Origin of the sequence: Bacillus sp. MMSF_3353 (genome assembly GCF_030733445.1) — a bacterium.
GTDB lineage: Bacteria > Bacillota > Bacilli > Bacillales > Bacillaceae_G > Bacillus_A > Bacillus_A wiedmannii.
In genome coordinates this window covers 57672-115342 of sequence record NZ_JASHJA010000011.1, presented here as the reverse complement: position 1 = coordinate 115342, position 57671 = coordinate 57672, and the positions used below count along the sequence as shown (strand labels likewise).

Sequence of the window (57671 nt, the reverse complement as noted above, 5' to 3'; positions counted from 1 at the left end):
TCACGGAGGAAGAAATACGAGATATTTTAATGATTTAATATAAAAAGCTATGCTTTCACATGTATGAGAGCATAGCTTTTTTAGTGTAATAATTATAATTTGTTTTGAACAAAGTAAAGAGATAATACAGAATTTATTTTTTAGTCCCTTTACTTTTATATGGCTTGGCAGCTGCCTTTTTCTTTGCACTTGATTGCCAACGATTCCATCCTTTACTTCCTGTACCTTGCCCTACACCTTTTTTCGGTTTTGCTTTCGTTTTACTCATATGATCACTCCGTTATATAAAAATCTTATTTGATAATAGTCAATGATTTAGAACATACTCTTTATAAATGACTATGATTGCTTTAAGTAAAAATAAACTGCTTGAATGTTATAGTATAACACGAATTTGCAAGTAAACTGAAAGGAATTACAAAGAAAATGAAAATAATACGAAATACTGCGGATTCTATATTTCGAACGATTACATTACTTGTTGTGTATATGTTAGTTTCGGTTAGTGAAACGTTTTTTGGATTGACAAGACAAAAGAAGTGAAGACGTTATATTGAAAACAATCAATAAAGCCGTAAAATAAAGAATTGAAAAATATTTTTAAAATTTTGTTGACTTTCTTTATTTTTTGTATAGAATAATCATTAATAAAATGTTTCAGAGATGTGACAACAAAACGACTATGAAAGGACGAGTAGTAGTAGGAAGTAGTTTAAGCGAGTCAGGGGTGGTGTGAGCCTGATACGAAGCCTATTATGAAGAACCTCCTGGAGTTGCTAACCGAAATCCTTTACAGGAAAGTAGACTTAGCCGGGAACTTCGCCGTTACAAGAAGAACAGTATCGAGATATTTCATCTCCGTATTGTATAAGTGAGCAACCTCTGTTGCTAATTTGGGTGGTACCGCGGAACCAAAGTCTTTCGTCCCAGTTTTTTGGGAAAGAAGGGCTTTTTTTGTTGGCTTCTTTTCACAACATCCAAACATTTTAGGAGGAAACCACCATGTATCAATCATTAATGACAGTAAGAGAGACTCAAATCGCAATTAAGGAAGTTAAAACATTTTTCGAGGATCAATTAGCAAAACGCCTTGAACTATTCCGCGTATCTGCACCATTATTCGTAACGAAAAAATCAGGATTAAACGATCATTTAAACGGTGTAGAACGTCCAATTGAATTTGATATGTTACATTCAGGAGAAGAATTAGAAATTGTTCACTCACTAGCGAAGTGGAAAAGATTCGCATTACATGAATACGGATATGAAGCTGGTGAAGGTTTATATACAAACATGAACGCGATACGTCGTGATGAAGAACTTGATGCAACACATTCCATTTACGTTGACCAATGGGATTGGGAAAAAATCGTTCAAAAAGAATGGCGTACTGTAGATTACTTGCAAGAAACAGTACAAACAATTTATGGAATATTCAAAGATTTAGAAGACCACTTATTTGAAAAGTATCCGTTCCTTGGAAAGTATTTACCAGAAGAAATTGTTTTCATCACTTCCCAAGAACTAGAAGATAAATATCCAGAATTAACACCGAAAGATCGTGAACATGCAATTGCGAAAGAACACGGTGCAGTCTTCATTATCGGAATTGGTGATGCACTTCGTTCAGGTGAAAAGCATGATGGACGCGCAGCTGATTATGATGATTGGAAATTAAACGGTGACATTTTATTCTGGCACCCAGTATTACAATCTTCATTCGAATTATCATCAATGGGAATTCGTGTTGATAGTAAATCACTTGATGAGCAGTTAACGAAAACAGGTGAAGACTTCAAACGTGAGTACGATTTCCATAAAGGTATTTTAGAAGACGTACTACCGTTAACAATTGGCGGTGGTATTGGACAATCAAGAATGTGCATGTACTTCTTACGTAAAGCACATATTGGTGAAGTTCAATCTTCTGTATGGCCTGACGATTTACGTGAAGCTTGCAAGAAAGAAAACATTCATCTGTTTTAATAGAAGGGAGAGAGAATAACTCAAAGAGTTATTCTCTCTTTTTCATTGTGTAAACGAATGGTTTACAGTGAGTTTTACTAATGGTTTCTTTCTTTTTTGGATCCTTTTATGTAATAATTTGTTAAAGGAGGGGACGTTATGAGCTTAGGACAACAACTTAAAAGATTACGAGAGTCAAAAGGGTTTTCACAGGAAGATGTTGCTAAGAAAATTGGTGTAACGCGGCAAGCGGTATATAAGTGGGAAAATGATAAAAGTTGCCCTGATATTGAAAATTTGATCTTATTGAGTGAAATGTATAATGTTACGCTCGATGAGCTAATAAAAGGGAACCAAAATTTAAAAGAGAAAATACATATTGATGAAGATTTTGAGAAAGAGAATGAATTTGGTTTCTACATTGGATGTGGTTTGCTAATTGTGAGTGCTTTCCTTGATTATGAAGGAATGCAAGAGATTTTATTAGGAATTGCACTATTCATGATGGTTTTTTACTCTGACGTGAAGAAAGTTATTTTGAATGAGTTCAGATCATTTTTTAAAAGAAAAGATATATATGATAAGAAGTGAGAAGAGTCCGTTATATTTCCTAGGAAAGAGTATAACAAGTAATTGAATTGTTTTATAATGATTTCGGGATGTTGATAGTATGTTAAAAAGCTCAAACAAGTATAACCCCGTTCTAAAGCTAGGACGGGGTTCAAAATCTAAGTTTTATTAAGCGTAAAGTTCTTTCAAGTATTTTTACTTCGGCAAAGACTTCATATAAAACATTACTTATTTGTTACCGAGTTCTTCCGCCAAACCGATTAAAATACCTTCGGTTCCACGAATGTAGCAGAGTCGATATGAGTCCTCGTACTGAACTACTTCGCCAACGAGCTGAGCACCATGCTTTGTAAGTCTCGATACCATTTCGTCAATGTCTTCAACGGTGAACATGACGCGCAAATAACCGAGGGCATTTACAGGAGCTGTCCGGTGATCTGCTATAGTAGGTGGGGTGAGAAATCGCGAAAGTTCAATTCGGCTATGGCCATCTGGCGTAACCATCATAGCAATCTCTACGCGCTGAGAACCGAGTCCTGTTACGCGACCAGCCCATTCACCTTCGACAGTAGCTCGCCCTTCGAGTTTTAGTCCAATCTCCTCGAAGAAAGAGATTGCGTTATCAAGGGATTCTACAACGATGCTGACATTGTCCATTCTTAGTAATCTGTTGTTTGCCATAGTCTTTATCTCCTTATATGTATAATTTTATTAGTTAATTCTCCTCATAATTATACTAAAATCTCTTCTAAACAAAAAACACCTTGTCACAGTGTAGGAAAATGTGACAAGGTGTTTTCGGGTATAGTATAAAACATTTTGTTAACGAACAACACTTTTTAAACCCTCTACTATTGAAATATGCGCGAACTTTATTTCGAGAATGCTATCATTTTAAGAATTCAATAATGTAGTTTCTATTCGATAATATAACTTCGACTTGCCCGCAAAATATTCCGACCCTATTGCTATTAATATAGGAAGGAAATAGATTTATATAATTTATTTTAAGTTTTACTGGTGGAAATTAACTCATCTGCACTAAAGGCTCAATTTTTGCCATAAATGATTGATGTAGCGCCTCGACACCTGTTACTAAATGAAGGCGGTCAATAACGACAGACACTTTAATTTCTGATGTACTTACCATTTTAATATGAATATTTTCTTCTTTTAAAGTAGTGAACATATTCGCAGCAACACCAGGATTAGAGACCATACCAGATCCTACAATTGATACTTTTGCTAAATGATTTTCATATTCTACAGATTCATAGTGAAGTGTTTCTTGATTTTGTTCTAATACCTCTAATGTTTCTTTTAAATCATTAGAATGGATTGAGAAGGAGAGGTGAACAGTTCCTTCATTTGTAATACTTTGGATGATGATATCTACATTAATATGTGCCGCTGCTAATGTAGAGAAAACTGTTGAAAGTGCACCTTGTTCCAATCCTTTCATTGTGACGCGTGTAATATTATCTTCAAATGCAATACCTTTAACGATTGATTGTTGTTCCATGTTACATTCTCCTTTTACAATTGTTCCGTTTTCTTGTTCCATACTTGAGCGAACTTCTAACATGACATTATGATTTTTAGCAAACTCAACAGCACGCGGGTGTAATACACCAGCACCGAGGTTTGCTAGTTCTAGCATTTCGTCATAAGAAATTTCATCTATTTTATAAGCATCTTTTACAACTCGTGGGTCCGTCGTATATACACCGGTCACATCCGTGTAAATATCACATTTTTTTGCTTTCAGTGCAGCAGCTAATGCAACAGCAGTTGTATCAGAACCACCACGTCCAAGCGTTGTAATTTCATGTTCTTTACTGGCTCCTTGGAAGCCAGCTACAATAACAATCGTACCTTCAGTAAGATAAGATTGAATTCGATCTGTATGAATGTCAGTAATCCGTGCACTACTATGTACAGATTCTGTCGTAATACCAGCTTGCCATCCTGTTAATGAAATCGCGTTATAACCTTTTGCTTGTAGTGCCATCGTTAATAATGAAATAGTAACTTGCTCTCCTGTTGATAGAAGCATATCCATTTCGCGTTTACTCGGATTTTCTGAAATCGCGTCAGCAAGTGCTACGAGTTCATCTGTGCTTTTTCCCATTGCTGAAACGACAGAGACGATGCTATGTCCTCGTTCATATTCTTCAATAATTAAATTTGCTACATGTTGAATGCGCTCAACGCTTCCAACAGAAGTGCCACCAAATTTTTGTACAATCGTTTCCATTACGAATTCCTTCTTTCATCCATTTTTAAGAATAGATTAGGACATATATAGATCCCAATATTCTGTAGTTACCAGAGAAAAAACAAAAAACACCATCTCAAATAAGTGAGGATGGTGCTGTTACAGGAAAAGGGAAACAGAAAACGGAGCTAATAAAAAAACCGCCAAAAAAGGAATACCATAAAAATGATATCTCTTTTTTGTAGATAGCTCTTCATACATACACGTCTGTACATATGACAGTTCTGTTTCTATTCGAAAACAGCCCCAATCGATAAATGCAGAGAAATGTATCGATTTCGGCAATACTTCCTTTCATCTAATTTCATAGACATCTCTGTGTCTCCATTAGAATACTCATAAGTATCGCAACCTCTATCTCACGTTTTAGGCGAGAGTGTTTGATTTATGAAGTTGTTGGTAACATTTGTTTTATAATAATTTAAATTTTTCGGGGAATCAAGTGTTTTATATATATTTTAAAAATTATTTCTATTTCTGAGAAAGTTTGTGAAAAATGTAGCAAAATAAATTCATTGCATGTACATTAAAATTATAGTGCATTGGAGGTGGAAGAATGAAGGGGAAAAAGCCTATTTATGTTTCGGCAGAAATGAACACAACAATGGAGAAATTATGGGAATACACGCAAGAACCACATATACATACAGAATGGGATGCTCGCTTTACTGAAATTTCATATTTAGAGAAAAAAGAAGGAGAACCACAGAAGTTTTTATATAAAACAAAGATCGGATTTGGACTTGAAATAGCTGGGGAAGGAGAATCGATAGGTGAAATAAGAAAAGAAACGGGAGAACGTATTTCTTCTTTAAAATTTTGGACGGATAATAGATTATCTCTTATTCAAACAGGGCGTGGTTATTGGAAGTATACCCCTCGTAAAGAACACATTCATTTTGAGACGCAATATGATTATGATACGAGGTTTGGTCGTATAGGGAACGTAATAGATTTTTATATGTTTCGGCCGTTATTAGGCTGGGCGACTGCTTGGAGCTTTGATGCTTTAAAATTATGGTTAGAAAAGGGATTGCACCCTAGGTTACTAATTAGAAGAACAATGACATATTGGCTCGTATGTTTTTTATTTGCTTTTGTATGGATATATCAAGGAATAGTGCCGAAACTAATGTTTACCCATTCAGAAGAAGTAAAGATGTTATCTGTGATAATTGGTTCAACGGAACATAGTATTTTTGTACTTAAAATAATTGGATTACTAGAAATTATTTTTGGTGTCCTATGGCTGTTGCCATTTCCAAAACGAAAAGTATTTATCGTACATATTTTTATGTTAATAGCCTTAACGATAGCGGCAGGGCTTACGAATATTGCAAGCTTTACAGAGCCGTTTAATCCAATTACATTAAACGTTCTACTCATGGGATTATCAATTGTCGGTTATATAAATAGCGCGAATTTGCCAAGTGCAAAAAAATGCAAGAGGAAGAGAAAGGGATAATGTATGGTTAATATGTATGAAAGACTATTAGGGGATTCTTATAAAAAGCTTCATCCAAAATTACAGAAACGCTATGAAATTACAGAAGAAAATAGTTTTACTGGAGAAGGAAAGATGGATGAGATTTATGGTGGTTCTTTTTTCGTAAAATTCATATTAAAAATTGCATCAAAGTTCCGTATGTTTTTCTCTGAGCGGGGGAAGGAAGTGCCATTTACAATACATAATACCGCTGAGCGGGATGAACATGGACATGAACTTGTGCGGTGGAATCGTACTTTTTATTTTCACAATAAGAAAAGATATTTTAACGCCGTTATGCAGTTGGATGAAGAGAATAATGAAATTGTAGATTGTTTTGGTGAACCACACATACTTGTTTCTACATTGAATTTTCATATTGATGAGGTGGGGGCAATGCATATTTCCTCAAAGAAACAATGGTTTTACATGTTTGGCAGAAAAGTCCCGTTACCTAGATTCTTATACGGAGAGGCCAACATTGTAGAAAGTTATGATGAAACACGACAATGCTTTCGAATTCATGTACAAGTACGCAATCCGTTAATCGGTTCATTATTTTCATATAAGGGAACATTTGTGGAGAGGAAATAAATGATATGAAAAATATAATAGTTGGGCTTGCTTGTTATATTGTTTTTCTAATATGTGAGTGGACAAATGTAAACCCAGTTGAAGCAATTATTTTATTATCTATTTTGTTATTTATACCGATGTCATTTTGCATTCTTGATAAAAAGACAAGAAGTGGATCATATGTATCCTTTTATAAACTAGTATCGCTTTTATATCCAATCGCAGCAATTAGTGCAATGTTAGCTTTCGTAACAAATCACTATTTCTTTGCATTACTTTGGTTTGTATATACAGGAATCGTTGCGTTATTCGGTGTAAGTAGAGTGCTAGAAAGAGGATGGAAACCGTTAGAGGAGACAGCTATCGATAGTGCGTTTATGTATTTGTTTTTAGGTGGTTTCTGGTTTTTTGCTTCTGTAGCAAAGCTTTCCATTATGCACTTTAGTTCCGACATTGTTTTGCTTACAGCTGCACACTTTCATTATTCGGCATTTCTATTGCCGTTATCAGCTGGTTTAATTGGGAGGAAAAGAGAAAAGAGAAGTAAAGTATATGATGCTATTATGTTTGTCATCGTCATTTCACCTATGACAGTTGCAATAGGGATTACGTACTCAAGGATATTTGAATTTTTTGCAGTGTTCCTATATTTATGCGCGATTTATGGTTATGGGATGTATGTTTGGCGCACGAAATTTAATGATATTAGTGCAAAGATTCTCCTAATCATATCGTCTAGCACACTCATGGTAACAATTATGTTTTCACTTATATATTCGTATGGGAATTTGAAACATGTAATGACGATTACAATTGCTCAAATGGTTTGGATTCACGGTGTTGTCAATGGAATTGGAGTAGCGTTACCAGCATTTGTCGGCTGGTTGATTGAAAAGAGTGCTCCAAATTATAAATATTACGGGAAACCAATGAGTAGGTTAAGAGGAAATGTGACAGTTGGAGAAGCATTTTTACATAACAGAAATTTAATAGATAGCAAGGAATACAAAGGTTTAGTTGATAATATGAACGATTTTCATAGTGAGGGATTTGACATGGCAAAGATTCCTTTAAGTATTACTCGTTTTTATGAAAATACAAAAGAGTATGAGTTACAATCGCATATTAAGTGGGCTCGTTGGTTTCGTCCAGTTGCATTTTGCTATGAGAAAATGAGTAAGTGTGTAGGACAAATACATTTAGGAATGGGCGGTAAGTGGGAAACGATGCATGGCTCTATCGTTGGGATAATAGATGAGAAAGATGGAAGGGAGAATGTAAGGGCTTGGCTAAGAAAAAATGAAGCAGGAGAATCTATTTTTGTAGCTCTTTACTCAAAGCATACATATATGAACGAGACATATATGAATATTACATTACCTTTACCATATTCGAATATGACAGGGATTTTGAAATTATGTAATAAGAGTAATGATTTAATCATTACTAGTAAGCTGAGAAGCAATGGTAAGGGAGATGAGGGGATTTATTTGCATACTCGTTTCTTTACAATACGTTTACCGTTAGCAGAGACTTTTATTATAAAAGAGCGCACGGATCATATACTAGAAGCTAATCATAGAATGTGGATATTTGGAGTTAAGTTTTTAGAAATTGATTATGAAATTAAGAAAATAGAGGAGAAGTAAGAAAAGCTTGGAGAGATTCCAAGCTTTTTTACGTATGCGTAATTGTCATAGCAACTTGTTTATCTAAGTCTCGGTCCCAAACACGTTGAATTTCAAACGTACCTTTTTCAAAAAATAATGGGAATCTCTCTTTAAACCAATCTTGCATAGGAAGATTTAATGCTGTATCAATTGGCACCCATAATAATTCGCCCTCAGGAGGATTCATAAGAAGTTCACCTTCAAATGAGTCTGTCCAATAATTAAATACCATATATCGAACGTTTTCTTTCGGATTTACGTATTCATCTAATCCCTTAAAAGTTAAATTTGAAACAAGTAATCCAGTTTCTTCTTTTACTTCTCGTTTAGTAGCGTGAACGATACTTTCTGGGAAATTTACTTTTCCGCCAGGAGCGATGTAACCAGGGAATCCTAGATGATCGGGGCGCTGTATTAGCAATACTTCGTTATTCCGCTGAATCATACACATTGTATACATACGGTGTTCTATATCTTTCCAATTGTTGCTCATATGAATCTCTCCTCTTATAAAACCGTATAGTTTTTAATTATAGTTAAATATGACAAAAAATACAATAATAATACAAAATTATACAAATTACAATTGACTATTACTAATTTTCAGAACTATAATGAGTCTGTTACATAAAAACATTGTACTTGAGAGGGGAATATATTCTATGAAAAATAGAATAATCGCAGCAGGATTAATCGCAGCTAGTATATTATCTTATTCATCTAGTAGTTTCGCACAAACAAAAAAATTTCCAGATGTCATAGCTAAACATTGGGCAGAAGATTCTATTTACTATTTAGTAGAGAAAGGTGCAGTTACAGGTAACGATAAAGGAATGTTCGAGCCTGGAAAAGAAATCACTCGTGCCGAAGCAGCTACAATGATGGCTAAAATCTTAAACTTACCAATCGATAAAAATGCTAAACCATCTTTCGGTGATTCTCAAAACGATTGGTACACTCCATTCATCGCAGCTGTAGAAAAAGCTGGTGTTGTTAAAGGGAAAGGCCCAGGCGTCTTTGACCCAACTGGGAAAATTGACCGAGTTTCAATGGCCTCTCTTCTTGTAGAAGCTTACAAATTAGATTCTAAAGTAAATGGTACTCCAGCAACTAAATTCAAAGATTTAGAAACATTAAATTGGGGTAAAGAAAAAGCGAACATCCTAGTTGAATTAGGTATCTCTCTTGGTACTGGTGAGAAGTGGGAGCCTAAGAAAACTGTAACGAAAGCAGAAGCAGCACAGTTTATTGCAAAGGCTGATTCACTTAAAATAGGCAATCCTTTAGTAGAACAGATGATTATTATTGATCCAGGTCATGGAGGAACAGATCCTGGGAAAGCAACACAAGGATTACATGAGAGTGATATTGTATTAGATACATCTAAAAGATTACAAAGTTTAATAGAGAAACATACTCCATTCCGTGTGATGTTAACACGTGAAACAGATATTCGTCTTGGTGAAAAACAAGGAGAAGACCTTAAAAATCGTGTGGATTTCGCGAAAGAACATAATGGAGATATTTTTGTAAGTATCCATGCAAATGCTTCTCAAAAACATGATGGACATGGCACAGAAACTTTTTATTATAAAGGATCTGAAAAGAAAGAATTAACTGAGCGTGAAAAAGATAGTTATATGTTAGCTGATAAAATACAAAAGCGATTAGTTAAAGCTCTAGATACAAGAGATCGTGGTGTGAAACCAGAAGACTTTTATGTACTAAGAGAAAATGAGATGCCAGCAGTACTAACGGAGCTAGCATTTTTAGATAACAGCGCGGATTATGAGAAGTTAGCTTCAGAATCTGGAAGACAAATAGCTGCTGAGGCAATTTATGCGGGTATTTTAGATTATTATGAGTGGAAAGGTTTTGATGTTTCAAAATCTCGTTTAACGAAATAACAATGTTGATTGTTAAGTCCATCGTCTATATAGAGGTGGGCTTTTTATGTAAGTTTTTGTAATTTTATATCGAAATAGAAAGATATATCGTATTATGCTGATTATGAATAAAATAATGGTAGATTAGTTTATTTTTATCACGTATACTTTTACTGTTGACTAATTAAGAGTTTGTTAGTTTAATAGGGAAAATTATACGATAAAGGGAGGCAAGTTAACACGGTATAAGCATATAGAAAACGTGTTAAACAATTTATGAAAAAAGTTATTTCTAATGTGTTAGCAGTGACAGTCGCACTTCAAGTAGTACTGGCTCCAGCAACTTCGTTTGCATCTATAAAAGAATTTCCAGACGTTCCGAAAAATCATTGGGCACTTGAAGCGATTACTGATTTAACGTCAAAAGGGGTTATTGCAGGTTACGATAATGGTAAATTTGGCTTTGGAGATGTTGTAACTCGTGAGCAAGTAGCAGCATTAATGTATCGCGCATTAAAACCAGAATTAAAAAGCGATTATAAAAATCCATACTCTGATATTAGCGCAGGAACGACGATGTTCCCAAAAGAAATTTTGGCATTAACAGATATGGGGATTTTCATAGGTGATGGTAAAGGGACGTTTAGACCGAAAGAATCATTAACTCGTGCTGAAATGTCTGTTATTTTGCAAAGAGCATTTAAATTAGAAGTAAAAGCACCACATACATTTAATGATATAGATGCAACACACTGGTGGGCAAAAGAAGCAATTAGTGCATTGCAATCCAATGGTGTATCGGTAGGAAATGGACTTGGAGGATTTGATCCATCAGGTATATTAACACGTGAAAGCTATGCGCAATTATTATATAAAGCGATGAAAATTAAAAATGATGTTCCTGTTGAACAGCCATCGTATATTAATCTAGACGTAACTTTGCCATCTAACGTAACGGCACTAGAGATTGATAATTTTATTAAAAAATCTCATTCGGATAGTCCACTTATTGGAACTGGTAAAGATTTTATTCAAGCACAAAATGAGTATGGTGTGAGCGCACTATATTTAGCTGCACATGCAATCTTAGAATCAGCGTACGGTAAATCAGAAATTGCATATCGTAAACATAATTTATTTGGCTTAAGAGCATATGACCGTGACCCATTTGCATATGCAAAATATTTACCGTCATACAAGGAAAGTATTTCTTACAATGCTGATTATGTAAGGAAGAACTACTTAGAAGAAGGTGCTAATCATTTTAATGGTTACACATTACCTGCTATGAATGAAAAGTATGCAACAGATAAAGAATGGGCTGGCAAAATCGCTAATATTATGGAGCGTATTAAACCGTTTAACAAGAAAGATTATGAAAATGTAAAACGATTACCGAAAAATCCTAATACATTAAATGTAGAGGCATTAGGAAAAGACATCCCATATAAAGATTATGCAAAAGATGCAACGGCTACGGTTCAATTAGTAGGTTCTTACTATCAAGTGCCATATCCATTTGGTTATACAATTAAGAGTGTACCAAATATTACACAAAATGAAGTTGGAAAATTAGAAAATGGTAAGAAAGTAACTGTATATCGTGAAGATCCAAACGGTTGGGTAGAATTTTCATTTGAAAATACTCAAGAAAAATATTGGACATTGAAGAAGAACTTAAAATTATAATATAAAAAAAGGTGTTTTCATTTATGAAAACACCTTTTTTATTTTTACCAATAATTTAACAGTTTCATATATAATTATAAGTATTAAAGATTGAATTTTCTGTTTTATATTTAGTGTTAACTTAATTTGAAAAGAGGAGAGAAGTATGCAAGGAGAAATACGAACAGAGAAACATGTAAGTTATGTCGGTAAATTGTTATTGCCAGTTAAAGCGTCACCACATTTTAAATTTTTATGGATTGGGCAATTACTTTCGACTTTAGGCAGTTCGATAACGATGGTTATTTTGCCAGTCGTTGTGTATTCATTAACTGGTTCAACAGTTGTAATGGGAATGACTATGGCAATGTATATGCTTCCTAATATTCTTGCGTTACCGTTTGCTGGATTAGTAGTAGATCGAATTGATCGAGTGAAATTAATGTTATTTACAGATATAATTCGCTGTATATTAATGCTTTTACTTGCGACACTTATATTTATGGACGTTTTAACAATTCCACTTCTATACGCACTCGTAGCATTATATGGGCTTATGGAAGGGATATTTCAGCCAGCATATGCGGCTGTAAGGGCGAAAGTATTTGTACCGGAAATTCGAAATGCAGCTAATGCATTAACGCAAATGAGTAATCAAGGTATACGACTAATTGGACCGGCTCTTGGAGGATTGATTGTGTCAGTTGCATCTGCTGGAATAGGATTTGGACTGGATGCAGTAACATATTTGCTATCATTTTTATGTTTAATATTTTTAAGAGAAATAAAGTTTAAAAAAGTAAAATCCATTGAAAAGAGACAAATCGATTACAAACAAGAGTTTATGGAAGGTGTTTTCGTTTTAAAAAATCATCCGTGGCTATGGATTACAATTTTAGTTTTTTCTTTCATCAATATTTGTTATGCAGGAATTATCGTCGTATTAATTCCATGGTTATTTAATGTTCATCATCATTTTGAAGCATACGTGTATGGATTAGGAATGGCATCTTCTGGTGTTGGAGCTGTAATTGCCGCGCTAATATTTGGCGGGAGGGAACGGTGGCATAAGCGGGGATTACTTGCCTATGGTGGTGTATTAATAAGTGGTTGTGCGCTTTTAATAATGCCGTTTATTGCTTGGGCACCTGCATTAATTGGATTAATGGCAATTGAAGGGTTCGGTATGATGATATTTGGACTCATTTGGGAAACAAGTTTACAAGAGCTTGTGCCAGAAGAAGCATTTGGAAGAGTGGCAAGCCTTGATATGCTAGGTTCATTTGCTTTATTGCCACTAGGTTATGTGGTTGTAGGATGGTTAGCTACTGTCATAGGTGGTGAGATAACGATTATAACACTAGCTATATTAGTACTTGTAACAATTGGAGTAGTATTATGTGTACCAAGTATTCGACGATTTGATTGATGATATAAGGGGAAGGAGAATAACTTATATGATTATAGAAAACTTGAACGATGTAGTAGTAAAGGAATTGGACAGCCAATACACTTTGCAGGAAAAGGTCTTTGAAGCAAAAAATTTCACAGTCTATATTGCTACCCATAGAGAAAATAAGCTAGCATATAACCAACTAGTATTAATAAAACATTTTTGTAACGAAAAGCCTTCCGTACATATTTGGCATAAGAAAATTAGCACCGATGCAACAAAACTGGATATCACAAAAGAAGTGACAGAAGCAATTCAATCTGGTTTTGTAAATGAAGAGTAAGCCCGAATCAAATTAGGGCTTACTCTTCATTAAATACAAATGTTTGTTTCATTTGTTTCCCTTCATTTACCGGATGACCGTTGTAAGAGAAATTCTTTTCTTCCCAAGTGATGACGACTTTGAAATTGTGGCTGTTAAAATCTAAAGGGAATACGATGTAGTCAAAGCTCGTCTGATTTTTTGAAACGTTGCTATTTAGCAAAGTAGGATTAAAAGTAGCTTTAGAGGTAGGGGTGTTATCAACTATTTCTACAGCTACGTTTGACACATCATTGCCGATGTTTTTTACGAGTAAGCGATATGTATCGTATACACCTTGTTTTGGCTGCACTGCTTGCTTGTTTGCGTTATGGGATTTATCAATTTCGATATACCACTGTTTTGACTTTGATGCAATTGGTAGTGATTGAAATGTGTATGCACTAGCTTGTATTGGTAGTGTTAAACAGATTAGTGCGAAGAGAGAAAATATTTTTCGTTTCATTTTTAGAGAGCTCCCATTCTGTAACGGATTTATTTATTATTATTTTCTTTTTGTGAAAGGGTATACCATATAATGTAAGAGTTTGTTTTGTGAATATCGGATTAGGAGTCATTACCTTAGTTGTTACGCTTATACTTAGTGTTAGTACAGCTTTTTCCCAACAAGAAAGCCGATCGCCTTTAGGCATAGAATGAAAGGGAAGCTGGATCCGGAATGCTACTAAAAATCGTAAGGTCCGTGGTAATTTAAGTATCCAAAGTATAGGTAGTTTCTTCAGGTTTTTTGTTTAATTTTTCCGAAATAAATGATTATAGAAGAGTGTTTCAAAGTATTGGTTGAAGGGATATGTAACGAGCTTGATATGGTTAGTATCGCAATGTTATGTGATACTAATCGCGTTCATTTGTTTTTAAGTACACGGACAATCACTCCTTAGCCCTGCGAATATAATGAGAAAATAAAATGAGTGACATCAAAATGTTTGAGAGTAGAATGCCCTCATTAGAACGTTAAATAGTATATTCAATATATTTAGGGGATTAGAGGAAAAAGCTGTGTAGAGGCCATACTACACAGCTTTTTTCGTACGTCTGACTTTAGGATAACCAATTAAGCTTGTTTAATTGTTACGTATACGTACTTCTGTATCACTATCAAAAAAATGTGCTTTTGTTAAACTAAAGGCTACTGAAAGCTTATCGCCAGCTTTCAGTTCTGATCGAGCATTAATTCGTGCGACAAAACTTTGATTTTCAAGTTTTCCATGTATCATAGTCTCAGCACCTAATAATTCAGCAACTTCAATATTAATTTCGACAGTTGAATCGGGAGAAGATTGAAGGACAATTGGTTCATCGTGAATGTCTTCTGGACGAATACCGAGTATAAGTGTTTTTTGGTTGTATCCCTTTTTCTGCAATTTTTTTAATTGTCCTTCTGGTACTTTAAAACGAATGTTTTCTATATGAAAATAGTTATCTTTTAATGTTCCAGTAAAAAAATTCATGGCCGGAGAACCAATGAATCCGCCAACAAAAACATTCTCAGGAGTATCATAGACTTCTTTTGGTGTACCAACTTGTTGGATGATACCATCTTTCATCACAACAAGGCGTGATGCCATTGTCATTGCTTCCGTTTGGTCATGTGTTACATATATAGTAGTTGTGTTTAAACGACGATGAAGCTTAGAAATTTCTGAACGCATACTTACACGTAATTTAGCATCTAAATTGGATAGAGGCTCGTCCATTAAGAATACTTTTGCGTCACGAACGATAGCTCTTCCTAATGCAACACGCTGTCGCTGCCCACCCGATAATGCTTTTGGTTTTCGCTTTAAATAATCTTCAAGACCTAATATTTTTGCCGCCTCAGTTACGCGATGATTAATTTCATCTTTTGGTAGTTTTCGTAATTTTAAACCAAACGCCATATTATCGTAAACAGACATATGTGGGTATAGTGCATAATTTTGAAATACCATTGCAATGTCACGATCTTTTGGAGCGACATCATTCATAAGTTTACCATCAATATAAAATGAGCCATTAGAAATATCTTCTAAACCTGCAATCATACGTAGAGTAGTTGATTTTCCACAACCAGAAGGACCAACAAATACAATAAATTCTTTATCTTGAATATGTAAATTAAAATCAGAAACAGCAGTTGTTTTATTATCATATAATTTGAAAATATGATCTAATACGAGTTCGGCCATTATACATCACCCCTATTTTTATAATTAACTGAATTATAAGGTTTATTGATTGTAAGGTGAATTGGCAAGTTGCACAAAAAATGTTAATTTTTTTATGCAAAATTACGAGATGTTCAAAGAAAGAAAAGCCAAATAGACAGCTACAGCACCTTCAAATGTTTTTATATTCAATCCTGTTTTTTCAATAAATTTGTCAATTCGATACTGTAAAGTATTTCGGTGTAAATATAATTGTTTGGCCGCAAGTGATACATTTAAATTACATTGGAAGAATACTTTAATACTCTCTATTAGCTCTTTATCATTGAAAACATGTGCTAATAAATGATTTGTATATTTTTCCCTCTTTTCTTTTGGTAATAAGGTCATTAATTGATAAGGAAGGAGTTGTTCAATGTATGTAATTTTCTTTGATAGATAGGGAGAAAGATAAGAAAATAAATTTCGTTCCCATTGATACAAGTGAGAAATTTGATTGGTATGGGTGTAGTGTCTGCCGACAAAAAAGGATAAGGATATAAAAAAATCTGTTTCCAGCGTATCAAGGGCTGTTTGCAATCTATATTCAGATATATTTTCTGTTAAGATGAGGACTCCAGTTTGTGAAGTTTCCCATATTGTAGGATTATCAAAACCAAGTATTGAATGTAAAGCATTATGAAATTCTTCTCGTTCCGTTATAGGATGCGTTGTGAAGAAATGTAAAAAGCGTACAGATGTTATTTGAATATCTTTACTCTGATATAACGCTTCGTACCAATACTTTTCTATTTCTGTTTCATAGCATGTGTCAGTATGGAGGGGAGTTAAGAGGGATGAAAGTAATTGACACTCTTGTTTATGTAAGCGAGATTTACGAATTCCTACTCTATTCCCATCAATCAAAAACCAACTGTACTCTTCAGAAAGTATGGCCTCATTAATTTTTATATCTTTATCGTAATATCTTTTTAATTGTTGAATCATATGAACACTCCTTATCTTTATATTATTTATTAATAACAAATGCTATAGGGATAATGGATTGACATAGTTCGCGATAAAAATTTAAAAAATTCAGAAAATATATTGCAGAGGAAAAAGTGATAGTGTTATACTTCATAACAACTGGTAATGACAACATCATGTCGTGATCGAATTGGTATATGTATAAATAATATATCAATGATAGTTTATCCCTTCAACTGGTAATGACAACATCATGTCGTGATCGAATTGGTATATGTATAAATAATATATCAATGATAGTTTATTCCTTCAACTGGTAATGACATAAGTCTACTAAAATTGATAGGAAGGGAGAGAAGAGCATTGTTTTTATAAATGAATAAAATTCGTTTGTAAACGCTTTATTTACAAGGTGCTCCAAATCTTTTGTAAAGTTGATTATATTAGTTTAATTTGTTGTCAGTGAGTTACAAGAAACATAAGTAAAGATTTTGTTATATAGATGATTGTTTCTAGAGGAGGAAAAGGGATGAAAAAGTGGTTTATTTTCTTTTTGTCAACATTGCTATTGGCAATAGTAGGATGTTCTAACAGTGGCGAAAAAGTTAACACGTCATCTAAAGATGAAAAAATAGAATTACGGTATGCACTTTGGGATAAGAAACAACTACCAGCAGTGGAGAAAGTGGTTCAACAGTTTAATGAAAAACATCCGAATATTAAAGTGAAAATAGAATTAACAGCGTACGGACAGTACTTTCAGAAGCTTGAAACGGCAGCAACAGGAAATGCATTGCCGGATGTATTTTGGATGAATGGACCAAATGCCGTGAAATACGCTTCGGGAAAAGTATTGATGCCTTTGGATGATAAAGCGAAAAAAGATAATTATAAATTGGAAAATTACCCAAAATCTTTAGTTGATTTATATACAGTAGATAATAAAACTTACGGTATTCCAAAAGATTTTGATACAACGGCACTTTGGTATAACAAAAAATTATTTGATGAAGCTGGAGTAGCATATCCAGATGATTCATGGGATTGGGAGAAAATGAAAGAAGCTGCAAAGCAATTGACGAAAAAGGAAAAAGGTGTTTGGGGATTTGCAGCAGCAATGGGAAATCAAGGTGGTTATTATGATCTCATTTACCAAAATAAAGGGTATGTTCTTTCTAAAGATAAAAAAACAGTAGGATTTAATAAACCACAAGCAATTGAAGCAATTAATTATAACATTAGTTTTATTAAAGAAGGATTATCACCAACATTTGCTCAAATGACAGAGACAACAGCATCTGATTTGTTTTTATCAGGTAAAGTAGCGATGATTTTTGACGGGCCTTGGATGGTACCAGAATATAAGAAAAATCCTGATTTAAATATTGCTGTTATGCCAAAAGGGAAAGAAAGAGCTGTTATGATTCATGGTCTAGCAAATGTCATCTCAGCGAAAACAAAATATCCGGATGCAGCTTGGGAATTTGTGAAATATTTAGGTTCTAAAGAGGCAGCAGATGTGTTTGCAGAAACTGGAACAGTCATTCCTGCTTTTAATGGAACACAAGAAGCGTGGGTTAAATCCGTTCCAAACTTGAATTTACAAGCGTATATCACTGGTCTTGAATATTCTTACCCATTACCGAGTGTGAAAAATACAGGAGCTTTATGGGAGCAAGAAACAAAAGTATTAAAAAGGGTATGGGGAGGAGAATTGAATGTTGAAGAAGCAACAAAAGAATTAACAGAGAAAGCAAATGAAGTTCTTTCTAAAAAATAAGGAGAGGGATCCTCTCCTTGCTTTAAATCAAAAATTATGGGAGGAGTGAAGAGATGGAGGATCTATCAATAAAGGTAGTGGAGCAAAAAAACACACATATACAAAAAAAATATAAAAAGAAAAAGAAATTAGATTATATATGGGCATATGTCATGATTGCCCCAACTATGTTAGGGTTATTCATTTTTTATATGTGGCCAATTGTGCAAAATATTTATTTTAGTTTTACAGCGTGGGATGCGTTTGGTAGCTATGAATGGATTGGACTAGAAAACTATAAAAAGATGTTTACTGATAAAGATTTAGGAAAGGCTTTTCAAAATACATTTATTTATATCGTGCTTACTGTTCCAATCGGTATATTTTTATCCATCATATTAGCGGTGCTATTAAATCAAAACATTAAAGGGAAATCCCTTTATAGAACATTATATTTTTTACCTGTTATTACAATGCCTGCTGCAATCGCTATGGTATGGAAATGGATCTATAATTCTGACTATGGGTTACTCAATTACATGTTATCATGGTTTGGAATTGATGGTCCTAATTGGCTTACCAACCCTAACATTGCATTATATTCAATTATTATAGTTGCGATTTGGGGGGGGATAGGATATAACATGGTTATTTTTCTATCTGGTCTCCAAAACATCCCTAAAACATACTATGAAGCGGCAATTATGGATGGAGCCCGGCCAATTACAATTTTCTTTAAGATTACATTGCCACTTTTATCGCCAGTTATTTTCTTCGTAACGATTATGTCTTTAATTGGAGCATTTCAAGTATTCGATCTCATCTTTATGATGATTGGTAGAACAAGTAATGTAATTGAAAATACACAATCTATTGTTTATTTATTTTATCAAAATGCCTTTATTTTAAATGAGAAAGGATATTCGGCAGCCATAGCAGTTGTATTATTAATTATTATATTAATCATTACAGCGATTCAAATGATATTACAGAAAAAGTGGGTGCATTATGATGAATAAAAGAGTAGGTGCAGTCAATAAAAATACAATTATGATTCATGCAATACTTATCATAGGTGCCTTATTAACCATTGGTCCTTTTATTTGGATGATATTAACGTCTCTAAAAACTTATACAGAATCTGTTCAAGTTTCACCAGTTATTATCCCATCTCAATTTATGTGGAGTAACTATACGGAAATATTCAACTTATTACCATTTTTTAAATTTATGATGAATACTGTAATTGTTACAATAGCTAGAACGGTCGGGCAGTTGTTTTTATGCTCATTAGCAGCTTATGCTTTTGCTAGAATACAATTTCCAGGTAGAAATGTACTGTTTTTACTAACTCTTTCCGTCCTAATGGTTCCGGCTCAAGTGTTTTTGCTTCCACAATATTTAATTATGGTAAAACTGGATTGGTTGAATACATTACAAGCGGTAATTGTACCTGGGTTATTTAGTGCATTTGGTACCTTTTTATTACGTCAGTTTTTTATGGGCGTTCCAAAGGAACTAGAAGAAGCAGCAAGATTAGATGGTTGCAATCACTTCCAAATTTATTGGTATGTTATGCTGCCTCTTGCGAAACCAGGTTTAATTGCGCTTGGTATATTTACAACACTCTGGTCTTGGAATGAATTGATGTGGCCGATGATTGTAAATAATTCACCAGATATGATGACATTGTCAGTTGGTTTATCTTCACTACAAGGGCAATATGCAACAAACTATCCGGTACTAATGGCGGGATCATTTTTAGCGATTTTACCAATGTTGTTATTGTTTGTTTTTTTACAAAAACAATTTATTGAAGGAATTACAATTACAGGTGGAAAATAAGAATAATAGAATAGGAGAGGATATAAATGATTACAGCGGCATTAATTGGGGCAGGAAGTCGTGGAATGTACGCTTATGCTTCTTACGCGTTAGAACATCCAACAGAGATAACTTTTGTTGCGGTTGCAGAATTGGATAATGCAAAAAGACGGAAATTCTCTGAAATGCATAGCGTTTCGGAAGATATGCAATTTGAAACATGGGAAGAGTTATTAGCGAAAGAAAAGCTTTGTGATGTATTGCTTATTTGTTCGCCCGACCGGTTTCATTATAAACCTGTTATGCAAGCGATTGAGAAGGGATACAAAATTTTATTAGAAAAACCAATGTCACCAAGCCCTACAGAGACATTGGAAATTGCAGAGGCTGTCACGAGATATAACGCATTATTAACAGTATGTCACGTATTAAGGTATGCACCGTTTTATAGGACTTTAAAAGAAATTGTTGATCAAAAGAAGATAGGGGACATCGTTTCAATTCAATGGAATGAAAATGTTGGTCATTGGCATCAAGCGCATAGTTTTGTAAGAGGGAATTGGCGTAATAAATCTGAATCAAGTTCAATGATTTTGCAAAAATGTTGTCATGATATGGATGTGCTACAATGGCTTGTGGATGCAGAGTGTGAAAAGATTTCATCTTTTGGAAGTTTGACTCATTTTAAATCCGAACATGCACCTAAGGGTTCGACGTTACGTTGTACAGATGGTTGTGAAGTTGAAGAAAACTGCCAATATTCTGCTTTAAAATGGTATTTACACGAGAGAGATGAATGGCCAGCGAATGTAGTTTCTATTGATACAAGCATTGAAAATAGACTGGAGGCACTAAAAAAAGGACCTTATGGGCGTTGTGTGTACCATTGTGACAATGATGTTGTAGATCATCAAGTGGTAAATTTGCTATTTGATAATGATGTAACAGTTGCTTTTACAATGTCTGCATTTACGAAAGAGTGTTGCCGTACGTTTAAAATTATGGGAACACATGGTGAAATTCATGGTCATGATGTATTAAATGAATTGAAGGTCAAATATTTTTCAGGTGAGGTTGAAACGATTTACCCAGAAACAATAGAAGGTGGACATATGGGAGCAGATAATGCAATTATGACTGATTTTATCGAAAAGGTAAAAAGCAATAAAACAGAAAGTTTAACGTCTGCAATGATTTCGGCAAATAGTCATTTGATTGCCTTTGCCGCTGAAAGATCAAGAATAACGGGTGAAACAGTAAATCTTAAGCAATATGTGACAGACTTACAAGAATCGATGAATCCAGCAAAATAAGAAGAGCGCATATAAAGGAACAAATTAAATGTACGATTAAAGTAAATTTTAACAGTTGGAATAAGCTTATCTTTCTATGTGAGAAAGTGATGGTAATTCCTATTTTCATTCGATATAATAGCCATAAACTGGTTATAACAACTTTATAGATGAGGGAGTAAAACATGATTGCAAAAGATAATCGAACACCATTATACTACCAATTAATGGATATTATTGTGGAGCAAATTGAAGCTGGGAATTTACAAGAACATGATAAGCTTCCATCAGAACGCGAGCTATGTGAGATTCATGATGTAAGTAGAACGACAGTAAGACAGACAATGCAAGAAATGGAAAAAGAAGGATATATTTATAAAAAACATGGTAAAGGGAGTTTTGTCTCACCTCGTGTATTTAATCAAAGTCTTGTTCGTTTTTATAGTTTCACAGAAGAAATGAAAAAATTTGGAAAGGTTCCATCATCAACAGTCGTATCATTTTCCATAATTCATTGCGATAAAAAAATATCGAAAATTATGAATCTTAATCATGAAGAAGAGGTATATCAAATTACAAGACTAAGGTTAGCTGATAAAGAACCGATGCTATTTGAAACATCTTATATTCCTGTAAAGTTCTTTCCATATTTAACGAAGAAAGAATTAGAAGAAACACCAATGTACGAGATTTTTCGTACAAAATATCAAGTCCATATCACGCGCGCGGTGGAAAATTTCAAAGCGATTGCAGCAGAAAAAGAGCATGCAACATGGCTACAAGTTGAAAAGAATGAACCATCTTTATCTCTAGAACGGATTGCATATGCGAAAGAAAATATAATCGAATACACGCAGACCATTGCAAGAGGAGATAAATTTACTTACACAGTTGAATTACAATAAGTATGGTTATACTTATTGTAATTCAACTGGTAATGATGACGTGATAAGATATGAACTAATATTAAGGGGGTTCTCAAATGTTATTACATGCAAATGATGAAATAAGAGAAATATATGGAGCATGTTTTACAACGAAAGAGATTGCACAACAGCCAGATCTTTGGGAGCAAGTATATTTAAATTTTCAAAGCAAGCATCATGAAATTATAGGTTTCTTTTCAAGTATTTCAAGAAAGCATGAACAAGTGAGAGTTATTTTCACTGGTGCAGGGACATCCGCTTTTGTTGGAGACACAATTGTTCCATATATAAAAAGAATAACAAATTTAAAGAAAATGCATATTGAAAGTATTCCCACAACAAATATAGTTTCAAGTCCTTATTACTATCTTCAGCCAGACATCCCAACAATTTTAGTATCTTTTGCTCGCTCTGGCAATAGTCCAGAAAGTTTAGCGGCAGTACAATTAGGAGAACAAATTATTCGTTCAGTTTATCATATTATTTTAACATGTAATGAAGAAGGAAATTTAGCGAAGCAGTTTCAACATAAAGAGAACGCTTTTGTTATGTATATGCCGCCGGAGGCAAATGATCAAGGATTCGCAATGACAGGAAGCTTTACCTCTATGATGTTAACTGCACTTATGTTATGTAACTATAATCATATCCATCTTTTAGAACCTAGCATTATGGAAATTGTAAGATTAGGAAAAGGTGTTATCGAAAAACAAGAACGGGAAATTCAACGAATTGCAGAAAAAGAATTTCGTAAAATTGTATTTTTAGGATCAGGCGTATTTGAAGGGCTTTCTCGAGAGGCTGCTTTAAAATTTCTAGAGTTAACTGCTGGTCGTATCCCAGTTATGTTTGACACCCCCCTTGGGTTTAGGCACGGACCGAAATCAATTTTAGATAAGGATACAGTTGTTGTATTATTTTTATCTAATGATGAGTATACGAAAAAATATGATCTTGATTTATTAAAAGAGATTTTTCAAGAGAAAGAAAGGAGCGAGATTATTGTTATAGCACATCAAGATAATCAAGAAGCAAGGAGGCATTGTAATACGTTTTTATGCAATGAAGGACGAAATCTAAAAGATGACATGTATATTACGTTTATTTATATATTATACGGACAAATTTTAGCATTATATAAATCAATTGCATTAGGGATTACTCCAGATAACCCTTGTCCAAGTGGAAGTGTAAATCGTATCGTTCAAGGGGTAACAGTACATCCTTATAAAGGAAAGGAATAGTAATTTATGAACTACTACGTCAAAGCATCTATATATCTACTAGAAGATGGTGTTCGTGAAAGTGGATATTTACATATTGTAAATGGATACTTTCTAAAACATGTTGAAGAAATAGTAGACGGAGCGTTAGTAATGGATTTTGAAGGTAGAATTATTTCTCCAGGATTTGTTGATACACATATTCATGGTGTAGCGGGACATGATGTCATGGATAGCACATATCAATCGTTAAACAATATCTCTATTAAGTTATTGGAAAATGGTGTTACGAGCTTTTTGCCCACAACATTAACTGATTCTTCGGAAAATATAATGGAAGCTTTGAATAATATAGCTCATGCAAAAAAAAGAGGGGTAGAAGGGGCAAGTATTATTGGATCTTTTCTTGAGGGACCTTGTTTTACGGAGGTATATAAAGGTGCACAAAATCCTAAATATTTTATTGATCCAACCATTGAAATGTTAGAGGAGTGGATTGTTGCATCAGAAGGGACTATTAAAAAAATTGCAATGGCACCAGAGAGAAGAGATGCTATTGCTTGTATACGTCATGCTGTGAAAAAGAATGTCCGTGTAGCAATTGGTCATGCGAATGCAAACTATGAGATATGCCAGAATGCGATTCAAGCAGGAGCGACGATTTTTGTGCATACGTTTAATGGAATGAGAGGATTACATCACCGTGAACCTGGCGTTGTTGGAGCGGTACTCTCAACTGAGCATGTGTATGGTGAAATCATTGCAGATGGACATCATGTACATCCAAGCGTAGTGAATATTTTATATAAATGTAAAGGATACGACAAAACTTGTTTAGTTAGTGACTGTATGCGAGCGGGCTTATTAGGGGATGGCACATATAATTTAGGAGAATTTGTTGTCCAAGTGCAAGACGGCATTGCCCGAACAGAGGCGGGTTCTTTAGCGGGAAGTACACTTCGATTTATTGATGGTGTGAAGAATATGGAGAAATGGACAAATGCATCGTTATGGGAATGTGTTCATATGGGATCGTTAATTCCTGCTAAAAGTATTGGAGTTGATAATGAAATTGGAAGTATAGCACCAGGGAAAAGAGCTGATTTTCTTATATTAACAGAGGATTTAGATCTTATAGGAACAGTTGTAGGGGGAGAAATGAAATATAAAAAGAATAAAGAGAGGATTTGAGAGTATGCTTGTTTCAACTCAATTTATACTGAGAAATGCACAAGAACAGGGTTATGCGGTTCCGGCTTTTAATATTCATAATTTAGAAACTTTAAAAGCAGTAATTGAATCCGCAGTAGAGCTTAGGTCACCTGTTATTATAGCTGCTACACCAGGCACGATAAAATATATGGGAAAAGAATATCTTTTGCATATGATTGAAGCAGCGAGAAAGCGATATGATATACCAATTAGTCTACATTTGGATCATCATGAAGATATAAGTGATATTAAAAATTGTATCGATTTAGGAGTTAGCTCTGTTATGATTGATGCATCGCATCATCCATTTGAAAAAAATATTCAGATTGTTCAGGAAGTTTCGGCGTATGCAAAACAATATGGAGTAACAGTAGAGGCTGAGTTAGGGCAATTATCAGGAATAGAAGAAGATATAGTAGTGGAAAACTCAATTTATACAGATCCTTACCAAGCGAAAGAGTTTGTAGAACGTACAAATATTGACTCATTGGCAGTTGCAATTGGAACGGCACATGGACTATATAAAGGGAAACCAAAATTAGATTTACAAAGATTAACAAATATTAGAAAGCAAGTTGATATTCCCCTTGTATTACATGGTGCCTCCGGATTATCGGACAGTTTAGTGCAAGAAACGATTCGTTTAGGAATTTGTAAAGTGAATATCGCAACAGAGTTAAAAATTGCATTCGGAACAGCATTACGTCATTATTTATTTTCTCATCCAGAAGAAAATGATCCGCGTAAATATTTTTCAGATGCAATTATGGCGATGAAACGGGTTGTTGCAGATAAAATAAAGATGTGCAAAAGTTTAAATCGTGTGTAAGGAGATATTCTTATGATTGCGACAATTACATTGAATCCATCTGTTGATATGCGATATGAATTAGGAGAATTAAAACTAAACAAAGTACATCGCACGAAAGACTATGAAAAAACTGCGGGTGGAAAAGGCATTAATGTATCGAGAGTACTTCGTTTGCTAGGAGAAGAAGTAACTGGAGCTGGGTTACTTGGTGGTAGTAATGGTGAGTTCATAAGAAAAAACTTGAAAGATTTATCAATTATTGATGAGTTTGTTTCCGTTAAAGAAGAAACTCGTAATTGTATAGCGTTAATCACAAAAAAATCTGCGTCAGCTACTGAAGTATTAGAAGCAGGACCAGCTATTTCAGAGGATGAAATAGCTCTTTTTATAAAAAAATATGAAAGGATAGTAAAAGATTTTGAGTTTATTGTTGCATCGGGAAGTTTACCTAAGGGTATTCCAAATTCATTTTATCAGCAGTTGGCACAAAAGGCAGCTGAAAATGGTAAAAAATTCATATTAGATACAAGTGGAGAACCATTATTGCATGGCATACAAGGAAAACCATTTTTAATTAAACCAAACAGGCAAGAAATTTGCCAGTTGCTTCAAAAAAAACGTGTGTCACAGGAAGAAATGATTGCGGAAGCAACTAAAATCTGCGAGAGGGGCGTGCAGTATGTTTTGTTATCACTTGGAAGAGAAGGAGCGATACTTATTACGAAAGATGGAAGCATAAGGGCAATTATTTCAGAAATAAAAACTATCAATGCTGTTGGCTCAGGTGACGCAATGGTTGCAGGAATAACGTTAGCACTCGCAAAGGGGTATGGGATAAAGGATGCACTTCGTTTTTCAGTGGCGTGTGGAATGGCTAACGCAGCTGAGGAAATAACAGGTTACATACAGCTTAAAAATGTAGAGAATTTCTATAATGAAATTATAATTGTCTAAAAGTAGGAAGGGGAGAAATATGGGGAAGTACGTTGCTTGTTTTGATATTGGAGGAACTTTTATAAAATATGCAATGATTGACGAACAAGGAATAGTACATGAACAAGGGAAAATAACAACACCAGTACAAAATCAAAAGAAAGAAATTTTGTATCGTATTTGTGAAGTAATATATGAGTTTGAAAAGAGCTATAAAATTCATTCTGTAGGTGTATCATCGTGTGGGATTATCGATAATATCAAAGGGGAAGTTCTGTATTCTGCCAATATTTCGGGATATAGCGGTACAAAAATAGCAGATTACATTTATAGTGAGACAGGGTATGTGGCGATAGTTGAAAATGATGTTCGTTCAGCTTGCCTCGGTGAAATGTGGAAAGGAGCAGGGAAGGGGAAAGAACATATTGTTTTAATCACACTTGGAACCGGGATTGGTAGTGGAATCATTACAAATGGCAAAATGCTTCAGGGAGTGAAAGGGCTAGCAGGAGAGCTTGGTCATATGATAATTGTTCATAATGGAGAAAAATGTAGTTGTGGCGGAGAGGGATGTTATGAGAGATATGCATCGACTTCGGCGTTGATTCGTCAGTATAAAGAAGCATCCGAAATTCAAGGGCTAGAGATAGGCACAATCACAGGTGAAGAAATTATAGAACGTATGTACAGAGGAGAGTGGTTGGCGAAAAATGTATATGAACAGTTTCTACAGTATGTTGTTGCTGGTTTAGTAAATATTACTTATATATTTAACCCCGAATTAATTATTGTTGGGGGAGGTATTACAGGGCAAGGTGAACCATTTTTGAAACAAATTCAAGAAAGGTTCTATGACAAAATAATGGAAATCTATCAAAATAAGGTGAAAATCGTTTTAGCATCATTACATAATGATGCTGGTGTATATGGAGCTTGTTATGTAGCGTTGAATCGATGTGAGGAAAAGTCAATGAATATATAATCTATAATCTTAGAAGATATTTATCGAGAATAGTTAACATGTGTAGAGCTTTTTTATTCAATTCACACAACCATCATCTTGTTTATGTAGAAGGTGATGGTTGTTTTTATTTTGGGATTTAAGGGGAAGATACATTCGTTAATGATGCACTATAAAGTATTTACGGATGTGATTTATCATTTCGGTTTTCGATTTGAAGTATAAGTCAAAAGGAATATAATTTTGAAATAATTTCCAAAAGTGTGTTAAAATAACATTGTCATACAACAAGGGGGATTTGTTTTATGGAAAATGGATATCTTGCTAAAGTGGATTTAATGAAAAGAATAGAATCGAAATCTAAGTATAATAAGAAACTTGAAAAATACCAAAGACGTTTATTAGCACTGCAGCAAATTGTAAAAGAAGAAAAAATTGCGGTTATGCTTGTTATGGAAGGTTGGGACGCAGCTGGAAAAGGCGGAGCGATTAAGCGAGTGACGGAACATCTTGATCCGCGCGGGTTTCAAGTAAATCCAATTGGAGCACCAGCACCTCATGAAAAACGGTACCATTACTTGCAACGTTTCTGGCGAAAACTTCCTCAGTACGGGCAAATTACTATTTTTGATCGCTCATGGTACGGACGTGTGTTAGTTGAGCGTGTTGAAGGGTTTGCTACAAAGGAAGAGTGGACGAGAGCGTATGATGAGATTAATGATTTTGAAAAACTATTAACAGATGATCATTATATAATCGGGAAGTTTTTCTATCATATTAGTAAAGATGAACAATTAAAGAGGTTTAAAGATAGAGAGAAAAACCCTTTGAAAAGATGGAAAATTACAGACGAAGATTGGCGTAATCGTGAAAAGTGGGACGAGTATGCTGAAGCAATGGAAGACATGTTTGAAAAAACAAATAAGCCAAATGCGAAATGGCAAATTATCGCAAGTAACGATAAATTATACGCACGTTTGAAAACGTTGAAAGTTATTATTTCATTAATTGAGGATTACCTCTTAGAACATAATATAGAATTACCTTCGTATTATTATGAAATAAAAGATGGAAAGACAGAAGGCTTTGAAACTATTCAAGATGAAGTTGTAAAATAGTACAAAGCTTGTATATGAAATATAAAGTAGATCCACCCTGTAATTTTGGGAACCCCTCGGTAATAGGCAAAATGTAAACCGTGGGGTTCTTTACATGTATTAATAAATTTCAGCATTTTAAATTTTGGGATTTGGTTGTTCTATAGTACATTAACAAGAGGTAGTAGTTTTATAGAGAGGGTGAGAGAATGATAGATACAGCAGATGCTTCAATAAGTAATCGTATGTACACAGAAGAAGACCAACAAAAATTATACAAACGAACATTAATAATCGTCAGCATCTCACAAATGTTCGGCGGAGCAGGGTTAGCTGCCGGGATTACAGTAGGTGCACTTCTTGCGCAGCAAATGCTTGGGACAGATGCATATGCAGGATTACCGGCAGCTATGTTTACAATGGGATCTGCGGTAGCGGCTTTCTTTGTTGGAAAATTATCGCAAAAACATGGTCGCCGTATAGGGCTTTCGGCAGGTTTTATAGTAGGCGGACTAGGGGCTATCGGAGTTGTGGGGGCAGCTTTAACAAATAGTATTATTCTTTTACTAGTTTCTTTACTTATATATGGCGCGGGCACAGCTACGAATTTACAAGCGCGTTATGCTGGAACGGATTTAGCGAATAAGAAGCAAAGAGCAACTGCTATTAGTATTACAATGGTAATGACGACTTTTGGTGCAGTCGCAGGCCCAAATTTAGTAGGTGTAATGGGAAGGTTTGCTCATTCAATTGGAATTCCTGAACTTGCTGGTCCGTTCATATTATCAGCAGCGGCATTTATACTGGCGGGTCTTGTTCTATTTGTTATGCTTCGTCCAGATCCGTTACTTATTGCTAATATGATAGAAACATATAAACAAGAACATACATATAAAGGGCAACCAGTAATAGAAGAAGCGACAGAAAATAAACGAGGTATTACAGTTGGGGCAATCGTAATGATACTTACTCAAATCGTGATGGTTGCAATTATGACGATGACTCCAGTTCATATGGGGCATCACGGTCATGGATTAAGTGCAGTAGGGCTTGTGATTGGTTTTCATGTAGGTGCAATGTACCTTCCCTCTCTCGTTACAGGAATGTTAATTGATAAAATTGGAAGAACTACGATGAGTATAGCTGGCGGAGTAATTTTACTAGCGGCAGGTGTCATAGCTGCAATAGCGCCGAGTGATTCTTTAATACTATTAATTGTTGCTTTGTCTTTACTTGGATTAGGATGGAACCTCGGTTTAATAAGTGGTACTGCTCAAATTGTTGATGCAACTATACCTTCCACACGTGCAAAAACACAAGGGAAAATAGATGTGTTTATTGCGCTAGCTGGAGCTTCAGGTGGAGCGATGTCAGGTATGGTAGTGGCGAATTCAAGTTATGCGGCATTGTCATTAGCTGGAGGAGTGTTAGCTTTCATGCTCATTCCTGTTGTGATATGGGCTCGGACAGGTAAATAAAGTTAAGATAAAAGAAGCTGCGTTCAAAGGGAGGTAACCAATCTTTGAATGCAGCTTTTTTGTAGTGAATTGTATAAAAAACTTTTAGTTTAAATCCCACTCCACAATAAGCCCTAAATGCGTAAGCCCACCGCCAAATCCGTATAGTAAAAGTGTGTCTCCATTATTTAATTTTCCTTCTTTTCTAGCCAAATCTAGTGCAAGTGGAATAGAGACGGAAGATGTATTCCCCATAAATTCCACACTCGTTAATGTTTTTTGTGTTGGAATTTGAGATTTCTCACAAATAGATTCGATCATTCGTAAGTTAGCGCTATGGGGAATGAACCAGTCTATATCATCCATTTGCATATTTGCAGTATGTAATAGTTCTTTTATACCTGCTGGCACCGTGCTTGTTGCCCATTTATATACTTCTCTTCCATTTTGTACGATTTTTTCATTTGTTTGCAGTGGTGTGCCATTCATAGTAGTAGATAAGTTTGTTCTGTATAGATGAATGCCACCAGCACCATTTGTTCCCATGTGAGCAGCAATAAAGCTCGGTTTGTTTTCATCTCTTTCTAATAAAATAGCTCCAGCACCATCGCCAAATAAAATGCAAGTCGTTCTATCGGTGTAATCAGTAACTTTAGATAATGTCTCTGTTGCTACGACAAGTACTTTTTCGTGTGATCCAGAAGTGATTAAGCTATTCCCAACGTGCAAGCCATATGTGAAACCAGCGCAAGTTGCATTTAAATCAAATGCTATTGTATGAGGTATGCTGAAATGTTGTTGTAGCGACGATGATACAGTCTATATCTTCTAAGTTCTTTTTAAAAGTTGTACATAAATTTTCAATTGCTTGAATGGCTAAGTGTGAAGAGTATTCGTCTTTGCTCGCAATTCGTCTTTCCTTCATTCCTGTTCTTTGTACAATCCATTCATCGTTCGTATCAATCATTTTCTCTAAATCGTTATTAGATAATATTTGATTTGGAACATAAGTACCAATTGCAGTAATACGAGATTTAGAATGCATAGGAACATCTCCAAACTTATTTTTATAACCTGATACTATTATCAGATTATAAAAATGTTAATTAAGATTTTTCGTTTTATTAAGATCGATATATTTTAATAAAACGAAAAGGGATTTGAGGAGTGATGTCCAAATAATATACGGAAAGCTTCTAAAATTGATCATAAAGGGGTTTGAGATTCTTGAAAAGAATCGTATATGTATTGTCTCTAGTTTTAATTTGTAGCTTTATTTATTTTATTTTACCAGAGAAGTCTTACGCTTGTGAGTGTATGAAAGCATCACCGGAAGAGAGGTTACAAAAAACGGATGTAGTGTTTGAAGGTAAGGTATTAGAAGTTCAAGAGAAGGATGGAAAAATGGAAATATTATTTGAAGTGAAGAAAATTTGGAAAGGGACAAGCTCTTCGCAAATTATTATATATACAAGTTTTAGTAGCTGTACGTTTCCTTTTGGGGAGGGAGGAGAGTATTTAGTCTTTGCTTCTAATAGAGGAGAAGGGAAGTTAGAGACATCTATGTGCAGTGGAACGAAGAGATTAGATGAGGCAGGGGCGGACAAAGTGGTTTTAAGTCAAATCGCAAAAGAATCTGTTCCGACGAAGAAAGTCGATTTAAAAGGTGGCAAGCTGAACGGTTTAAGCTGGTGGCAAGTTGTTACTCTTTCTATAGGCCTGTTATTGATAGTAGCTGTTGTGATTTCTATTGTAAGAAGAACGCGCAAAAAATGACGCTTAAAGTAAAAATATAAAGAATTTCTTTAGCGTGAGATAGGTTGTTAAATCTTGTGAAAGCGAATTACTTATGCTACACTTTATGTAACTTAAAATGAACGGAGGGGCTTCCTTTGATCTTAATCAGATTACGTCTCAATACTTTGTGCCGATAATTGAATAGCGCTCAAAGGCTCTGTCTGTGTGCAGAGTGAACGGGATTGGTCTGCCTATTTTAAAGGAACCCTTTATTAAGCTTATATGTGAAAAAGAGGGAGGGACGAATACGCCCTCTTTTTGTTTTGCCTTTATAAATAGAATGGGATCGTATAGGTGAACACTTATTGTGGATGCGTATATGATTTTGGGACTTATTGACTATGAGATAGGATGAAAGTATAGCTTTCTCCTATTTCTTTGGTGAACCCTTATCCGTTTACGAAAACACAGGCAGTAACCTGTGTTTTTTATTTTACGTAATCGAAATGGAGGAATAAATATATGGAAGAATTATTACAAAGAGCAGTTTTAGTTGGAGTAAATTTAGGTAATGAAGATGATTTTGCATATTCAATGGAAGAGCTAACAAATCTTGCAGAAGCTTGTGATGTAGAGGTAATTGGGCAAGTGACGCAAAATTTACAACGAGTAAATCCGTCCCATTATATTGGAAAAGGAAAGATTGAAGAAGTAGCAGCTTATGTAAATGAAGTAGATGCGAATATGGTAATCTTTAATGACGAATTATCTCCTTCTCAAATTCGAAATTTAGAAGCAGATTTAGATTGTAAAGTAATTGACCGTACCATATTAATTTTAGATATTTTTGCGCAACGTGCGAAAACGAAAGAAGCACAGTTGCAAGTAGAGGTAGCGCATCTTCAGTATATGATGCCACGTTTAATCGGTCTTCGTGAATCGTTAGGAAGACAGAGCGGCGGAGTTGGTACGAAAAATAAAGGTGTCGGTGAGAAGAAATTAGAGTTAGATCGTCGTAAAATTGAAGAACAGATTTCAGTTTTAAATAAAGATCTAGAAGCACTTGTTGCCCAGCGTCAAACGCAGCGAAAGCAACGTAAGAAAAATGAAGTACCAGTTGTAGCATTAGTAGGCTATACGAACGCCGGAAAGTCAACGACGATGAATGCAATGCTTGAAATTTACAATGGTACAGAAGAAAAACAAGTATTTGAAAAAGATATGTTATTCGCGACGCTAGAAACATCTGTGCGAAATATTGATTTGCCAGATAACAAATCATTCCTATTAACAGATACAGTTGGATTTGTAAGCAAATTACCGCATCACCTTGTGAAAGCATTCCGTTCAACGTTAGAAGAAGTAGCGGAAGCAGACCTACTTATTCATGTTGTAGATTACGCGAACCCAAATTACGAACAGTTAATTGACATTACAAATGAAACGTTAAAGAAAATTGGAGTAGAAAATATTCCAACCATTTATGCTTATAATAAATCAGATATGGTAGATGTTGAAATTCCGAAAGTACAAGAAGACCGCGTTTATTTATCAGCGAAGAAACATGTTGGGATAGAAGAGCTTGTCGAAATGATTCGTTCACATATCTATAAAGAGTATACGAAGTGTGAAATGTTAATTCCGTATGATCAAGGACAGGTAGTTTCTTATTTCAATAATCATGCGCACGTTTTATCTACAAGTTATGAAAACGAAGGTACAAAACTAGAAGTAGAATGTAAGACGAGTGATTACGAAAAGTATAAGCGTTTTGCAATTTAATAAAGAAGGCGATCCTAATATATGTTAGGATCGCCTTTTTCTTATTCTGTAATAGAGGCCCACTTATAAGAATAAATTCCTGCAAATGGACGAATAACAACACCTTTTACTGTTGGACGTTCTAAATATACCAGGCCTGATTGGAAGATTGGAGCGATAGCTGCATCATCTTCCAGTAAGACTTTCTCTGCATCTTGGAACGCTTTCCAACGTGCTGGTAAGTCAGTTGCTAAAGTAGAGCTCGTTTTCTCAATTAATTCGTCGTATTGTTTGTTTGAATAGCTCATCTTATTAAACGGTCCGTCAGTGACAAACATATTTAAGAATGTTGTAGGATCAGGATAATCTGGTCCCCATGTAGAAAGTGAAATTTCATAGTCACCATTTCCTTCACGATCTAAAAATGCTTTTACTGGAAGGGGCTGTAATGTGATTTTTAAGCCAGGTAAGTTTTTCTCCAATTCACCTTTTAAAAACTCGCTAATTTTTTTATCGTTAGACTCATCAGTTGTTATGATTGAAAGTGAAGCGTTTTGTAAGTTTGTTTCTTTTTTTGCAGTTTCCCATAGTGTTTTAGCTTCTTTCACATTTGTTCCTACTTTTACATTACTTGTACTGCGAAAATCTTTATTATCAGGTCCTTTTACGAATCCTTTCGGAACAAATGCATTCGCAGGTATAGAACCATTATTTAAAATCGTTGTTGCGATTCCTTGTTTATCAAAAGCGAGCGAAATAGCTTTTCGAGCATTCTTGTTTGCTAATAAAGGATTCTTTTGGCTAAATCGGAAAAATGTCATAGAAGGACGTTCCATTTTCTTTAAGCTCGGATCTTTTTGATATTTATCGACAAACTCTGAATTAATCGTAATTCGGTCTACTTGTTTGCTTTCAAATAAATTAACGGCTGTGGAAGTATCTTTTACGATATTTACATTAATTTCACTTAACTTCACATTTTTATTATCCCAGTAGTTCGGGTTTTTTGACATTTTATAACTTGTATCATGTTTCCATTCACTTAATTGAAACGGCCCGTTATAAACTACATTTGCAGCTTCAAGTCCGTAATTTTTCCCTTGCGCTTCTACAACTTTTTTGTTTTGAGGATAAAATGTTGCGAATCCCATTAACCCTAAAAAGTATGGAACAGGGTGTTCTAACTGTACTTCAAGCGTTTTATCGTCAATTGCTTTTACACCAAATGAGTCAATTGGTAATTCTTTTTTATTTATTTTTCCTGCGTTTTTAATATCGAACATAATATGTGCGTATTCAGAAGCAGTTTCTGGATTAACAGCACGTTTCCATGCATATTCAAAATCATGTGCAGTAACTGGATCACCATTTGACCATTTTGAATCGTGTAATGTAAATGTATATGTTTTTCCGTCTTCGCTCAGCTTGTATGATTCAGCTGCTGCAGGAACAGGTTTATTGTCAGGGCCAGGCATATATAATCCTTCCATTACGTTGTTTAATGCAGCGTAAGAAAACCCATCAGTTGCGATAGATGAATCAAGTGTAGAAATTTCCCCAGCTTCTACAATGTTTAATACTTGTTTTGAAGATTCTTTTTTCTTTTCTCCGGTAGTTGTTGCCTCTTGTTTTTGACCACATGCTGTTAAAAACATAGATAATGTGATTGAGAGTGCAACGATTCCTTTAGTTTTTTTCTTCATAGTTGTCATCCTTTCCTTCATCTCTGTCCTAGTATAAAAGAAAATATAGAAAATTTCTATAAATAAATCCGATAAAACTTATAGAAAAAATATATTATGTAAGAAGTGATATTTCTGGAAAAAGAAATGAAACCAGTATAGAATAGAAATGTTTCAAAAGTCAGAATTTATCGAGGTTAAAGTTTTACTTTATTACACTTGCTGTAATAAATATATATTTTGTACAGGAAGGAGAAATACATATATGCAGGCAGTTTCGAAAAAAAATACAATGGAAACACCGACGATATATCGAATTCTATTTGCGATTAGTTTCGGTCACTTTTTAAATGACTCGATGCAAGCAGTCGTGCCGGCATTGTTTCCTATTTTGGAAAAAACGATGAATTTATCTTATATGCAAGTAGGATGGATTGCGTTTGCATTAAATATGACGTCATCGATTATGCAGCCGGTTTTTGGTATGTATTCAGATAAGAAGCCATCACCATTTTTATTACCGCTCGGTATGTTTTCGAGTATGCTTGGAATGATTGGACTTGCATTTGCACCGAACTTTATTATTGTTATCATTTCTGTTTTATTTATCGGATTAGGTTCCGCAGTCTTTCATCCAGAAGGTGCTCGAGTTGCTTATATGGCAGCTGGTGCAAAACGAGGTTTAGCGCAAGCGATTTATCAGGTTGGAGGAAATACAGGGAATTCCTTAGCTCCTATTTTTACAGCGCTAATTTTCGTTCCGCTCGGCCAAATTGGTTCTTTAGGTTTTACAGCCTTTGCAGCAGTAGGAATTGTATTATTAATTTTCGTATCAAATTGGTATAGAAATGAATTAGCAACTGGCGCTGTGAGAAGAAAAAAGAGGGCTGCGCTTGAGGCGGAAAATGCGATTGTAAGTACACATATTAAATTTGTTATTCTACTTCTTGTTTTTCTTACTTTTGTACGTTCTTGGTACGGTGCTGGTATAGGGAATTTTTATCAATTTTACTTAATTGAGCATTACGGTTTATCTATAAAAAATGCCCAGTATTTCGTATTCGCATTTATGATTGCCGGTGTATTAGGAACTTTCTTTGGTGGACCGTTAGCAGATCGATTTGGAAAGAAAACAATTATTGTATTTTCAATGCTAGGTTCGGCGCCACTTGCCCTTTTATTACCTCACGTTTCGCTCATGTGGGTCGTACCACTATTTTTATGTATCGGTTTTATTAGTTCAAGTAGTTTTAGTGTAATTGTTGTTTATGCGCAAGAGCTTGTTCCTGGAAAAGTAGGGATGGTATCTGGATTAATTGTAGGGCTTGCGTTTGGACTCGGAGCTTTAGGATCTGTAGTACTTGGGAAATTGGCTGACATATATAGTCTACAATTCATTATGTTACTATGTAGTTGTCTACCATTAATTGGACTTACTTCTTGGTTATTACCAAGTGATAAGAAAACGATAGAATAGGGGATGCACTATGAAATTATGTGAAAATGTTACAGAATTAATAGGAGATACACCTGTCGTCCGATTATCTAAATTTATTCCAGAAGACGCAGCGGATGTGTATGTAAAACTAGAAATGTTTAATCCATCACGCAGTGTGAAAGACCGCGCTGCCTATAATTTACTGCACGTTGCAGAAGAGAATGGTCTCATCAAACCAGGAGATACAATTATTGAACCGACAAGCGGAAATACAGGAATAGGCTTAGCAATGAATGCAGCTGCGAAAGGGTATAAAGCAATATTAATTATGCCAGACAATATGTCAAAAGAGCGTATAAATTTATTGAAAGCATACGGAGCGGAAGTAGTTTTAACACCGGCAGAACAAAGAATGCCAGGAGCAATTGCGAAGGCATTAGAACTGCAAAAGCAAATTCCAAATAGTTTTATTCCGCAACAATTTGAAAATCCAGCAAACCCGAATATTCATCGTTATACGACTGCACTTGAAATTTATGAACAAATGGATGGCGAGCTTGATGCATTCGTAGCAACGGCTGGAACTGGTGGAACTATTACAGGTACTGGGGAAACGTTAAAAGAGAAGCTACCAAACTTATATATTGCAGTAGTAGAACCAAAAGGATCTCCCGTTTTATCAGGCGGTGTTCCAGGTCCTCATAAACTAGTAGGAACAAGTCCAGGGTTTATCCCGAAAAACTTAAATACAGAAGTGTATAACGAAATTATTCAAATTGCAGACGAAGAGGCTTTAACGACAATGAGAAACTTAGCTAGACAAGAAGGTTTATTAGTTGGGCCATCGTCTGGAGCATCTGTTTACGCAGCAATTATGATAGCGAAACGTCTAGGCGCAGGTAAAAAAGTTTTATGTATTGCACCTGATACAGGAGAACGTTATTTGAGTATGGGATTATTTGAATGAAATTGATAGAAACAGCTTAATCGTGAAATTGTCACGATTAAGCTGTTTGTTTTAGGTTGTAAAGAGGGGGGAGAATGACAATGAAACTATTAAAACCAACAAATGAATATAGCGAACAAATTATAGAGTATCGGGAGGCATTTTTACATACGGATGAAAAACCACATGGTAGTAGTTCTTTACAAAATTTTGATTCTCTCGATAAATGGTTTGAAAAAGTGAGTATACAAGAAGTGGAAGAAAACTTACAAGGTAATCGAGTACCGTCTAGTCAATTTTTAAGTTTTGAAAAAGGGGAACTTATAGGTTTTGTGAATATTAGACATAGATTAAACCAAGAATTATTACTGGAAAGCGGTCATATCGGTTATAGTGTACATCCAAATAAACGTCGTCAAGGTTACGCTACGAAACAACTACAACTTGCATTAGATGAAGCACAAAAGTTAGGGTTACAGAAAGTGTTAATAACTTGCGATAAAGTTAATATCGCTTCGGCTAAAACGATTCAAAAGGTTGGCGGTATGTTAGAAGATGAAGTAGTTTCTGTTCATACTGGGGAAATTGTTCAGCGTTATTGGATAGAAATATGATTTAGTGGGACATTGAAAAGGGAATACAATGCATAATATCGAAATAGATAAATGAAAAGGTAACTGTGTACTGCAATTATAGGGGGAAATGAAGTGGGATTAAAAGAGAAAGCAATAGAAATGTCAGAGATTTATAGGAGAAATCCGAAAGTAGAGACTATTATTTTAGCGGGTTCAGTAGCTAGAAAACTAGAAGATGAACATTCAGATATAGAATTGCATATTTTATGGTCAATGCCACCAGAGGATGAGGATCGCAAAGGGCCAATTAACAATATTGGTGGAACAATTTTGTCATATCACCCTTACGAGGAAGAAGAATGGTCGGAAACGTATTTGACAAAAGAGGGAATTAAATTAGAGATTAGTAACTTTTTAACTGAAACTGTAGAGAAAGTTATTTCGGATGTGGTGGATCAATATGATATAAGTTATGAAAAACAATGTATCGTATCATCCGTTCATGATGGTGTTAGTTTGTATGGAGAAGAGAAAGTACATGAATTAAAAGATAGAGTGGTGGCATATCCAGAAGACCTAGCGAAACGGATGATTTCAGAAAATCTTTGGTTAAGTAATCGCTGGCATAATCGAGAGGCGCTTTTAAAACGAAAAGACTGGCTTATGTTATATGATGTTATTTGTGAAGTGCAAAGAAATATATTTGGGGTCTTATTTGGTTTGAATAAAATGTATGTACATCATCCGGCATTTAAATGGATGCCACATAATGTGGAACGAATGATTATTAAGCCTGAAAATCTATACGAGCGTATGGCAAATACGTTAATAGGGAAACCGGAGTATAGTGCACAGGAGTTAGAAGTGTTAATTGAAGAGCTATTACATTTAGTACAACAATATGCTCCAGAATTACATATTACTGAACAACAAAAACGTATACAATATGCGAAGTAAAAAAGAAGGGATGTAACAATGAGTTACCTCCCTTCTTTTTATTTGACTAATTTACCTAGTATGGGTAATCGTTGAAGTCTATCACCGAGAATATGTGAAGCAAGTCCGCTCGTTAGGACGAATAAAAGATAAACAATCCCTCCTACAGCGCCGCATATAAAGACAATGAGAAGTGATTCCATATAGGATTGTCCAGGAATCATCCATTTTAAAATCGCTTTTAATGCAATTACAACAGCAGACATTGCAGCGGAGTAAATTGTAATAAGAAGTACTGTTTTTGCTGTCTCACCAATTTTAAATTTCGCAAACTTAATGATGCAGTACAACATAATAACATTGGAAACGAGGTATCCAAGAATTGTTCCAAGTACAGCACCGTGTCCGCCAAATAAATGTAAGAGCGGTGTATTTACTAAAACTTTAACGAGAATACCGACTGAGAAAGCAATCATCGTTTTTCTTTGATAATCGATTCCTTGTAATATAGCTGCTGAAACTGTGAAAATCGCACTTAATATAGCAGAAGGTGCAAATGAAATTAAATATTGTGATCCCCCAAGTGCAATTTCAGGATTTACATAAACCATACGGAATGCATCGTAAGCGATGCTAGCAAGACCGAATGCAGCTGGGATAGTGAAGAATAATAAGACTTGAAATATCTTTGCAATTTGTTCTTGTAGTTCTTCTAGTTTCCCGCTTGTATACGATTTCGTTATAGCCGGAATGATCGTTAATGAGAATCCAGTTGCAAGAGAAGCTGGAATCATAATTAACTTTTGGGCATAGTTCGTTATATAAGCGAAAACTGCATTCGCTGTTTCTAACGGCTCGCCCATCGCCCTAAGGACATCAGCTACAGTATATTGATCTACTAACGTGTAGAGTGGAATTGCAATACCGACAAATACAATTGGGATTGCATATCGAAGTAATTCCATATAAATATTTTTTAATGGAATATTCGATGCCCTTGACTTTAATTCTCCTTCGGGAGGCTTTAATCTATTATATTTTTTCCAGTACAGCATTAAAATCGAAACGCTGGCAAGCGCTCCGATAACAGCGCCAAACGTAGCAACTGCAACAGAAGAGGCGACTGAACCCCCTAATAGTTTTGAAACGATAAAACTACCAACTAAAATGAAAACCACGCGCGCAATTTGTTCTACGACTTGAGAAACGGCACTTGGTTTCATATGTTGAAAACCTTGGAAATAGCCACGTGTAACACTCATAGCTGGTACGATAATAAGTGCGAAACTTAATGCTCGCATCGTAAGTGTTACGTCGGCGATAAATTGTGGATCTGGCGTTTTCGAGCGAATAATAAATTGTGATATGTATGGTGCTCCAATAAATAAAGTTAAAAAACCTAAAAAGCCCATAAACAACATTAATTTTACGCTAGAGTTGTATAATTTTTTGCTTGTACTATAATCACCGAGCGCATTATGCTTTGCAACAAATTTGGAAACGGCAATAGGAATACCAGCTGTTGAGAAGCTTAATAAAATACCGTACCAAGAGTATGCATATCCATATAAAGCGACCCCTTGTGTTCCGACTAATAGTTGAAAAGGGAAGAAGTATATAAAACCTAATATACGTGAAATCATTGTTGCACCACTTAATAAAGCAGTACCTTTTAAAACTTTTGAAGTAGACAAAATTCTTTCCTCCTACTCGTGCTGTCTTGCATTTATCGTATACTACTATAAACCTGTTAGAGAAGTTAATATAGTATGGAACATAAATATTCTAATATTATTCATTTAAAAGTCATATTTTACATTTTTTAAATAGAACGTAATACATAAAAATTCAAAATATAAGTTGACACTATTTTTAATGTGTGATAAAAATGATAGTAATCAATTCGGAAAATAATATTTGGGCAATGAAAGGGTATAGTAGTGAATATCTCCCTATTTCAGAGAGCTGATGGTTGGTGTGAATCAGTATATAGATTATTCATGAAGTTCGTCCTGGAGCATCTTTCATAAATCTCACATTGTGAGGAAATGAAAGACGGTAGTTTATACCGTTATCAAATAAAGTGGTGAAGATTGTTTCACAACTAGGGTGGTACCGCGATATTTATCGTCCCTACGTATTTACGTAGGGACGTTTTTTATTTAGGTCCTAACTTTGTTGTGGCTTCATAACTAGGGTGGTACCGCGATAATTTATCGTCCCTACGTATTTGCGTAGGGACGTTTTTTATTTAGGTCCTAACTTTGTTGTATCTTCATAACTAGGGTGGTACCGCGATATTTTTGTCGTCCCTACGTATTTACGTAGGGGCGTTTTTTTTATTATTAGGGAGGAAGTGAACGTATTAGAAAAGAGTATTGATAGAACAATATAAATACTGAACTGAAACAAAGAAAAAGAGACAGAGAGGAGATTAACAAATGAATTCACAGCAATGGACATCGAAATTAGGTTTCGTATTAGCTGCAGCAGGTTCAGCAATTGGTCTTGGGGCGATTTGGAAATTCCCATATATGGCCGGCATCGGAGGAGGCGGGGCGTTCTTCCTTATTTTCATCGGTTTCACATTATTAATTGGTTTACCGCTATTATTAGCTGAATTCGTTATCGGAAGAAGTACACAAAAAGAGGCTGTTGATGCATATAGAGAAATTGCACCCAAAACATTATGGCCATGGTTAGGGAAATTAGGGATTATAACTTGTTTCATATTACTTTCTTTCTACAGTGTTGTAGGGGGATGGATTTTATTATACTTATGGAATGCAATTACAGGTAGACTATGGGAAGGAAATGGCGCATACGAAGCTACGTTTGGTGAAATCATTTCCAATCCTTATTTAGCAGTAGGAGCACAGTTATTATTCATTCTTATTACTATTTTTATCGTAAGTAAAGGCGTACAAAACGGTGTTGAAAAAGTAAATAAATATTTCATGCCAGCGCTATTCGTTTTATTCTTTGTATTAATTGTTCGTGCCCTTACATTAGACGGCGCGGGAGAAGGAGTTCGTTTCTTCTTACAACCTGATTTCTCACATGTAACATCAGAAGTTATTTTATATGCGATGGGTCAATCGTTCTTCTCATTATCGGTCGGTGTAGCAGTAATGGTAACATATAGTTCATACTTACCGAAGGAAGAAAGTTTACCGCGTTCAGCATTTTCTATCGTAGCTTTAACATTAGTAATTACATTACTTGCAGGACTTGCAATTTTCCCAGTTGTATTTGCATTTGGATTAGAACCATCTCAAGGACCAGGATTATTATTTATCGTATTACCTGCTATTTTCAGTAAAATGGCGTTCGGAAAAGTATTCTTCGTTATTTTCTTATTGCTGTTCTTCTTCGCAACGATTACATCTGCTATTTCTATGCTAGAAATTAGTGTTGCGTCGTTAACATCAAAAGGTAAAGGCAAACGTGAAAAAACGGCCTTAATCGTAGGTTTATTAATCTTCGTTGTTGGAGTACCATCAGCATTATCATTTGGTATATTAAGTGATCTGAAAATTTTCGGAAAGACAATCTTTGATTTAGCGGACTATGCAGTGAGTAACGTACTAATGCCACTTGGTGTTTTATTAGTTTCCATCTTTGTTCCTTTAAAAATGAAGAAAGATGTATTAATGAAAGAGCTTGGTGTAAGTAAAAATAAAGGCTATAAACTGTTCGTATTATGGTTATTCTTACTTCGCTTTATCGCACCAATTGCGATTATTATCGTATTCTTAAATGTACTTGGCATTATTTAAAAAGAAAGGTAGCGTATCGCTCTATGATACGCTACCTTTTTACTTTGCTCTTTTTTGCAGTTCGTTTACTGTTACGAACTGATAGCCCTTCTTAGATAATGAGTCTAAAATACCTTCAATGGTCTGTAAATTTTCATTAGACTCATCGTACATAGAGTGTAATAAAATGATAGAACCTGGTTGTACATTTTTATTAACATATTCAATTTTATCAGCAGCAGATTTATAAAAAGTATCAGGTTCAAGGTCCCATGTGATTGTTTCGATATTATTTTTATTTAAATAATAGGGCAGACCAATTAGCTTTTTTCCGTTAGGTGGTCTAAAATCAATTTCGCCTGTATATCCTGTTTGGCGGATTAATGAATTCGTTTTTTCTATTTCTTCTTTAATAAAAGAAGGTGTTTTAAAAACCATTCTGTTATGAGAATATGTATGGTTTCCAACTTGGTGTCCAGATTGTACGATAGATTCTCCTAACGATAGGTTTTTTTCTAATTCATTTCCGATTAAAAAGAAAGTAGCTTTTGCATTGTATGTATCTAGTAGCGGTAATATTTGTTTTACATTGTTCGTAGGACCATCATCAAAAGTTAAAGCAATCACTTTTTCATTTGTTTCTACTTGGTTTGTTAAATTTCCAAACAATTGAAAACTTCTTGCGTTCATCAATTTGTATGTTCCAAATAATGCTACAGTAATAATGAATAATGTAACGATTGTAATAATTATTTTCTTTTTCATAAAGCAACCTCACTATATTTTTGAATTGGACTAAAAAGTATTATATCAAACTAAGTAATTTCATGCTTTAAAAAGGATGTAGATGCAAGGGGGAGGAATTTATCATATAATAAAATGCAAAAGGTATATTAGGAGGTGTTTATATGGCGATTACAATTCAATTGCCGGACACTGCAGCGTCTCATGCAAAGCCAAGTATGGAAATGGCGATACTTTGCGTGAGGTAGACAAGTAATATACAATCGCCTAAATGAGCTCGTATCATTTTTTATATTTGGCTTTGCACCTTATTGAAATGAACCATAAAAAATAAGGGGCGAGCAGAAATGAAATACGTTAAAGCTGCGACAGTTTTACCAAAAAGTTTAATTACTGAAATTCAAAAGTATATACAAGGTGAAACAATTTACATTCCAAAACAAGAAACGAAACATTATAAATGGGGTACACGATCTGGAGGAAGAAAACAATTAGATGAAAGAAATAAAGCTATTAAAGAAGCGTTTAAAAGCGGAATTTCCATTCATCAACTTGCGGAGGAGCATTTTCTTTCCGGAGAAACGATTAAAAAGATCGTGTATTCTAAATAAAAATAAAAGAGTCTAGTTCAATTATTAAATTGAACTAGACTCTTTTTTTGTTTTGTATCTATTGGATATATTGCGTATGAATGGACAAAATAATAGAAAAATGTGTCGTTTTTTTACTAAATAGAATATAGAACATTTGAGTGAAAAGCAGAAAGGTGAGCATTTATGAATCATATTGGACAAATAACGATAGAGCTTTTAATTGGTTTCTTTGTTCTATTAATTGCTACAAAAATACTAGGGAAAACACAAATATCTCAGCTAACCCCCTTTGATTTTATTTCAGCTATCGTCCTTGGTGAGCTCGTTGGAAATTCAATATATGATCCTAAAATTAAAGTGTGGTCTATTTTATATTCAGTATTTGTTTGGGTAATTTTAATTTATTCAATAGAAGTGATAACACAAAAAATAAGAGGAACAAGAAGGTTTTTTGAAGGGTATCCTTCAATTATTATCCGTAATGGAAAAATTGACCGAGAACAATTAAGTTCAAATCATTTAGATATTAATCAATTACAACAAATGCTTAGGCAGCAAAAAGATATTTTTTCAATTCGAGAAGTTGAATATATGATTTTGGAACCTAACGGAAACATAAGCGTTCTGAAAAAGAGCAAATATGAATCTCCTACTATAAATGATTTAAGTTTAAAACATAAGCCTGTATACTTACCAATTTCATTAATTAGTGATGGAAAAGTAGTGAAAGATAATTTGAGGGAAGCTGGTTTTGATGAAGGATGGCTGTATAAGCAAATAAAGCAAAGAGGGATTACTAAATTTGAGGATGTATTATATGCTGAATGGAAAACAGACGATGGTTTCTTTTGTCAGGAAATGGAGCGGTAAAATATAATCGATGTATGTAATATTCGTTTCTAAGTTATCTTTTACATATCAAAAAGCTGAATCATTGTATACAATAAGACTAGATCAACAATTTGTATGGAGTGATAAAGATGGAAGCTTTTATTAGAAGTGATCAATATAATTTTATAAAATCACAAGCTTATATTTTAGCAAATGGGCACGCAACTGCAAATGATAGAGGTGTAATTCAAGCGTTAAAATCACTAGCGATTGAAAAGATAATACATGTATTTGAGAATTTAACGGATGAACAGAAAGAGTTAATTGATACCGTATTAACAGTTCAAAATAGAGAAGATGCAGAATCGTTTTTACTGAAAATAAATCCGTATGTCATTCCGTTTCAGGAAGTTACAGCGCAAACATTAAAAAAATTATTTCCTAAAGCGAAAAAATTAAAACTTCCTGATATGGAAGAACTGAACATGAAAGAATTATCTTATTTAAGCTGGATTGATAAAGGGTCAAGCAGGAAATTTATAATAGCGAAAAATGATAAAAATAAGTTTGTTGGTCTGCAAGGAACGTTCCAGAGCTTAAATAAAAAGAGCATTTGTTCATTATGTCATGGACATGAAGAAGTTGGGATGTTTTTAGTTGAAATTAAAGGTGATGTGCCAGGAACTTTCGTGAAAAAGGGAAACTATATTTGCAAAGATGGTGTAGCTTGTAATCAGAATATGAAATCACTTGATAAATTGAACGATTTTATTGAACGATTGAAGAAATAAAGAAGGGACCTCTAGTATTTAAACTGGAGGTTTTTATTTTTTGAAGAAGTAATAATAGGCTTCTTTTGTAGCTGTAAATTTATAAAAAAAGTCGGGTCATTTATAATGAAATTAGATAAAAATATCTATTTGGATACAGTTGCTTATATGCAAGGAGGTAAAACATGAATTACATTTTACCGAAAGAAGAAATGTTAAAAGTGAAACGGTGGCCTAAAGATACGATAGCGGCAGGTCGTGGTCATACAGTTGCTCTTAAATCGGATGGCACAGTTGTGGCAGTGGGGCGAAATAAAGAAGGAGAATGCAATGTAAGCGGTTGGTGTGATATTGAAGCAGTCGCAGCGGGCAATGTTCATATGGCGACGAACACGGGTAATGCTCATACAATCGCTCTTAAAAGTGATAATACTGTGGAAGCGGTGGGGTGGAATAAGCATGATCAATGTGATGTAAACGACTGGCATAATATTGTATCGGTTGCGGCGGGGTGGCGTTGTACCATTGGCCTTAAACCGGATGGCACAGTAGTAGCAGTGGGGCGAAATAAAGAAGGAGAATGTAATATAAGTAGCTGGAGAGATATTGTGGTGGTCACGGCGGGTGACTGGCATACAGTTGGTCTTAAAATGGACGGAACAGTGACGACTGTGGGGAATAATCGATATGGCCAATGCAATGTAAGTGGATGGCGTGGTATGGTGGAGTTGGCGGCAGGTTATCTTCATACTGTTGGTTTGAAATCGGATGGCAAAGTGATGGCAGTGGGTAATAATAAACTTGGTCAATGCGATGTAGGCAGCTGGAAAGATATTATGGCAATAGCGGCTGGTACGAATCATACAATCGGACTTAAATCAGACGGTACCGTGGTGGCAGTCGGCTGGAATGAGTATGGTCAATGTAATGTAAGCGATTGGCGTGATATTGTAGCGATAGCGGCGGGTTGTGCGCATACGGTCGGTCTGAAATTAGATGGCACGGTGGTAGCAGTAGGTGATAATACATACGGTCAATGCGATGTAGGTAGCTGGCGTAACATCCGATTGCCTAGCAAATAGTTAATTCACAACAAATCACTAGTAATATTATTCTATTTTAGGAGTAATTATGGAATAGGATATGTAGATAAGAACCCCTTTTTAAAAGAGGTTCTTATTCTTTTCCATAAAATGAGTGTCTAAATGGAATTTTTGAACAAACTTTATTTCAAAGCTACAGTAGAAAGTATAAATTACAAATAAAGCATAGGAGAGCTGAAGAAATGCTTAAAAAGTTTTTGCTTTCTTTACCGGATGTTTTACTTGTATGCATTGTTATCTACATAACATACACAACTACTTTTAGTTTTGTACAGATGTTAGTAATTTCAATTGCAATCGGAATCGTCGGTGGTCTTGTTATAAAAATTTGTAAGGATGTATTCACGTATATAAGGTGGACAATTAAACAGAGGAAATCTTGAATATGTTGTATTGCTATTAGGAGGAGAGGAAATGAATAAGAAAAAGAGTAGAGTGAAAAATGAAATCGCACTTTGGACATTAACAGCGGTTGTTCTCATTATTGCATGGTACTTTTTTCAAAGATAAAAATGCATCGTACTTAAAAGGTACGATGCATTTTTATTATTTTTTTTGCCAATTTTCTTTTATAAAGTCTTCACGGCCAGATTCTTTTTGCTCAGTAGCATATTTCTCCGGATTTTTTTTATAAAAATGTTGATGGTATTCTTCAGCCTCATAAAAAGGTGCAGCCGGGCGAATTTCAGTTACGATTGGCTCTTTAAACATACCGCTTTCTGCAAGAGCTTGTTTTGATTTTTCAGCAAGCTCTTTTTGCGTTTCATTATGATAAAAAATAGCAGTGCGATAAGAGGGACCACGGTCAAAGAATTGTCCGCCATCATCAGTTGGATCGATTTGTGGCCAATATAAATCTAGTAATTTTTCATATGGAAAAATAGAAGGATCGAATGTAATTTGTACAACTTCTAAATGACCAGATGTACCAGCTTTTACTTGTTCATATGTTGGGTTTTCTACATGACCACCTGCATAGCCAGAAAGTACTTTATGAATACCAGGAAGTTCATCAAATGGCTTTACCATGCACCAAAAGCAACCGCCTGCGAAGGTTGCGAGTTCGTATGTTTTTTCGGACATTGTTGTAATCCTCCTAAATATATATGTTTTATATAGTATTATACAATCTTTTTTATTACGCAATAAAAAAGATTTAGAAGTAAAGGGAAATTGAAATATATTTCTTTATAAAGTCTTTAAAATTCCTTCAAAGTTTCTTTTTTTCTGAGTGTTATGATGTGAATCGAAGTGAAGATGTGAGGTGATAGACAATGAATCCACGTATGAAAATTAATAGTTTACAACAAAAAATGAAAGAGAGACTAATATGAAAAAGGAATTTATACAAAGCGATTTAAGAAATATATTGATTGCGGCATGCTTATTATTAGGGTTAGTTATTTTTGGATATTTTTTAATAAATAATTACCCAGGTACAAATGAAAAAAAGAAGTTAACAGATGCAACATCTACTTCAGAATCAATTACATCTATTGCTAATTCAGATGCCAAAAAAAGGGTTACAAAAACTTTTAATATTACGGCGAAAGTAGCAAGTTTAGATTTGGGAGATGGGAAAAAGGTAGATGCATGGACCTTTGATGGAACATCACCGGGTACTCAAATTCGAGTTAAACAAGGTGAACGTATTGTTGTAAATTTGAAAAATGAATTGCCAGAACCAGTTACAATCCATTGGCACGGATTAGATGTTCCTGCGGCGGTAGACGGTGTTCCAGGTGTTACGCAAAATGCTATAAAACCAGGTGATACATATACATACGCATTTAATGCTGATCAGGTGGGGACATATTGGTATCATTCACATCAAAAAAGTGCAATACAAACGGAGCGGGGACTATTTGGAACCATCGTTATTGAACCGAATAAACCAGCTGTAAAATATGAAAAGGATTATACAGTGGCGATCCATGAATGGAAAACAGGAGCCATAAAAACCCGTAAGCATAATGGCGAACAAGATAAAGATTGGGATAGCTACCCTAGCAATCATATTCGAAATGAAAAGGCGCAAACTTTAGAAGGCCCGTTAATGATGCCAAGTAATGATCAACTCAAAGATTTATCTGATGGAGATGATTACGATGTATTTACATTAAATGATACAAGTGAGGGACTACGATTGGATGCAAAACCAGGTGAAACAGTACGCCTTCGCTTAATTAATGCTGGGAATAATACGCATTTAATGACATTAGTTGGGGCGCCATTTCAAATTATCGCATTAGATGGTCGTGATATAAAAGGTGGGGACGAGCTAGATAAAGCAATTCTTCCGATGGGAGCTGCACAACGTTATGACCTTGTTTTTAAAATGCCGGAAACAACGAGTGTAAAACTTATTAATGTGGATCCATCTAAGAAAATGAATCGAATGTTAACGGCGACTATTGGGAACGGTTCTTTGCCGAAAAAACCTATTGATATAAAGAGTTATCCATGGTTTGATTTTACGAAATATGGAGAAAAAGAAGTTGGCAAGTTTACGATAGATTCAAAGTTTACAAAGGTCTATGATATGGATTTGGCAGAAGGTGTGAAAGATGTAAATGGACAAGAAAAATGGGTGTATACGATTAATGGAAAGACATCACCTGACATTCCACCCATTAAAGTAGAGAAAGGAGATAAAGTTAAGATTCGCTTTAAAAATAAGGGAGAAGAAATTCATCCAATGCATTTGCATGGACATACATTCCAAGTTATTTCTAAAAATGGTAAACCAATGGAGGGAAGTCCGATTTACTTAGATACAGTTAATGTTTTTCCGGGAGAAGAATATGAAATTGCTTTAGAGGCAAATAATAGTGGACTATGGATGGTTCATTGTCATCATCTCGTTCATGCGGAAAAAGGAATGCATACGATGATGAATTATGAGGGGGTAACTACTCCATTTTCTACCGGAGATCACTCAGGTAATCATCCAGAATAATAATACGGAGGTTTTCATGCTTTATAGAATGATAGTATTTATTTTAACAAGTGTAAGTATATTTTTATTTTCTCATAGTAGTGTATTTGCTCATACAAGTGTTGTAGGAGCCACCCCTAAAGAGGGGGAGGTTCTTACAGTACAACCGGAACAGATTATTCTTGAATTTAGTGAACCAGTTACAGGAAATGTAGTCAATATTGAACTGCTAGATCCAAGTGCAAAGAGAGTGCAAGTATCAAAGGTTGAAATATTAGATAACCCAACAAAAATAAAAGTGAAATTACCAAACTTAAATAATGGTACTTACACAGTAAGGTGGTCTATGATTTCTGCAGACGGACATCCGAGTGGGGGCAGCTATCCCTTTTCAATTGGAGAAGAAGTACAAACTAATGTAGTGGTAGAGGGAAATGCGAGTGGGAGTGGCTCAGTATTTTCAGATGTTATGATAGTAACACTACGCTATATTGTAGAGGGAATGATTTTAATTGGAGCAGGAGTAAAGTGGCTCGATATGTTTGTTAAACGTTATAGATTACCGTCCATATTGCAAAGAATGAAGAATATGAAAAAGATTTTCTTCTCTATACTTGTAGTAGGATTAATAGCTGAATTAATAGTATATAAGTCAGTTATTCCGAAGGGAAGTTTACTTATTCATTCGCCATTTTCAGTTATTATTATGATTCAACTGCTATTATTAGTTCTTATGTCTTTGCAACATATGGGGAACGAATGGTATGCGCTAGTTTGGGGATTTCTTGTTGCGAGTTTTTCTTTCACAGGTCATGTATGGATTACTAATCCAAATTGGGCAGCAGTTATAATTAGAATGGTCCATGTTATGAGTATTGCAGTGTGGCTAGGAGCACTTATTTATTTAGTTCTTGTTATAGCGTGGACAACATTATACAAAATTACATTTGATCAAAAGCGTTTCCGTAAACATTTTAGTAGTATTGCTGGTATTTCATTTATTCTAGCATTTCTTTCTGGGGAATTAATTGTGTTTCTACAGACAAGGAATTGGGTACTTTTTAATTTTAATTCAATATGGACGAACCTTTTAAATATAAAGATTCTTACTGTATGTATAATTACAATTGTAGCATGGAGACAAACGAAAACATGGGGTATCGATATTGGAACAGTTAATCGCCGTTTATTGCTCTTAGAAATGGTTCTAGCTATACTCGTATTATTAGCTGGTATTTGGATGAGTCAAGTTTCGTTTCCGGTGAATTCTGTAACAAGCTAAAATTATAATGTTCATAGGAGTTCTGTAATGTCAATCCGTATTAGATTGCTGTTGTCGTATGTTGCGATGGTAATTATTCCAATCGTTTTTTGCGGTATAGCAGTTATGTTAATTAGTGTTACTTTATTTGGTGATATTCGTATTGCAAAAGCAATCATTGGTCTTAATCAAAATAGTCATTCTCTCATTGATAAAGAGCAGGAGGGAGCTATTCGTACAAAAGAAGATGAAGATGATATTTTCAGTAGGTTGAAAATTCTTTCATCGTATGCTCCAGATAAATTGGAGGATATACATTTTTTAAAGGAAACTGATAAAGAATTAAACGATAATCAAGCAGGATTACTAATTCGAAAAAATGATGAGCTTACATATTCATCCCCATATTTTAAAATCTCTTCTTTTGATAAATACCTACCCGCATTTGAAACGGAAGGACAAAGAAAGGGAATGGATGTGAAAATAGAGGGTAATTCTTTTTACTATAAGCAATTTGATTACTACGATGAAGAGAAGGATAAGGTCAGTATTTTTGTATTTGAGTATGTAAATCCTTTAGAAGAAATGATTAGAGAATTTTTCCCGTATTTCGTATTCTCTTTAATACTTGGGTTAATTATTACGAATGGAATATTAACATATTTTATATCACGGAGTATTATTAAACCATTGCATTCATTAAAGCAGGCAACGGAAAGAATTCAAAAGGGTGATTTAGATTTTCAAGTAAAGCCACTTGCGAAAGATGAAATAGGTGAATTAAGTTTATCGTTTGAAGAGATGCGTGGCAGATTGAAGGAATCGGTCGAGTTGCAAATGCAATATGAAAAGAATCGTAAAGAATTGCTTTCAAATATTTCTCATGATTTACGGACGCCAATAACGGCTATTAAAGGTTATGTACAAGGAATTAAAGAAGGTATCGCTCGAACTCCAGAACAATTAGATAAATATTTAACGATTATTTATCATAAAGTGTTTGATATGGATCAATTAATTGACGAGCTTTTTCTCTTTTCAAAACTTGATTTGAAAGAGGAACCATTTCAATTTGAAGAGGTTGAAATTAACCAATACTTATCTGATTGCATAGAAGAACTACAACTTGAATTGCAAGATAAGGGAATTACAGTGAGATGGGATGCTCAAAAGGATACTTCTATTTTGGTAAAAGGTGATCGTGAAAAATTACGTCGTGTTATTACAAATATCATTTGGAATAGTGTGAAGTATATGGATAAAGAAGAAGGATATATAGGAATTCGCATGACCGAATCTATTGATTATGTAACGATTTACATAAAAGATAATGGGGTAGGAATAGAAGAGAAGGCGTTGCCTCATATATTTGAAAGGTTTTATCGTGCAGATCATTCTAGAAATTCTAAAACAGGTGGAAGCGGACTTGGTTTGTCAATTGCACATCAGATTATCACACAACATGGTGGTGATATTTGGGTAGAAAGCAAAAAAGGTAAAGGAACGACGCTGGCATTTACATTACAAAAAATCAATTAGAAAAAGGAGAGCATCTTGAAAAGAATTTTAATTATTGAAGATGAAGCTATTATAGCAGAGTTAGAAAAGGATTATTTAGAGGTTGCTGGGTATACAGTAGATATTGATTACTCTGGCGAAAAAGGGTTACAAAGAGTTCTGCTGGAGGATTATGACTTGTTAATTTTAGACATAATGTTACCGGGAATAGATGGATATGAAATTTGTAAACAAGTTCGATTGGAAAAGGACATACCAATACTTATGGTGTCCGCAAAACAAGAGGAAATCGATAAAATTAAAGGGTTAGGTTTTGGAGCAGATGATTATATTATAAAACCGTTTAGCCCGAGTGAAATGGTGGCACGTGTAAATGCTCATCTAGCTCGTTATGATCGTTTAACAGGAAAACGAGAACAAATAAAAGATGAAATTCGTATTCGAGGATTACTTATTGATAAATCGGCCCGACGTGTATTTGTAAATGGAACTGAAATCATGTTAACAGGAAAAGAATTTGATTTATTAACTTGTATGGCAGAACATCCAAATCAAGTATTTAGTAAAGATCGTCTCTTTGAAACTGTATGGGGGATGGATGTAATTGGTGATGCAGCAACGGTTGCTGTCCATGTGAAAAATATTCGTCACAAAATTGAACTCGATCCATTTGATAAATCATATATCGAAACAATTTGGGGAGTAGGGTATCGTTTTACACAGTGAAAAAGGCCAGCAAAAATGCTGGCTTTTTTTGCGTAAGTAGATTAAGAAATTACAAACAAGATCCTCCGCTCACATCAATTAATTGTCCAGTAACCCAGCGGCTGTCTGGAGAAGCGAGAAATGCCGCGGTATCGGCAATATCTTCTACTTCACCTAAGCGATTAAAAGCGGAAATGGTAGTGGCATACTGTTTCATCATTGGATCGCTCAAGAGTTCTGCATTCATATCGGTTTTAATAAATCCAGGAAGTATTGCATTCACTGTTATTCCTTGTGCTCCGAGCTGTTTTGCTAGCGTGAAAGTCATCGTATTAATAGCGCCTTTCGTCATACTATATGCAACGAAATCAGGTAAAGAAATACGAGTGGCAGCGGATGAAATATTAATAATTCGGCTATTGTCACGTAAACGAGATAGAGCTTGTTGGATGATAAAGAATGGTGCTTTTGCATTAACAGAAACCATTCTATCAAAAAATTGTTCAGTCGTTTCTTCAATAAAAGCACCAGGACCAATTCCAGCGTTGTTTATTAAAATATCAAATTTAGTACTACCAGTTCTTTTTTGTAATTCGCTATCTAAAGAACTATAAAGGGTTTCTACACCATGTAAAGATTCAAGGTTTGCACCGATAGAAAAAGCTGATCCGCCATTTGATTGAATTTCATAAACAGTTTCTTCAGCATCTTCTATTCGATTTCCGTAATGAATAGCAACTAATGCACCGTCGTTCGCTAAACGTTTTGCAATAGCACGTCCAATTCCTCGGCTTGCTCCTGTAACTAATGCCACTTTTCCTTTTAACATAGTTTTCTCATCTCCTCAAAAAAATTTTTATGTTATTAAGTTGTTTTTCTTTATGTAGTAATGCGAACATACTTAAGTAATATATGAGTATGTGTAAGAAGTTCATTCCGATTTTGTTTTGAGAAAAAATAAATAGACTTCTCTTGAATTGATTGAATTTTATTTTTTTTCGGAAAAACATGTTGACAATGAAAAGAACAACGTCCTATAATACGTTTAACAAATAAAAGTTAATTAAGAATCTTTAAACTTTATATGTTACATATGCAAAGAAGAGGAAAGTAGATGGTTATGATCGTTTCAGAGAGCTGCTCCTAGGCTGTGAGAGTAGTAACAATCGAATCATTGAATATCACCTCGGAGCATCGCTTGCGAAAGGGAAACTGAGTAGAGGGCGACGGCATCGTCTCCGGTAAAAGGACGGGGGTCTAATTGGACCTACAAAGCTTATATTTCGCGAGAAGTATAAGGAAGCTGAGTGGTACCGCGAAACTCTCGCCTCAGCAATCAAAGCTACTAAATTGTAGTAGTTGATTGCTGAGGCGAGAGTTTTTATTTTAAAAAATAGAATACGAAAATGCGTAGAAGAGGAGAGTAAATGAAGAAAATTGTTTCAGAGAGCTGCCCAGAAGCTGTGAGGGTGGTAACAATTTCATCATTGAAAATCACCTCGGAGTACTACTTTTGAAAACTAGTAAAAAGTAGCGGAGTTGTTTCCGATAGAAAAACAAAAGTCTAATTGGACTTGCAGAGCTTATATTTCGTGAGAAGTGTAAGGAAGCTGAGTGGTACCACGATTCCCTCGTCTCAGCAATGGATTGCTACAAGTATGTATGTAATCGATTGTTGAGACGAGTATATTTTTAAGGTTTATATACTGAATATTCTGTTAAAATAACTCATCTCAGCAATCGATATAGAAATAGATTGCAAAAATAGAGAGAAAAAAGAGGAGCGATGTGAGATGGGAAACCAGTATATTTATATGAATGGGGAATTTGTAGAAAAAGAAAAGGCAGTTGTTTCAGTATATGATCACGGTTTTTTATACGGAGATGGTGTATTTGAAGGGATTCGTAGTTACGGTGGAAATGTATTTTGTTTAAAAGAACATGTAAAACGATTATACGAATCGGCAAAATCTATTCTACTTACAATCCCACTGACAGTTAACGAAATGGAAGAAGCAGTTTTACAAACATTGCAAAAAAATGAATATGCTGATGCCTACATTCGATTAATTGTTTCAAGAGGAAAAGGTGACTTAGGGCTCGATCCTAGAAGTTGTGTGAAACCGAGCGTTATTATCATTGCAGAACAATTAAAGTTATTCCCACAGGAATTTTACGATAATGGACTAAGCGTTGTATCTGTTGCATCGAGACGTAATACGCCAGATGCATTAGATCCACGTATTAAGTCAATGAACTATTTAAATAACGTACTTGTGAAAATTGAAGCGGCACAAGCAGGAGTGTTAGAGGCCCTTATGTTAAATCAACAAGGATATGTTTGTGAAGGATCCGGAGACAATGTTTTCGTTGTGAAAGATGGAAAAGTGTTAACACCTCCTTCTTACTTAGGGGCGCTAGAAGGTATTACGAGAAATAGTGTTATCGAGCTATGTGAACGACTTAATATTCCATGTGAGGAAAGGCCATTTACTCGCCATGACGTATATGTAGCAGATGAAGTGTTTTTAACAGGAACGGCAGCAGAATTAATTCCAGTTGTAAAAGTTGATTCAAGAGAGATTGGAGATGGAAAACCAGGAAGTGTAACGAAACAATTGACAGAGGAATTTAAAAAGTTAACGAGAGAAAGAGGAGTACGTGTTCCAGGACTGGCGGAGAGCTTACTGTAGGTAGGGGAGAGGAGTTAATTAAAATGGAACAACATACAACACGTGAGAAATTACAGTGTGAAGATGTGACAGGTGCCGGACATGTTATTCAATGCTTGAAAAAAATAGGTGTAACGACTGTTTTCGGTTATCCAGGCGGAGCGATTTTGCCAGTGTACGACGCGTTATATGGAAGTGGTTTGAAGCACGTTTTAACTCGTCATGAACAAGCTGCCATTCATGCGGCAGAAGGATATGCGAGAGCTTCTGGAAAGGTCGGGGTAGTCTTTGCTACCTCTGGCCCAGGGGCGACAAATTTAGTTACGGGTTTAGCAGATGCTTATATGGATTCGATTCCTTTAGTTGTCATTACAGGGCAAGTTGCAAAACCTCTCATCGGAAAAGATGGATTTCAAGAAGCAGATGTTGTCGGGATTACAGTACCTGTTACGAAGCATAATTACCAAGTTCGTGATGTGAATCATTTATCACGCATTGTACAAGAAGCTTTTTACATCGCCGAAAGCGGGCGACCAGGACCAGTATTAATTGATATTCCAAAAGATGTTCAAAATGAAAATGTAACAAGTTTTTATAATGAAGTAATTGAGATTCCAGGGTACAAATTAGAGCCTATGCCAGACGGTAGGAAGCTTAGAGAGGTAGCTAAAGCAATTTCCGAAGCAAAACGTCCCCTTCTTTATATTGGAGGAGGGATCATTCATTCGGGTGGTTCTGATGAACTTATTCAGTTTGCGAGGGAAAATCGTATTCCTGTCGTTTCCACTTTAATGGGACTTGGTGCATATCCGCCGGGAGATTCGTTATTTTTAGGAATGCTCGGCATGCATGGAACGTACGCTGCAAATATGGCAGTAACAGAATGTGATTTATTACTTGCGTTAGGTGTTCGCTTTGATGATCGTGTAACAGGAAAATTAGAACTCTTTTCTCCGCATTCAAAAAAGGTACATATTGATATAGATCCTTCGGAGTTCCATAAAAATGTAACTGTGGAATATCCGATTGTTGGAGATGTGAAAAAAGCGTTACATATGTTGTTACATATGCCAATTCGTACACAAACAAATGAATGGCTTACGAAAATAGAGGAATGGAAAGCGGAATATCCTCTTTCCTACAATCAAAAAGAATGTGAGTTAAAACCACAGCATGTTATTAGTCTAGTAAGTGAATTAACGAATGGTGAAGCGATTG

The 57671-nt window shown here is 34.9% G+C and carries 52 protein-coding genes, 1 pseudogene, 1 riboswitch and 4 other annotated features (2 of these 58 cut by a window edge); of the genes and pseudogenes, 40 read left to right on the top strand and 13 right to left on the bottom strand.

The features are described from left to right. Nucleotides 1-38: the 3' end of a DEAD/DEAH box helicase gene (locus RBB48_RS20875; RefSeq protein WP_088062961.1), read on the top strand. It extends 3157 nt beyond the left edge of the window; 38 of the gene's 3195 nt are visible here — the last part of the coding sequence; its start codon lies off the left edge, out of view; it ends in the stop codon at nucleotides 36-38. 95 nt (nucleotides 39-133) lie between these two features. On the opposite strand, the gene RBB48_RS20870 is transcribed toward RBB48_RS20875, so the two are convergent. After that, nucleotides 134-268 (bottom strand): DUF3934 domain-containing protein, encoded by a 135-nt coding sequence (locus RBB48_RS20870; RefSeq protein ID WP_000047588.1) that lies wholly within the window; start codon nucleotides 266-268, stop codon nucleotides 134-136. Nucleotides 269-673: 405 nt separating this feature from the next. Further along, nucleotides 674-932 (top strand) — a binding site (T-box leader). A gap of 70 nt (nucleotides 933-1002) precedes the next feature. Between RBB48_RS20870 and asnA the strand changes: the two genes are divergently transcribed. Together asnA and RBB48_RS20860 are read left to right on the top strand one after the other, a co-directional pair. Beyond that, complete coding sequence (gene asnA, locus RBB48_RS20865) at nucleotides 1003-1986, top strand: aspartate--ammonia ligase (protein ID WP_000284898.1); 984 nt, start codon at nucleotides 1003-1005, stop codon at nucleotides 1984-1986. Between the two features lie 138 nt (nucleotides 1987-2124). After that, on the top strand, nucleotides 2125-2556 hold the full coding sequence (locus tag RBB48_RS20860) for a helix-turn-helix domain-containing protein (protein ID WP_097889342.1): 432 nt from the start codon (nucleotides 2125-2127) through the stop codon (nucleotides 2554-2556). Nucleotides 2557-2763: 207 nt separating this feature from the next. Here the strand turns inward: RBB48_RS20860 and RBB48_RS20855 are convergent, their stop codons facing one another. Both RBB48_RS20855 and RBB48_RS20850 read right to left on the bottom strand, forming a co-directional pair. After that, nucleotides 2764-3216 carry a VOC family protein gene (locus RBB48_RS20855; RefSeq protein ID WP_087983092.1) on the bottom strand — a complete coding sequence of 151 codons (453 nt, stop codon included), beginning with the start codon at nucleotides 3214-3216 and terminating at the stop codon, nucleotides 2764-2766. 346 nt (nucleotides 3217-3562) lie between these two features. Then, nucleotides 3563-4792, bottom strand: a complete 1230-nt coding sequence (locus tag RBB48_RS20850) for an aspartate kinase (RefSeq protein WP_098856631.1) — start codon at nucleotides 4790-4792, stop codon at nucleotides 3563-3565. 199 nt (nucleotides 4793-4991) lie between these two features. Continuing rightward, nucleotides 4992-5178, bottom strand: a riboswitch (Lysine riboswitch). 191 nt (nucleotides 5179-5369) lie between these two features. Between RBB48_RS20850 and RBB48_RS20845 the strand changes: the two genes are divergently transcribed. The 3 genes from RBB48_RS20845 to RBB48_RS20835 are packed head-to-tail and all read left to right on the top strand — an operon-like array spanning nucleotide 5370 to nucleotide 8524. After that, entirely contained in the window at nucleotides 5370-6278 is a 909-nt protein-coding gene (locus tag RBB48_RS20845; RefSeq protein WP_098856633.1) for a DoxX-like family protein, read from the top strand. Between the two features lie 3 nt (nucleotides 6279-6281). Next, nucleotides 6282-6893, top strand: coding sequence for a DUF4166 domain-containing protein (locus RBB48_RS20840; RefSeq protein WP_098856634.1), 612 nt, complete (start codon nucleotides 6282-6284; stop codon nucleotides 6891-6893). A gap of 5 nt (nucleotides 6894-6898) precedes the next feature. Beyond that, nucleotides 6899-8524 (top strand): YndJ family protein, encoded by a 1626-nt coding sequence (locus RBB48_RS20835; RefSeq protein ID WP_306008013.1) that lies wholly within the window; start codon nucleotides 6899-6901, stop codon nucleotides 8522-8524. 28 nt (nucleotides 8525-8552) lie between these two features. Here RBB48_RS20835 and RBB48_RS20830 read toward each other — a convergent pair whose 3' ends face one another. Then, the gene (locus RBB48_RS20830; RefSeq protein ID WP_306008012.1) at nucleotides 8553-9038 is read right to left on the bottom strand and encodes an 8-oxo-dGTP diphosphatase; all 486 of its coding nucleotides are present in this window, start codon (nucleotides 9036-9038) and stop codon (nucleotides 8553-8555) included. Between the two features lie 169 nt (nucleotides 9039-9207). Between RBB48_RS20830 and RBB48_RS20825 the strand changes: the two genes are divergently transcribed. The 4 genes from RBB48_RS20825 (at nucleotide 9208) to RBB48_RS20810 (ending at nucleotide 13835) form a co-directional block, all read left to right on the top strand. Then, complete coding sequence (locus RBB48_RS20825; RefSeq protein ID WP_088062968.1) at nucleotides 9208-10452, top strand: N-acetylmuramoyl-L-alanine amidase; 1245 nt, start codon at nucleotides 9208-9210, stop codon at nucleotides 10450-10452. Between the two features lie 255 nt (nucleotides 10453-10707). Next, nucleotides 10708-12120, top strand: a complete 1413-nt coding sequence (locus tag RBB48_RS20820) for an S-layer homology domain-containing protein (RefSeq protein WP_306008011.1) — start codon at nucleotides 10708-10710, stop codon at nucleotides 12118-12120. Between the two features lie 145 nt (nucleotides 12121-12265). Next, on the top strand, nucleotides 12266-13528 hold the full coding sequence (locus RBB48_RS20815; RefSeq protein WP_097889350.1) for an MFS transporter: 1263 nt from the start codon (nucleotides 12266-12268) through the stop codon (nucleotides 13526-13528). Between the two features lie 28 nt (nucleotides 13529-13556). After that, on the top strand, nucleotides 13557-13835 hold the full coding sequence (locus tag RBB48_RS20810; protein WP_088608706.1) for a hypothetical protein: 279 nt from the start codon (nucleotides 13557-13559) through the stop codon (nucleotides 13833-13835). A 19-nt stretch (nucleotides 13836-13854) separates the two neighbouring features. Here the strand turns inward: RBB48_RS20810 and RBB48_RS20805 are convergent, their stop codons facing one another. The 3 genes from RBB48_RS20805 to RBB48_RS20795 all read right to left on the bottom strand — a co-directional run bounded on the left by RBB48_RS20805 (nucleotide 13855) and on the right by RBB48_RS20795 (nucleotide 17008). Further along, complete coding sequence (locus RBB48_RS20805; protein WP_088608705.1) at nucleotides 13855-14319, bottom strand: hypothetical protein; 465 nt, start codon at nucleotides 14317-14319, stop codon at nucleotides 13855-13857. Nucleotides 14320-14938: 619 nt separating this feature from the next. Then, nucleotides 14939-16042, bottom strand: a complete 1104-nt coding sequence (locus RBB48_RS20800) for an ABC transporter ATP-binding protein (RefSeq protein WP_000829430.1) — start codon at nucleotides 16040-16042, stop codon at nucleotides 14939-14941. A 102-nt stretch (nucleotides 16043-16144) separates the two neighbouring features. After that, on the bottom strand, nucleotides 16145-17008 hold the full coding sequence (locus RBB48_RS20795; protein WP_016134130.1) for a PucR family transcriptional regulator: 864 nt from the start codon (nucleotides 17006-17008) through the stop codon (nucleotides 16145-16147). Between the two features lie 511 nt (nucleotides 17009-17519). On the opposite strand from RBB48_RS20795, the gene RBB48_RS20790 reads away from it, so the two are divergent. The 12 genes from RBB48_RS20790 (at nucleotide 17520) to RBB48_RS20735 (ending at nucleotide 30506) form a co-directional block, all read left to right on the top strand. Beyond that, nucleotides 17520-18770: an ABC transporter substrate-binding protein gene (locus RBB48_RS20790; protein ID WP_088608704.1), complete on the top strand. Its 1251-nt coding sequence runs from the start codon at nucleotides 17520-17522 to the stop codon at nucleotides 18768-18770. Nucleotides 18771-18823: 53 nt separating this feature from the next. Further along, nucleotides 18824-19768, top strand: a complete 945-nt coding sequence (locus RBB48_RS20785; protein WP_000389888.1) for a carbohydrate ABC transporter permease — start codon at nucleotides 18824-18826, stop codon at nucleotides 19766-19768. Then, nucleotides 19761-20594, top strand: a complete 834-nt coding sequence (locus RBB48_RS20780) for a carbohydrate ABC transporter permease (RefSeq protein WP_033659821.1) — start codon at nucleotides 19761-19763, stop codon at nucleotides 20592-20594. Before RBB48_RS20785 ends, RBB48_RS20780 begins: the two co-directional genes overlap by 8 nt. Before the next feature lie 26 nt (nucleotides 20595-20620). Further along, nucleotides 20621-21886 (top strand): Gfo/Idh/MocA family protein, encoded by a 1266-nt coding sequence (locus RBB48_RS20775; protein ID WP_306008010.1) that lies wholly within the window; start codon nucleotides 20621-20623, stop codon nucleotides 21884-21886. Nucleotides 21887-22050: 164 nt separating this feature from the next. Further along, on the top strand, nucleotides 22051-22770 hold the full coding sequence (locus RBB48_RS20770; protein ID WP_088608703.1) for a GntR family transcriptional regulator: 720 nt from the start codon (nucleotides 22051-22053) through the stop codon (nucleotides 22768-22770). A 77-nt stretch (nucleotides 22771-22847) separates the two neighbouring features. Further along, nucleotides 22848-24035 carry an SIS domain-containing protein gene (locus tag RBB48_RS20765; RefSeq protein ID WP_088608702.1) on the top strand — a complete coding sequence of 396 codons (1188 nt, stop codon included), beginning with the start codon at nucleotides 22848-22850 and terminating at the stop codon, nucleotides 24033-24035. Nucleotides 24036-24041: 6 nt separating this feature from the next. Further along, nucleotides 24042-25205, top strand: a complete 1164-nt coding sequence (gene nagA, locus RBB48_RS20760) for an N-acetylglucosamine-6-phosphate deacetylase (RefSeq protein ID WP_262800706.1) — start codon at nucleotides 24042-24044, stop codon at nucleotides 25203-25205. Nucleotides 25206-25209: 4 nt separating this feature from the next. After that, on the top strand, nucleotides 25210-26055 hold the full coding sequence (locus tag RBB48_RS20755) for a tagatose-bisphosphate aldolase subunit GatY (protein WP_098133623.1): 846 nt from the start codon (nucleotides 25210-25212) through the stop codon (nucleotides 26053-26055). A gap of 12 nt (nucleotides 26056-26067) precedes the next feature. Next, nucleotides 26068-26991 (top strand): 1-phosphofructokinase, encoded by a 924-nt coding sequence (gene pfkB / locus RBB48_RS20750; RefSeq protein ID WP_000562122.1) that lies wholly within the window; start codon nucleotides 26068-26070, stop codon nucleotides 26989-26991. Between the two features lie 19 nt (nucleotides 26992-27010). Then, nucleotides 27011-27952, top strand: a complete 942-nt coding sequence (locus RBB48_RS20745; RefSeq protein ID WP_306008009.1) for an ROK family protein — start codon at nucleotides 27011-27013, stop codon at nucleotides 27950-27952. 284 nt (nucleotides 27953-28236) lie between these two features. Then, nucleotides 28237-29049, top strand: coding sequence for a polyphosphate kinase 2 family protein (locus RBB48_RS20740; RefSeq protein WP_098133625.1), 813 nt, complete (start codon nucleotides 28237-28239; stop codon nucleotides 29047-29049). A 188-nt stretch (nucleotides 29050-29237) separates the two neighbouring features. Continuing rightward, nucleotides 29238-30506: an MFS transporter gene (locus tag RBB48_RS20735; protein WP_262800710.1), complete on the top strand. Its 1269-nt coding sequence runs from the start codon at nucleotides 29238-29240 to the stop codon at nucleotides 30504-30506. An 84-nt stretch (nucleotides 30507-30590) separates the two neighbouring features. Here RBB48_RS20735 and RBB48_RS20730 read toward each other — a convergent pair. Continuing rightward, nucleotides 30591-31530 (bottom strand): annotated as a pseudogene (locus RBB48_RS20730) (beta-ketoacyl-ACP synthase 3). A 182-nt stretch (nucleotides 31531-31712) separates the two neighbouring features. Between RBB48_RS20730 and RBB48_RS20725 the strand changes: the two are divergent. Both RBB48_RS20725 and hflX read left to right on the top strand, forming a co-directional pair. Next, nucleotides 31713-32261, top strand: a complete 549-nt coding sequence (locus tag RBB48_RS20725) for a cobalamin biosynthesis protein CbiN (RefSeq protein WP_306008008.1) — start codon at nucleotides 31713-31715, stop codon at nucleotides 32259-32261. 483 nt (nucleotides 32262-32744) lie between these two features. After that, nucleotides 32745-34004: a GTPase HflX gene (gene hflX, locus RBB48_RS20720; protein WP_061673188.1), complete on the top strand. Its 1260-nt coding sequence runs from the start codon at nucleotides 32745-32747 to the stop codon at nucleotides 34002-34004. A gap of 41 nt (nucleotides 34005-34045) precedes the next feature. Here the strand turns inward: hflX and RBB48_RS20715 are convergent, their stop codons facing one another. After that, nucleotides 34046-35686, bottom strand: a complete 1641-nt coding sequence (locus RBB48_RS20715; RefSeq protein ID WP_262800712.1) for a peptide ABC transporter substrate-binding protein — start codon at nucleotides 35684-35686, stop codon at nucleotides 34046-34048. Nucleotides 35687-35930: 244 nt separating this feature from the next. Here RBB48_RS20715 and RBB48_RS20710 point away from each other — a divergent pair, with 244 nt between their 5' ends. From RBB48_RS20710 to RBB48_RS20695, 4 genes are all read left to right on the top strand, one after another. Then, nucleotides 35931-37142, top strand: coding sequence for an MFS transporter (locus tag RBB48_RS20710; protein WP_048543300.1), 1212 nt, complete (start codon nucleotides 35931-35933; stop codon nucleotides 37140-37142). Between the two features lie 10 nt (nucleotides 37143-37152). Beyond that, nucleotides 37153-38070, top strand: a complete 918-nt coding sequence (gene cysK, locus RBB48_RS20705; protein WP_000762271.1) for a cysteine synthase A — start codon at nucleotides 37153-37155, stop codon at nucleotides 38068-38070. Nucleotides 38071-38150: 80 nt separating this feature from the next. Continuing rightward, entirely contained in the window at nucleotides 38151-38663 is a 513-nt protein-coding gene (locus RBB48_RS20700; protein ID WP_087983247.1) for a GNAT family N-acetyltransferase, read from the top strand. A 93-nt stretch (nucleotides 38664-38756) separates the two neighbouring features. Next, complete coding sequence (locus RBB48_RS20695) at nucleotides 38757-39581, top strand: DUF4037 domain-containing protein (protein WP_262801109.1); 825 nt, start codon at nucleotides 38757-38759, stop codon at nucleotides 39579-39581. 38 nt (nucleotides 39582-39619) lie between these two features. Here the strand turns inward: RBB48_RS20695 and RBB48_RS20690 are convergent, their stop codons facing one another. Beyond that, nucleotides 39620-41254 carry a putative polysaccharide biosynthesis protein gene (locus RBB48_RS20690; protein WP_088062983.1) on the bottom strand — a complete coding sequence of 545 codons (1635 nt, stop codon included), beginning with the start codon at nucleotides 41252-41254 and terminating at the stop codon, nucleotides 39620-39622. A gap of 221 nt (nucleotides 41255-41475) precedes the next feature. Next, nucleotides 41476-41698 (top strand) — a binding site (T-box leader). A gap of 303 nt (nucleotides 41699-42001) precedes the next feature. On the opposite strand from RBB48_RS20690, the gene RBB48_RS20685 reads away from it, so the two are divergent. Beyond that, complete coding sequence (locus RBB48_RS20685; RefSeq protein ID WP_060489936.1) at nucleotides 42002-43339, top strand: sodium-dependent transporter; 1338 nt, start codon at nucleotides 42002-42004, stop codon at nucleotides 43337-43339. A gap of 39 nt (nucleotides 43340-43378) precedes the next feature. Here the strand turns inward: RBB48_RS20685 and RBB48_RS20680 are convergent, their stop codons facing one another. Next, on the bottom strand, nucleotides 43379-44083 hold the full coding sequence (locus tag RBB48_RS20680; protein WP_306008007.1) for a polysaccharide deacetylase family protein: 705 nt from the start codon (nucleotides 44081-44083) through the stop codon (nucleotides 43379-43381). A 326-nt stretch (nucleotides 44084-44409) separates the two neighbouring features. Here RBB48_RS20680 and RBB48_RS20675 point away from each other — a divergent pair, with 326 nt between their 5' ends. The 5 genes from RBB48_RS20675 (at nucleotide 44410) to RBB48_RS20655 (ending at nucleotide 47742) form a co-directional block, all read left to right on the top strand. Further along, on the top strand, nucleotides 44410-44673 hold the full coding sequence (locus tag RBB48_RS20675; protein ID WP_088062985.1) for a CD3324 family protein: 264 nt from the start codon (nucleotides 44410-44412) through the stop codon (nucleotides 44671-44673). 165 nt (nucleotides 44674-44838) lie between these two features. Further along, on the top strand, nucleotides 44839-45525 hold the full coding sequence (locus RBB48_RS20670; RefSeq protein ID WP_088062986.1) for a DUF421 domain-containing protein: 687 nt from the start codon (nucleotides 44839-44841) through the stop codon (nucleotides 45523-45525). A gap of 110 nt (nucleotides 45526-45635) precedes the next feature. After that, nucleotides 45636-46277 (top strand): FusB/FusC family EF-G-binding protein, encoded by a 642-nt coding sequence (locus RBB48_RS20665; RefSeq protein ID WP_046959069.1) that lies wholly within the window; start codon nucleotides 45636-45638, stop codon nucleotides 46275-46277. 164 nt (nucleotides 46278-46441) lie between these two features. Next, nucleotides 46442-47338, top strand: coding sequence for an RCC1 domain-containing protein (locus RBB48_RS20660; RefSeq protein WP_215559026.1), 897 nt, complete (start codon nucleotides 46442-46444; stop codon nucleotides 47336-47338). A gap of 203 nt (nucleotides 47339-47541) precedes the next feature. Next, entirely contained in the window at nucleotides 47542-47742 is a 201-nt protein-coding gene (locus RBB48_RS20655) for a hypothetical protein (RefSeq protein ID WP_088062987.1), read from the top strand. 163 nt (nucleotides 47743-47905) lie between these two features. Here RBB48_RS20655 and msrA read toward each other — a convergent pair whose 3' ends face one another. Further along, nucleotides 47906-48442: a peptide-methionine (S)-S-oxide reductase MsrA gene (msrA, locus tag RBB48_RS20650; protein ID WP_001291868.1), complete on the bottom strand. Its 537-nt coding sequence runs from the start codon at nucleotides 48440-48442 to the stop codon at nucleotides 47906-47908. A gap of 247 nt (nucleotides 48443-48689) precedes the next feature. Between msrA and RBB48_RS20645 the strand changes: the two genes are divergently transcribed. From RBB48_RS20645 to RBB48_RS20630, 4 genes are read left to right on the top strand one after another with little or no spacing between them, the layout of a single operon-like run. Continuing rightward, nucleotides 48690-50318, top strand: coding sequence for a multicopper oxidase family protein (locus tag RBB48_RS20645; RefSeq protein WP_088062988.1), 1629 nt, complete (start codon nucleotides 48690-48692; stop codon nucleotides 50316-50318). Nucleotides 50319-50334: 16 nt separating this feature from the next. Further along, nucleotides 50335-51579, top strand: coding sequence for a copper resistance CopC/CopD family protein (locus RBB48_RS20640; RefSeq protein ID WP_088062989.1), 1245 nt, complete (start codon nucleotides 50335-50337; stop codon nucleotides 51577-51579). A gap of 27 nt (nucleotides 51580-51606) precedes the next feature. Beyond that, nucleotides 51607-53097 carry a sensor histidine kinase gene (locus RBB48_RS20635; RefSeq protein ID WP_087983038.1) on the top strand — a complete coding sequence of 497 codons (1491 nt, stop codon included), beginning with the start codon at nucleotides 51607-51609 and terminating at the stop codon, nucleotides 53095-53097. Between the two features lie 15 nt (nucleotides 53098-53112). Continuing rightward, nucleotides 53113-53802, top strand: coding sequence for a response regulator transcription factor (locus RBB48_RS20630; protein ID WP_075310075.1), 690 nt, complete (start codon nucleotides 53113-53115; stop codon nucleotides 53800-53802). 49 nt (nucleotides 53803-53851) lie between these two features. On the opposite strand, the gene RBB48_RS20625 is transcribed toward RBB48_RS20630, so the two are convergent. Continuing rightward, complete coding sequence (locus tag RBB48_RS20625) at nucleotides 53852-54610, bottom strand: SDR family oxidoreductase (RefSeq protein WP_088062990.1); 759 nt, start codon at nucleotides 54608-54610, stop codon at nucleotides 53852-53854. 260 nt (nucleotides 54611-54870) lie between these two features. Then, nucleotides 54871-55116, top strand: a binding site (T-box leader). 67 nt (nucleotides 55117-55183) lie between these two features. Continuing rightward, nucleotides 55184-55423: a binding site (T-box leader), on the top strand. A 151-nt stretch (nucleotides 55424-55574) separates the two neighbouring features. Between RBB48_RS20625 and ilvE the strand changes: the two genes are divergently transcribed. Next, a complete protein-coding gene (gene ilvE / locus RBB48_RS20620) occupies nucleotides 55575-56474 on the top strand; it encodes a branched-chain-amino-acid transaminase (protein WP_000528141.1) in 900 nt (299 codons plus the stop codon). Nucleotides 56475-56497: 23 nt separating this feature from the next. Continuing rightward, nucleotides 56498-57671: the 5' portion of an acetolactate synthase large subunit gene (gene ilvB, locus RBB48_RS20615; RefSeq protein ID WP_087983032.1), read on the top strand. It continues 539 nt past the right edge of the window; 1174 of the gene's 1713 nt are visible here — the first part of the coding sequence; its start codon is at nucleotides 56498-56500; its stop codon lies off the right edge, out of view.

Coding starts and splice junctions, on each gene's coding strand:
- RBB48_RS20870 (WP_000047588.1), bottom strand. CDS start 268: ATGAGTAAAACGAAAGCAAAACCGAAAAAAGGTGTAGGGCAAGGTACA.
- asnA (WP_000284898.1), top strand. CDS start 1,003: ATGTATCAATCATTAATGACAGTAAGAGAGACTCAAATCGCAATTAAG.
- RBB48_RS20860 (WP_097889342.1), top strand. CDS start 2,125: ATGAGCTTAGGACAACAACTTAAAAGATTACGAGAGTCAAAAGGGTTT.
- RBB48_RS20855 (WP_087983092.1), bottom strand. CDS start 3,216: ATGGCAAACAACAGATTACTAAGAATGGACAATGTCAGCATCGTTGTA.
- RBB48_RS20850 (WP_098856631.1), bottom strand. CDS start 4,792: ATGGAAACGATTGTACAAAAATTTGGTGGCACTTCTGTTGGAAGCGTT.
- RBB48_RS20845 (WP_098856633.1), top strand. CDS start 5,370: ATGAAGGGGAAAAAGCCTATTTATGTTTCGGCAGAAATGAACACAACA.
- RBB48_RS20840 (WP_098856634.1), top strand. CDS start 6,282: ATGGTTAATATGTATGAAAGACTATTAGGGGATTCTTATAAAAAGCTT.
- RBB48_RS20835 (WP_306008013.1), top strand. CDS start 6,899: ATGAAAAATATAATAGTTGGGCTTGCTTGTTATATTGTTTTTCTAATA.
- RBB48_RS20830 (WP_306008012.1), bottom strand. CDS start 9,038: ATGAGCAACAATTGGAAAGATATAGAACACCGTATGTATACAATGTGT.
- RBB48_RS20825 (WP_088062968.1), top strand. CDS start 9,208: ATGAAAAATAGAATAATCGCAGCAGGATTAATCGCAGCTAGTATATTA.
- RBB48_RS20820 (WP_306008011.1), top strand. CDS start 10,708: ATGAAAAAAGTTATTTCTAATGTGTTAGCAGTGACAGTCGCACTTCAA.
- RBB48_RS20815 (WP_097889350.1), top strand. CDS start 12,266: ATGCAAGGAGAAATACGAACAGAGAAACATGTAAGTTATGTCGGTAAA.
- RBB48_RS20810 (WP_088608706.1), top strand. CDS start 13,557: ATGATTATAGAAAACTTGAACGATGTAGTAGTAAAGGAATTGGACAGC.
- RBB48_RS20805 (WP_088608705.1), bottom strand. CDS start 14,319: ATGAAACGAAAAATATTTTCTCTCTTCGCACTAATCTGTTTAACACTA.
- RBB48_RS20800 (WP_000829430.1), bottom strand. CDS start 16,042: ATGGCCGAACTCGTATTAGATCATATTTTCAAATTATATGATAATAAA.
- RBB48_RS20795 (WP_016134130.1), bottom strand. CDS start 17,008: ATGATTCAACAATTAAAAAGATATTACGATAAAGATATAAAAATTAAT.
- RBB48_RS20790 (WP_088608704.1), top strand. CDS start 17,520: ATGAAAAAGTGGTTTATTTTCTTTTTGTCAACATTGCTATTGGCAATA.
- RBB48_RS20785 (WP_000389888.1), top strand. CDS start 18,824: ATGGAGGATCTATCAATAAAGGTAGTGGAGCAAAAAAACACACATATA.
- RBB48_RS20780 (WP_033659821.1), top strand. CDS start 19,761: ATGAATAAAAGAGTAGGTGCAGTCAATAAAAATACAATTATGATTCAT.
- RBB48_RS20775 (WP_306008010.1), top strand. CDS start 20,621: ATGATTACAGCGGCATTAATTGGGGCAGGAAGTCGTGGAATGTACGCT.
- RBB48_RS20770 (WP_088608703.1), top strand. CDS start 22,051: ATGATTGCAAAAGATAATCGAACACCATTATACTACCAATTAATGGAT.
- RBB48_RS20765 (WP_088608702.1), top strand. CDS start 22,848: ATGTTATTACATGCAAATGATGAAATAAGAGAAATATATGGAGCATGT.
- nagA (WP_262800706.1), top strand. CDS start 24,042: ATGAACTACTACGTCAAAGCATCTATATATCTACTAGAAGATGGTGTT.
- RBB48_RS20755 (WP_098133623.1), top strand. CDS start 25,210: ATGCTTGTTTCAACTCAATTTATACTGAGAAATGCACAAGAACAGGGT.
- pfkB (WP_000562122.1), top strand. CDS start 26,068: ATGATTGCGACAATTACATTGAATCCATCTGTTGATATGCGATATGAA.
- RBB48_RS20745 (WP_306008009.1), top strand. CDS start 27,011: ATGGGGAAGTACGTTGCTTGTTTTGATATTGGAGGAACTTTTATAAAA.
- RBB48_RS20740 (WP_098133625.1), top strand. CDS start 28,237: ATGGAAAATGGATATCTTGCTAAAGTGGATTTAATGAAAAGAATAGAA.
- RBB48_RS20735 (WP_262800710.1), top strand. CDS start 29,238: ATGATAGATACAGCAGATGCTTCAATAAGTAATCGTATGTACACAGAA.
- hflX (WP_061673188.1), top strand. CDS start 32,745: ATGGAAGAATTATTACAAAGAGCAGTTTTAGTTGGAGTAAATTTAGGT.
- RBB48_RS20715 (WP_262800712.1), bottom strand. CDS start 35,686: ATGAAGAAAAAAACTAAAGGAATCGTTGCACTCTCAATCACATTATCT.
- RBB48_RS20710 (WP_048543300.1), top strand. CDS start 35,931: ATGCAGGCAGTTTCGAAAAAAAATACAATGGAAACACCGACGATATAT.
- cysK (WP_000762271.1), top strand. CDS start 37,153: ATGAAATTATGTGAAAATGTTACAGAATTAATAGGAGATACACCTGTC.
- RBB48_RS20700 (WP_087983247.1), top strand. CDS start 38,151: ATGAAACTATTAAAACCAACAAATGAATATAGCGAACAAATTATAGAG.
- RBB48_RS20685 (WP_060489936.1), top strand. CDS start 42,002: ATGAATTCACAGCAATGGACATCGAAATTAGGTTTCGTATTAGCTGCA.
- RBB48_RS20680 (WP_306008007.1), bottom strand. CDS start 44,083: ATGAAAAAGAAAATAATTATTACAATCGTTACATTATTCATTATTACT.
- RBB48_RS20675 (WP_088062985.1), top strand. CDS start 44,410: ATGAAATACGTTAAAGCTGCGACAGTTTTACCAAAAAGTTTAATTACT.
- RBB48_RS20670 (WP_088062986.1), top strand. CDS start 44,839: ATGAATCATATTGGACAAATAACGATAGAGCTTTTAATTGGTTTCTTT.
- RBB48_RS20665 (WP_046959069.1), top strand. CDS start 45,636: ATGGAAGCTTTTATTAGAAGTGATCAATATAATTTTATAAAATCACAA.
- RBB48_RS20660 (WP_215559026.1), top strand. CDS start 46,442: ATGAATTACATTTTACCGAAAGAAGAAATGTTAAAAGTGAAACGGTGG.
- RBB48_RS20655 (WP_088062987.1), top strand. CDS start 47,542: ATGCTTAAAAAGTTTTTGCTTTCTTTACCGGATGTTTTACTTGTATGC.
- msrA (WP_001291868.1), bottom strand. CDS start 48,442: ATGTCCGAAAAAACATACGAACTCGCAACCTTCGCAGGCGGTTGCTTT.
- RBB48_RS20645 (WP_088062988.1), top strand. CDS start 48,690: ATGAAAAAGGAATTTATACAAAGCGATTTAAGAAATATATTGATTGCG.
- RBB48_RS20640 (WP_088062989.1), top strand. CDS start 50,335: ATGCTTTATAGAATGATAGTATTTATTTTAACAAGTGTAAGTATATTT.
- RBB48_RS20635 (WP_087983038.1), top strand. CDS start 51,607: ATGTCAATCCGTATTAGATTGCTGTTGTCGTATGTTGCGATGGTAATT.
- RBB48_RS20625 (WP_088062990.1), bottom strand. CDS start 54,610: ATGTTAAAAGGAAAAGTGGCATTAGTTACAGGAGCAAGCCGAGGAATT.
- ilvE (WP_000528141.1), top strand. CDS start 55,575: ATGGGAAACCAGTATATTTATATGAATGGGGAATTTGTAGAAAAAGAA.